This is a genomic window from Aeromicrobium sp. 9AM (assembly GCF_902506105.1).
Taxonomy (GTDB): Bacteria; Actinomycetota; Actinomycetes; order Propionibacteriales; family Nocardioidaceae; genus Aeromicrobium.
The window spans coordinates 1,339,330-1,397,000 of the sequence record NZ_LR733304.1; the positions used below are offsets into that span (position 1 = coordinate 1,339,330).

The following is a 57,671-nucleotide window of genomic DNA, read 5'->3' on the forward strand; positions in this document are numbered from 1 at the left end:
CCATGACGCCCGAGCGGGTCGATGCCCTGCGGCTCGGCGTCGCCGGCCAGAACCTCTTCGACATCGCGTACGCCTGGCTGCTCGCCGGTGATCGCGGCGTGCGCGACAGCGTCGATTTCGAGATGCTGCTCGGCATGGACAGCGGTCCGGTCGACGCCGTCCGCGACGACATCGGGCAGCTGCTGCTCTACACCCCAGTCGTGCACCCCTCGGAGTTCGACGTCGCGATCTCCTACCTCGTGCGCCGGCTCGAGGAGAACGCCAGCAGCGACAACTTCATGTCGGCGGCGTTCGAGCTGGCCGACGAGCCCGACCTGCTGGCCCGCGAGATCCAGCGCTTCTTCGGCTCCGTCGACGCCCTCGACGACGCGGTGCCCGAGCCGCACCGCACACAGAACCGGATGACCGAGGTCGCGCCCGTACGTTCCGGGGCGTTCACGAACACGCCGGACACCGACCCGTCGACGGCCGGCAACCGCGAGTGGGGCCGACTCGTGCTCGCGCGATCGGCCTACACGCAGCTCGGCACCGAGACCGTGCGCGTCAACAAGATCCCGGGGCCGGCGAGCCTCGAGAGCGTCGTCCAGGACACCCGCGTCGCGGCCAAGGCGTGGGAAGGCCGCGGCTCCGAGGTGCGCGGCTGGATCCTGCACCAGGCCGGCAGCGCGCTGGCCGCCCGCCGGGGCGACCTCGTGTCCGTCATGGCCGCCGAGGCCGGCAAGACCATCGCCGAGGCCGATGTCGAGGTCAGCGAGGCGATCGACTTCGCCCACTACTACGCCGAGTCGGCCCGCCGCCTCGAGGCCGTCGACGGCGCGGAGTTCGTGCCCGACACCCTGACCGTCGTCGCTCCCCCGTGGAACTTCCCGGTCGCCATCCCGGCTGGCTCGGTTCTCGCCGCCCTGTCCGTCGGCAGCGGCGTCATCATCAAGGCCGCGCCACAGACGCGCCGCTGCGCCGCCGTCATGGTCGAGGCGCTCTGGCAGGCCGGCGTGCCGCGTGACGTGCTGCGCTACGTCACGATCGACGAGGGACCGCTCAGCAAGGCGCTCATCTCGCACTCCGACGTCGACCGGGTCATCCTGACCGGTGGCTGGGACACCGCCAACCTGTTCCGCTCGTGGCGGCCCGACCTCCCGCTGCTCGCCGAGACGAGCGGCAAGAACGCCATCATCATCACGCCGAGCGCCGACATCGACCTGGCCGTCGCCGACCTCGTCAAGAGTGCCTTCGGGCACGCCGGCCAGAAGTGCTCCGCCGCGAGCCTCGCGATCCTCGTCGGGTCGGTCGGCGACTCCGAACGGTTCCAGCGACAGCTCGTCGACGCCGTCTCGTCGCTCAAGGTCGGCTTCCCCCACGACCCCGAGGTCACGATGGGCCCGATCATCGAGCCGCCTCTCGGCAAGCTCGCCGAGGGCCTGACGTCGCTGGGCGACGGCGAGGAGTGGCTGCTCGCCCCGCGCCAGATCGGTCCCGATCCCCGCGTGTGGTCGCCCGGCGTGCGCACGGGCGTACGTCCCGGCGGCCGGTTCCACACGACGGAGTACTTCGGACCGATCCTCGGCATCATGAAGGCCCGCTCGCTCAACCAGGCCATCGAGTGGCAGAACGCCACCGACTACGGGCTGACCGCCGGCATCCACTCGCTGGACGCCAAGGAGGTCAACACCTGGATCAACTCGGTGCAGGCCGGCAACCTCTACGTCAACCGCGGCATCACGGGTGCCATCGTGCAGCGCCAGCCGTTCGGTGGCTGGAAGCGGTCGTCGGTCGGCACGACCGCCAAGGCCGGCGGCCCCAACTACCTGACCCACCTCGGCACGTGGCGACCGCGGCCGCTGCGCGCCGCCGAGTCGCCCGAGCTGTCGCGTGAGGTCTCCCGGCTCCTCGATGCCGTCCGGCCCCAGGTCAGCGGCGCCGAGCACCGCGACCTCATCGCCGCGGCATCGTCCGACCACGTGGCGTGGACCCGCGAGTACGGCATCCTCAAGGACGTCTCCAAGCTGGGCGTCGAGCGCAACGTGTTCCGCTACGTCCCCGTCCCGGTGGCGGTCCGCTTCGACGGCAACTTCCTCCCCGAGCTCATCCGGGTGCTGCTGGCTGCTGCGCGTACGGGCGCACCCGTCGCGGTCAGCTCACGCACTCCCCTGCCGTCCGGGCTCGCACCCAAGGCCCGGATCGAGACGCATGACGCGTGGCTCGCGCACATCGCGGCGACGCGGCCCCCGCGCATACGCCTGGTCGGTTCCGATGCCAGGGACGTCGCCGTCGCGGTCGACGGCGATCCGGATGTCGCGATCTACGCCGGCCCGGTGACCCCGTCGGGTCGGGTCGAGGCGCTGCCGTTCCTGCAGGAGCAGTCGGTGACGATCACCAACCACCGCTTCGGCAACCACGACCCCGAGTTCGACCTGGTCCTCCCCCGCACCCCCCGCTAGCCGACTGCCCCGCTGGGAGTGACGTTGTGCATGCGACACGCCGAAGCCAGCCTGTAAAACGTCACTCCCAGCGAGGGTCTAGCCGTGCGGGATGCCGGGCGGCAGGGGTGCGGTCCAGCCGCGCTTGAGGGCGATCAGGCGCCAGCCGAGGCACACCACGAACGCCAGGGCGTACCACCACTCGACGTATCCCTCGTGGTGCACGATCGTCGCGATGAAGGCGCCGGCGAAGGCGGGCGTCGCGTAGAGCTCGCCGCGAAAGATCACCGGCACGCGGCCGGCGACGACGTCGCGCAGCATGCCGCCGCCGACTCCGCTCAGCGTGCCCAGCACCGAGGCGGCCAGCACCCCGAGCCCGGCCTCGTCCGCCTTGACCGCGCCGGTGACGCAGAACAACCCCAGGCCGACCGCGTCGAGGACCATGATCTGGCGCTCCATGCGGCCGAACGCCGGGTGGAACACGAACACCACGAGAGCCGTCGCGGCGGGCACGACGAGGTAGCGCCAGTCGTCGAGCGCGGCCGGTGGCACCGACCCGATCAGCACGTCCCGCAGGACGCCGCCGCCCAGGCCCGTGATGAGCGCGAGGACCGTGACGCCGAAGACATCGAGCTCCTTGCGCACGCCGACCAGGGCCCCGGTCGAGGCGAAGACCGCGATTCCGGCCAGATCGAGGACCAGGAGGAGGGTGTCGGACACGTCGACGACGCTATCTGGTCTCGGCGCGTCACCGCAGGTTCGCCACCTGCGCGCCTAGGATGAGAACACGCTTCGAGTGAACGCCCACCCGGAGCCGGCGTCACATCGGAGGCGATGACATGCGTGATCTCGGTCTCGACGGACTGAGCGAGGACAGACGGTTCCTCATCGCGCGTGATTCGTCCACCGGTGAGCGATTTCGCATCCCCGCTGATCACCGCCTCGCTTCCCTGATCGGCAAGCCGTCCCACTCTGGGAACACCTCCGGCCAGTTGGAGATCCGCATGGAAAGCTCACTCAGCCCGCGCGACATCCAGACCCGCATACGCCGCGGTGAGACCCCGCAGGCGGTTGCCGACTCGGCCGGTGTCCCGGTCGAGCAGATCCTCGGTTTCGCCGGCCCGGTGCTCGCCGAGCGCGAGTACATGTGCGAGCAGGCCCGCAAGACCTCGATCCGCCGCAAGCACGTGGGCGGCGCGGGCGTGCTGCTCGGCACCCTCGTCACCGAGAACATCGCCGCCAACGGCGGCGTGCCCGAGTCAGCCAGCTGGGACTCATGGCGGCGCGAGGACGGCCGCTGGAACGTCCAGGTCACCCCCGAGGGTGCCGCGCATCCGGCCAGCTTCCTGTTCGACGTCAAGAGCCGCTACGTCGTGCCGGCCGACGAGTTCGCCCACGACCTGGTCGGCGACGTCGCCCTGCCCGACTCGGCCGACATGGCCATCGCGGACGCCGTGCGTACGCCGGCCCGTCCCGAGGCGCCCGAGCCCGTCGCGCCCCTCGAGGTGGTCGACGAGCTCGACCTGCCCGCACCGGTCGAGGAAGGCCCGCAGATCGGCGTCGCGTCGCTCAAGGAGGCCCGCGATCGCAAGGCGCTCGAGCAGCTGACGATCACCGAGCCCGAGGTCGCCGAGCCGGCCGCTGAGGTCGAGCACGAGGTCGACGACTTCGAGGACTCGCTCGAGCACGACGTCGCCGTGCCCGACACGATGGGCCCGCGCAAGAAGCGTCACGAACGCCGTCGCGTCCCCAGCTGGGACGAGATCATGTTCGGCGACAATAAGTCCGATTGAGCGAGCCCTGCGAGCGAACGTCGGACTTAGGTTGAGCGATCACGCCGAAGGCGTCAGATGACGAAACCTCGCGAGCTGACCTCCCGACGCTGGAACGCGCAGCGGCGGGAACGTCCTTTCGACAAGCTCAAGGACCGGAGACTCGCTCACCCAAACGGCAGGACATCAGGCGACATGGCCGAGGCCTTCGCCGACGCGGCGGTCATCCTGCGGCGATGGTGCCGGCGGCACAGCACCTCGTAGCCGACCACGAGGTCGTCCTCGTCGGGCGTCAGTTCATGGTCGACATCGCCGACAACGATGACGTCGCCCTCCGTGACCATGATCCCGTCCTCCGTGCGCGCGTTGTGCGTCGCTCGCTCCCCGCACCAGCAGAGCGCCTCGACCTGCAGCGTGTGCACATGGTCCGCGAGCTCGATGAGCCGCGCCGAGCCGGAGAACAGCTGCGTGCGGAAGTCGGTCAGGATGCCGAACGCGAAGACGTCGATCGACAGCTCGTCGGTGATCTTGGCCAGCTGGTCGATCTGGTCCGCGGTGTAGAACTGCGCCTCGTCGCACACGAAGTAGTCGATGCGGCCGCCCTGGGTCAGCTCGTCGACCGTGAACTGCCAGAAGTGGAACTCGTCGTCGACCTCGATCGCCGGCACGGCGAGCCCGAGCCGGCTGGAGAGCGTCGCGGCCCCGGCCCGGTCGTGCGACGTGAAGACCCGTCCGACGCGGCCCCGGGCCCTGTGGTTGTGGTCCATCTGCAGCGCGAGCGTGCTCTTGCCGCAGTCCATCGTCCCGGAGTAGAAGTTCAGGTCTGCCACGGCCACCATCCTGCCAGCCCCGTCATGGTGCGACGAGGACCGGGATGCGCAGCTCGGCCTCGCTGATCGAACCGTGGAAGCCGGTCATCTTGAGCTCGATGCCGAACTCCCGCGAGGAGAACACCGCGAACTCGCCGAGCGCCGCGACGAGCACGTCGCCGATGCGGCCCCGCACGTCCGGCGCGATCGGGCCGAACCAGTCCTCGATGCCGTCCTGCGTACGTACGAGGACACGGTCGCCGAGCTCGGCCTGCCACTTTGCGGCGACGTCGGCAGCTGCGCCGGCGCGCGTGTAGACGTGCCGGAAGCGCGCCTCGCCGGCCAGCAGAGTGACGTCGTCAAGCAGGTGCGCCGAGGAGTCGACGTCGAACCTGTCGGCCTTGGGCAGGTCGATCATGCCGTGGTCGGCGGTCACCAGCAGGACCGTGTCGCGCGGCAGCTCCTCGCGCAGGTCGGCCAACTCCGTGTCGATCGTCGTGAGCATCGTGCGCCACTCCTCGGACGCGCAGCCCTTGCCGTGGCCGGTGTGGTCGAGCCGCGACTCATAGGCGTACGTCATGGCCCGTGTCGAGGACTCGACGACCTCGACGACGACGTCGAGCCGCTCCCAGACCGAGTTGATCCCGTGGAACGGCACGCCCCGCTGGCTGCACAGCGTCAGCCCGGAGTCGGCGAACTTGGCGTCGTTGACCGACGAGGCGGCGATGCCGGCATCCTGCATGCGCTCGAGCACCGTGCGGTGAGGCTGCCAGAGCAGCGGGTCGACCGGTTGGTCCCACTTGAGCGAGTTGAGCCGCTGGCCGCTGCCGGGCACGCGCGACGTGTAGCCGACCATGCCGTGCGCGCCGGGCTGCAGACCCGTGCCGAGCGACGTGAGGCTGGTCGCGGTCGTCGACGGGATCCCGCAGACGACGTCGTCGACGTTCTTGAGCGAGCTGAGGAACGGTGCCGCGTCGGCGTGCTCGCGCAGGAGGTCGAGCCCGAGCCCGTCGACGAGGAACACGACATATCTCGGCGCGTCCGGCAGTGCCAGCGTGTTGGTGAAGCCGGGGGCACCGAGAGCCGCCGCCACCGAGGGCAGGACCTGGTCGATCGTCGCGCGCCCGCCGGGTCCGGCCAGGGTCATGCCGTACGGCCGGCGGTGGCGGCCGACAACGTACGAGCGAAGGCCAGCAGGCGCTCGACCGCCGAGCCGCCGTCTGCCGCCGCCGCGAGGCGCAGCGAGAAGTCGTCGCCCGCGAGGCTGCCGGTGTAGCCGTGATCGGCCTCGCAGTCGGGATCCGCGCAGCGCGCCGGCTCCAGCTCGACGCGCGACACCGCGCCCCAGCCGACCGTCAGCACAGCCTCCTCGAGCTGCTTGGACTTCGATGTCACCATGCGGGTCACGAGCACCGAGCGCACCTGCCTGAGGGCGACCGCCTCGGACGTCGTGGACGTGTAGGGCTTGGGCAGCAGGTCGTCGCCGGGATGCTCGTCGGTGTGCACCAGCACGAGGCGGCTCGGCGTCAGCGCGAGCACCGTCATGTGACGGCGGATCTCATCGTGGTCGAACGTCGGCTCGTGGTGCAGGACGTAGGCGGCGACCGGTTCGCCGGCGAGGGCGTCACGCAGGCCCTCTGCGACGATCTCGGGGTAGTAGCCGCTGGTGGAGACCTCGTCGAACAAGGACTTCGTGTCGTCGGTGGTCATCACGCCAGCGTATCTCCCATCGAGGCAGGCTGACTGAGGCGGCGTACGTACCACTCGCCGCGGCGATCCGCCGACGGGACGACCTTGGCACGTGCGCTCAGCGCCGTGTAGCCCTTGCCGTGCACGAGCACCGGCTCGAGGTCGAGCTCGGCGATCTCGGGCAGGTCGTCCTTCATCGCGGCGAGCCGCACGATGATGTCCTGCAGGACGTCGACGTCGACGGTGTCGGACCCGCGGTAGCCGTAGAGCAGCGGTGCCGAACGCAGGTCGCGGATCATGGCCTCGGCGTCGAGGTCGGTCAGCGGCGGGATGCCGTACGACCGGTCGCCCAGCAGCTCGCTGGGCGCGCCGGCGAGGCCGAACGAGACCAGCGGGCCGAACAGCGGGTCCTCGGTGACGCTGAACGACACCGGGATGCCGTCCGCGGCGGCGCGCTGGACGAAGAACTTGGTGTCCTTGCGCATGCCCTTCCACGTCGTGAGCTCGTCCCACGCCTCGCCCATCTCGTCGGCGCTGCGGATGTTGCGCCAGACGTGCGCGAGATCGGGGCGGGTGCGGAGGTGCTCGCTGCCGGCCTTGAGGACGACGTCCCAGCCGAGCTTCTCCCCCGCCGCGATCGCCTCGTCGCGCGAGTGCACGTTGATCCAGGTCCACAGGTCGATGCCGTAGCAGGCGAGCAGCGCGTGGACCTGGTCGGTCGAGAGGATGGCGCCCCGCGGAGCCGCGGACAGCACCTGGCGTACGAGCGTCCGCGCGTCGCCCGTGCGGTGGTCGAGCGCGATGTGGAAGTCGCCGTGGTCCTTGGCGGCCCACTCGGCGTAGTTGACGACCCGTGCCAGAGCACGGACCGCCGACTCAGGGGCGGCATACGACGGCACGGACCCGCGACCGGCCGAACCGCCGAGCAGGTCGGGCACACGCAGCAGCACCGGCACGCCCTCGCTGCCGAGGAACGTCGACACGATGGGCTTGTCGGACTGCTCGCCGACCGCTGCGAGGACGTTGGCCACCTCTTCGCCGCTGGTGTTGAGCGGTGGGACGTAGACCGCGACGAGCGCGTCGGTGTCGGGGCTCGCGATCGCGTGCTCGATCGCCGCCTCGAAGTCGTCTGCGTTGGCGTCGGCGCCGAGCGACACCGGATCGGTGACCTGCAGCCCGGCCGCCGATGCGGCATCGGCGACGATCAGGGCCACGGCGTCGGAGTTGCCCACGATCGAGATGCGGTTGCCACGCGGCAGCGGCTGGTGCGCCAACAGCTGGGCGACGTCGAACATCTCGTCCAGCGTGTCGACCTGGATCACGCCGGCCTGGCGGAACATCGCGTCCACCGCCGACTGCGGGGCCGACGTGCGCTTGACGGTGTGACCGACGGGCACGCCCTGCGTCGAGCGCCCGGACTTCACCGCCACGATCGGCTTGGTGCGCGACACCCGGCGGGCGATGCGCGAGAACTTGCGCGGGTTACCGATCGACTCCAGGTAGAGCAGGATGACCTCGGTCGAGTCGTCCTCCTGCCAGTACTGCAGCAGGTCGTTGCCCGACACGTCGGCACGGTTGCCGGCCGACACGAACGTCGACAGGCCGAGACCACGGCGCGACACCGACTCGAGGATCGCGGTGCCGAGCGCACCGGACTGGCAGAAGAACCCGACGCGGCCCTGGGGCGGCATCGACGGCGACAGCGACGCGTTGAGCTGCAGGTCGGGGGCTGTGTTGATGAAGCCCAGGCAGTTGGGTCCGATGAGCCGCAGACCGTACGAGCGGCTGAGCCCCAGCAGCGTGCGCTGACGCTGGCGACCCTCGGGGCCCTCCTCGGCGAAGCCGGCGGAGATCACGACGAGGCCGTGGACGCCCTTGGCGGCGCAGTCGAGCACGACGTCACTGACCGAGTCGGCCGGCACCGCGACGATCGCGACATCGACCTCGCCGGGGATGTCCTGGACGGTCTTGTAGGCGGGCAGGCCCGAGACCGCCTCGGCCTGGGAGTTGACGGCATAGACGCTGCCGCTGAAGTCGCCGAGCACGAGGTTGCGGACCATCGCCTGGCCGATCGAGTCCTGCCGGCGGCTGGCGCCGATGACGGCGATGCTGCGGGCGCGGAAGATGCGCTCGATCGAGGCCGCCTCGGCGCGCTGCTCGCGGGCGCGCATGACCCCGACCGCGAGGTCGGTGGGCTCGATCTGGAACGTCAGCCGGGTGACGCCGCCGTCGACCATGCCGTCGACCTGGTAGCCCATCTCCCGGAAGATCTGCTGCATGCGGGAGTTGGACGGGAGCACGTCGGCGACGAACGTACGGATGCCGCGCTCGCGACCCGCCTGCGCCAGGTGCTCGAGGAGCAGCTGACCGACGCCACGGCCCTGGTGGGCGTCCTCGACGAGGAAGGCCACCTCGGCCTCGTCGTCGCCGACCGCGTCATAGCGTCCGACACCGATGATCGTGGCGTGCAGCGTGACGACGAACGCGACCCGGCGGTCGTTGTCGACCGTCGTGAAGCGCGTGACATCCTTGTCGGAGAGCGTCGGGTAGGGCGCGAAGAAGCGGAAGTACTTGGACTGCTCGGAGACTCGTGAATAGAACTCCACGAGGCGTTCGGCATCGGCCTCGAGGATCGGCCTCAGCTGCGCCACCCGGCCGTCCTTGAGCAGGACGTCGGCTTCCCAATGCTCGACGGGAGACACCTCGCTGGTCACCGGTCCAACCTATCGGGTGGCCCACGGCGTGGCGCGGGAAGTCCGCAGGTCAGACCCGCGAAAATGGACCACTGAGCACCGCACGACAGGCAGCACAGGAGAGAAGGCATGGCGCGCAGCAGCAAGCAGGCTCCCGAGGAGGACTTCGAGGAGCACATCGTCGACACCGACGTGAGCGACGAGATGCGATCGAGCTTCCTCGAGTACGCCTATTCGGTCATCTACGCCCGGGCCCTGCCGGACGCCCGCGACGGGCTCAAGCCCGTCCAGCGGCGCATCCTCTACACGATGGACGACATGGGCCTGCGGAGCGACCGCGGGCACGCCAAGAGCGCGCGGCCCGTCGGTGAGGTCATGGGTCGCCTCCACCCGCACGGCGACAGCGCGATCTACGACGCGCTCGTACGCCTCGTGCAGCCCTGGTCGCTGCGGCTGCCGCTGCTCGACGGGCACGGCAACTTCGGCTCGCAGGACGATCCGCCCGCGGCGATGCGCTACACCGAGGTCCGCATGGACCAGCCCGCCGAGGCGATGACGGCGTCGATCAACGAGGACACGGTCGACTTCAAGCCCAACTACGACGGTCGCGAGACCGAACCCGTCGTGCTGCCGGCCGCCCTGCCCAACCTGCTGGTCAACGGCGCCAGCGGCATCGCGGTCGGCATGGCCACCAACATCGCGCCGCACAACCTCATCGAGGTCGTGCAGGCGCTGCGCCACCTCATCAGCCACCCGTCGGCCGACCTCGACGACCTCATGCGGTTCATCCCCGGCCCCGACCTGCCCACCGGTGGCAAGATCGTCGGCCTCGAGGGCATCCGCGACGCGTACGCCGCAGGCAACGGCTCGTTCCGCATGCGGGCCTCGGCACGCATCGAGAGCGTCACGCCGCGGCGCAAGGGCATCGTCGTCACCGAGCTGCCCTACAACGTCGGTCCCGAGAAGGTCATCGAGGCGATCAAGAAGCTCGTCCAGGCCAAGAAGCTCCAGGGCATCTCCGACATCAAGAACCTCAGCGACCGGCACAAGGGGCTCAACCTCGTCATCGAGATCAAGAACGGGTTCATCCCCGAGACGATCCTCGAGCAGCTCTACAAGAGCACGCCGATGGAGAGCTCGTTCGGCATCAACGCCGTGGCGCTGGTCGACGGCCAGCCCCGCACCCTGGGACTCAAGCAGATGCTCGAGGTCTACCTCGAGCACCGCATCGACGTCGTCCGGCGCCGTACGCAGTTCCGCCGGGGCAAGGCAGCGGACCGGCTGCACCTGCTGGACGGCCTGATGCTGGCCCTGGTCGACATCGACGAGGTCATCCAGCTGGTCCGCGCGAGCGAGAACCGTGCCGAGGCCAAGGAGCGCCTCATGACGGTCTTCGACCTCTCCGACATCCAGGCGACCTACATCCTCGACCTGACGCTCGGCCGGCTCACCAAGTACGACCGCATCGAGGTCGAACGCGAGATCGCCGAGCTGCGCAAGATCATCGACGAGCTCGACGCGATCCTCGCCGACGACCAGCTGCTCCGCCGCGTCGTGGGCGACGAGCTCAACGAGATGGCACAGAAGTTCGGCACGCCGCGGCGCACCGTGCTGCTCGAGTCGTCGGGGCAGACCGCCACGGCCGCATCTCCCCTCGAGGTCGCCGACGATCCGTGCTGGGCGCTGCTGTCGGCGACCGGGCTCCTCGCCCGTACGTCCGACGACTCCCCGCTCGGCGACGTCGACCGCCGGGTCAAGCACGACACGATCGTCTCGGCCGTACGCACGACAGCCCGCGGCGAGATCGGCGTCGTGATGTCCGACGGCCGTATCCAGCGCATCTCGGTGCTCGAGCTGCCGGCCCTGCCGCCGACTGCCCAGTCGCCCAACCTGCAGGGCGGCATGCCTCTGCGGGAGATCCCCGGCCTCGAGGGCACGGTCCTGGCACTGACCCGGCTGGACGACTCCGGCGCGGGACTCGCACTCGGCACCCGTGCTGGTGTCGTCAAGCGGGTCAAGCCCGAGCAGCTGTCGCGCGACTCGTGGGACATCATCTCGCTCGACGACGGCGATGTCCTCGTTGGCGCGGTCGAGCTGGCCACCGGCGACGAAGAGCTCGTGTTCGTCACGTCCGACGCCCAGCTGCTGCACTTCTCCGCCTCGGTCGTACGCCCTCAGGGTCGCGCCGGTGGCGGCGTCGCGGGCATCAAGCTGTCCCCCGGTGCGCGTGCCGTGTCGTTCGGCGCCGTTCGCGACATCGACTCGGCCTACGTCGTGACGATCGCCGGCTCCGGCGACGCCCTGCCCGGCACCCAGAACGGTGCGGTCAAGGTCAGCCCCATGGCGATCTATCCCGCCAAGGGCCGGGCCACCGGCGGCGTCCGCTGCCAGCGCCTGCTCAAGGGCGAGGACGGCCTGCTGCTGGCCTGGGTCGGCGACGGGCAGCCGATGGCGTGCGCCACGAGCGGCTCACCGGTCGACCTGCCCGAGCCCACGGACCGGCGCGACGGGTCCGGCGTGCCTGCGGCCCAGCCGATCCTGGCCGTGTCGGGACCGGCCGGTTCACTCGGTGTCTGAGCAGTCCACCGTGCAAGACTGTGCCGTGCGCACCAGACACCTGATCCTGACCCTCGCCGCGTCGACCCTGGTCCTCTCGGGTTGCACGGGTTCCTCAGGCGGTGACAAGGGCGACCCGGCCAAGCTGCAGGCGCGCCTGTCCGAGGCCAAGAAGTCCCTCGACGGTGCCGAGACCATCACGATCTCGCTGGCGACCGACAAGCTGCCGTCAGGCGTCACCGGGCTGCTGTCGGCCAAGGGCAAGGGCAACCACTCCCCTGCCTTCGACGGCAAGGTCAAGGTCGTCACCGGCGGCGCGAGCGTCGACGCCGACGTCATCGCGGTCAAGGGCAAGGTCTGGGCCAAGACGAGCTTCGCGCCGGTCTACCTGACGATCGACCCGGCCTCGCTCAAGGCACCCGACCCCGCCTCGCTGCTCGACAGCGACACGGGGATCACGCAGATCCTGGTCAAGACCAAGAAGGTGACCGAGGGTGGCAAGTCGCGTGACGGATCAGACGTGCTGACGACGATCAAGGGCACCCTCCCCGGCAGCCTGGTCAGGGACATCATCCCGTCCGCCGCCGCGGACGAGTCGTTCGACGTCACCTACCGGCTCGACGACGACAACGTGCTGCGCGACGCCAAGCTCAAGGGGCCGTTCTACCCCAACGGCGGGGACGTCACCTACACCGTCAAGCTCACCACCTCCGACACCGCTGTGACCATTGAGCCGCCGACCCGCGTCGGTCGATGACCTCACGGGAGGCGATCAGTCCCGCCTCGAAAGTCCTGCTGGGGCTGGCGGCTGTCGCCATCTCGTTCGCGGCCGCCGACACGTACGTTGTGGTGCTCGCCCTGCCCGACATGATGACCTCGACCGGGCTGGACCTCGACGAGCTGCAACGCGCGGCGCCGATCGTCTCGGGATTCCTGCTCGGCTACGTCGGGGTCCTCCCGCTCATCGGCCGCATCTCCGACCTGCGCGGACGGGTCCCGGTCCTGTTGGGCTCGCTCGTCGTGTTCGCGGCCGGCTCGCTGATCACCGCGGCGGCCTACAACCTCGAGAGCATCGTGCTCGGCCGGCTGATCCAGGGCATCGGTGGCGGCGGCCTGATCCCGCCGACGCTCGCCCTCGTTGCCGACCTGTGGCCGCCCCAGCGCCGCGGCCTGCCCCTCGGCATCGTCGGGGCGGTGCAGGAGCTCGGCAGCGTCCTCGGACCGCTCTACGGCGCCGTCGTGCTGGCGTTCGGGGACTGGCGGCTGATCTTCTGGCTCAACTGCGCGATCGGGCTCGTGCTGGCGGCCGCGATGCTGCGGCTCCGCGCCTCGACCCCGCCCGACGTGTCGGCGGGCTCGGCGGACCGGCGACGCCCGGATCTGGTCGGCGCCGGCCTGGCTGTGCTCACCCTGGTCGGGACAGCCGTCGTGATGGCCGAACCGGACCGGCTGACGCAGGGTGTCACGAGCGGACTGGCCTTCCTGCCGGTCACCGGCGACTCGCGGTGGCTGACGCCCCTGGCCCTCACGACGTACGGCCTGGCGGCCCTCTTCCTGCTGCGGCAGGCCACCGCGCGCAACCCCCTCATCGGCTGGCGGCAGTGGCCGGCGCTCGCCCGCGACACCGACATCGGCGGCGCGCTGCTGCTGACGACGGGGCTTGGCGCGGTCATCCTGACGTTCGCATCCGCCGAGCCCGAGAGCGCGGCGATCTCCGAGCAGGCGCCCTGGCTGGTGCCGATCGCCATCGCCGCTTTCGTGGGCTTCGCGATGCGTCAACGCCGTGCTGTGCGCCCGCTGATCCCCCGCGGCGCGCTGGGCGCCAAGCCGGCCTGGGGCGCCCTGGTGGTGTCGTTCTTCGTCGGCGCCGCCCTGATCGCGGCGCTCGTCGACATCCCGTTCTTCGCCAGGCTCACGGTCGACCGCGACTCCCAGCTCGACGCCGCCCTGGTCCTTGTGCGTTTCCTCATCGCGTTGCCGGTCGGTGCCGTCCTCGGCGGCTGGCTGCTCCGCAAGGTCCCCGCATCGGTGCTCACATGCGTCGCGATGCTGATGAGCGCTGCCGCGTTCTGGCACATGTCGACGTGGGATGCGCACTCCCTCGACCACCAGGTCGAGACGCTGTCGCTGGTCCTCGGCGGCCTCGGCTTCGGGCTCGCTATCGCGCCCGTCAACGCGGTCCTGCTGTTCCACACCGCTGACGCCGTGCACGGCGTCGCGTCGGCGCTGCTGATCGTGGCGCGCATGGTCGGCATGCTGCTGGGCATCTCGGCGCTCACGACGATCGGCCTGCGCGCGTTCTATCACGCGTCGGCCAAGATCCCGCCCGCCGCCGAGCTCTGTGACGGCAAGGCGACGCTCTGCCGGGCGTACAAGGATGCCGTCCGCGACGCGGGCATCACGCAGCTGCACGCGGTCTTCATCGGCGCCGCGGTGTGCGCCCTCACAGCAGCCCTCCTGGCACTGCTGGTCCTCCGTGACGAGGACGAAACAGTCACCCGATAATCTGTCGCCCATGCCTGACTTCGACGACCTGCTCAGGGCCAATCGCGAGTATGCCGAGGACTTCGGACTCTCCGGGTTCGACGGCATCGCCCATGCCGGGATCGCGATGGTGACCTGCATGGACTCGCGGATCGACCCGCTTCGCATGATCGGCCTCAAGGCCGGCGACGCCAAGATCCTCCGCAATCCCGGAGGCCGTGTCACGGACCAGGCGCTCGTCGCGCTGGTGCTGGGTGTCAACCTCCTCCAGGTCCGCCGGGTCCTCGTCGTCGAGCACACCCGGTGCGCCATGGCGTCCTCGACCGAGGACGAGCTCAAGGCCAGGGTGGCGGAGTCCGCAGGCACGGATGCATCGTGGATGAGCCTGGGCGCGATCGTCGACCAGGAGCAGACCGTGCGGGCGGACGTCATGCGCGTGCGGAGCCACCCGCTCATCAGCGACGACATCCTGGTCGGCGGATTCATCTACGACGTCGACACCGGGCTGCTCCAGCCGGTGAGCTGATTCGCGGACGCGTGGGTCAGGCGTCGATGCGGTCGGCGTCGATCTCGTAGGCGCCCTGCACGATGAACTCCTTGCGCGGCGGCACCTCGTTGCCCATCAGCAGCTCGAAGACCGACGAGGCCTCCTCGCCGTCGTCGACCGTCAGGCGACGCAACGTGCGGTGGCGCGGGTCCATCGTCGTCTCGGCCAGCTGACTCGCGTCCATCTCACCCAGACCCTTGTAGCGCTGGACCGGGTCCTTCCACTTGACGTTCTTGCGCTGCAGCTCGGCAAGCTTGCGCTGCAGCTCGGCGTCGGAATAGGTGTAGACGTACTTGTCCTGGCCCTTCTTGGGGTTGGACAGCTCGATGCGGTGCAACGGCGGGACGGCGGTGTAGACCCGGCCGGCATCGACCAGCTCGCGCATGTAGCGGAAGAACAGCGTCGCCAGCAGGCAGCGGATGTGCGCACCGTCGGAGTCGGCGTCGGCCATGAAGATGATGCGCCCGTAGCGCGCGGCGTCGACGTCGAACGTACGGCCGGAGCCCGCACCGACGACCTGGATGATCGACGAGCACTCGGCGTTCTTGAGCATGTCGCCGATGCTGGCCTTCTGGACGTTGAGGATCTTGCCCCGGATCGGCAGCAGCGCCTGGAACTCGGAGTCTCGCGCCGACTTGGCGGTGCCGAGGGCCGAGTCGCCCTCGACGATGAACAGCTCGGACCGCTCGACGTCGTTGCTGCGGCAGTCGGCGAGCTTGGCCGGCAGGGCGCTGGACTCGAGCGCGTTCTTGCGGCGCTGTGTGTCGCGCTGCTGGCGGGCCGCCAGACGGGTGCGGGACGCGTCGACGACCTTCTGCATCACGAGCCGCGCCTTGGCCTTCTCCGCGGCCTTGGTGGACGTCAGGAACTGCTTGAGCTCGCGGGTCACGACCTGGTTGACGATCTTGGTGACCGCGGGCGTGCCGAGGACCTCCTTGGTCTGCCCCTCGAACTGCGGCTCGGCCAGGCGTACGGTCACGACCGCCGTCATGCCCTCGAGGACATCGTCCTTGATGACGTCGGGGTCGCCGGACTTGAGCAGGCGGGTCGTCTTGAGGACGTCGTTGAACGTCTTGGTGATGCCCCGCTCGAAGCCGTTGAGGTGGGTGCCGCCCTTGGGCGTCGCGATGATGTTGACGAACGACTGCAGCTGGGTGTCGTAGCCGGTGCCCCACCGGACGGCGACGTCGACGCCGAGCGTGCGCTCGATGTCCTGCGGCGTCATGTGGCCCTTGCTGTCGAGCAGCGGGACGGTCTCGGTGAACACGTCCTCACCCTGCAGGCGCAGCACCTCGGTGACGGGCTCGTCGGACGCCAGGAAGTCGCAGAACTCGGCGATGCCGCCGTCGTGGCGGAACTTCTCCTCGTGCGGCTCGTCGCCGCGGTGGTCGCTGATGACGATCTCGAGCCCCGGCACGAGGAACGAGGTCTGGCGGGCACGGGTCACGAGCTCTTCGTAGGCGAACCGGGCGCCCTTGATGAAGATCTGCGGATCGGCCCAGTAGCGCACCCGGGTGCCGGTCTTGGCCTTGGCGACCTTGCCGATCTTGCGGAGCTCGTTGGTCGGCGTGAAGTCCGCGTCAGGGCCGTCGCCGGCGAAGACGCCCGGCTCGCCACGACGGAACGACATCGCCCAGGTGGCACCGCCCTTGTCGACCTCGACATCGAGCCGGGACGACAGGGCGTTGACCACCGAGGCGCCGACGCCGTGCAGGCCGCCTGTCGCGACGTAGGAGCCACCGCCGAACTTCCCGCCGGCGTGCAGCTTGGTGTAGACGACCTCGACGCCGGTCAGCCCGGTCTTCTTCTCGATGTCGACCGGGACACCGCGGCCGTCGTCCTGGACCTCGACCGAGCCGTCGTCGTTGAGCGCGACCCGGATGTGGGTGCCGAATCCTCCGAGCGCCTCGTCGACGGAGTTGTCGATGATCTCCCAGAGGCAGTGCATGAGTCCGCGGGTGTCGGTCGAGCCGACGTACATGCCGGGGCGCTTGCGGACGGCTTCGAGCCCCTCGAGGACGAGGAGGTTGCGGGCGTCGTACGTCGTTTCGATTTCTGTGCCTCTCGGGATCGCGGTGTGGTTCAAGGATATCGAGCCGGTGTGACGGGCCGCGTCGTGACACGCGATCCACCGCGCGCCTGCGTCGATTTGTCCCGCTCGGGGAGTATGTATGTCGTAGGTCACGAACGACCACGCGGAATAGCACCACGTGATTGGATGTTGATCTGGTCAGAACCGCCGAATGCTCAGAGAGAAGGTCACCGTGACAACACTGACAGCCCCCATGCTGAGCTCCCTCGACCGCTGCGACCGCTGCGGCGCTCAGGCATACGTACGCGTGACGCTCGGCGGCGGTGGTGAGCTGATGTTCTGCGCTCACCACGCACGGCAGCACGAGGACAAGCTCCGCGAGATGTCAGCCCTCATCCACGACGAGAGCGAGCGACTCGCGGCCACGCCGTCGACGTTCGCCGACGAAGAGGCATAACCGCTTCGTCACCCAGACAACGCGAAGGGCCGGCCAGATGATCTGGCCGGCCCTTCGCGTTGTCCAGCTCAGTACGGGAAGTTGTGGATCTCGTGCGACCTCCAGATGGCCTTCCAGTGCTGGAGGTAGTCGTCGTAGACGCCGGGGTCCGTGGTCTCCGTCGTGATCTCGTCGCTGACGATCAGGTTGGAGCCGGTCAGCGCCGCCGAGCCCGCGAGCACGAGCTTGGTCGGCACCGCGTCCGCGGCGTCCGTCGGATAGAGCTTGCCGTCCAGGGTCCGCTCCTCAGGGTTGAGGTAGCTGCGGACCATCTTGGCCTCGACCATGATCGTCTTGTCGTGCGGCTTGGCCCACGCCGCCTCGATCCGGTTGTTGGCGTTCTTGAACGTGTCGAGGATCGGTCGGCAGACCCGGATGTACTGCTGGCAGTGCGCCACGCGGTTGACCTTGAGGTCGTCCTCGAACGACACGATCGAGACCTTGCACCCGGCGTTGGCCAGCTCGACGAGCTTCTGCGCCACCGCGATGCGGCGGTACTTGAAGCGGTTCTCCTGCAGCCGGATGCGGCACTGGTTGTCCGGCACGATGCGCTTGAGCATCACCAGGACGGGGTCGCGGTTGTTGGTCGGCGATGCAGCGATCGGCGTCGGATAGATCGTGACGTTCGCCAGGTTGGAGTAGAACATGCCGCGGTCGGCGTAGCTGCTGGTGTAGCCGTCCGCCGTCGCGTTCGCGTAACCGTAGCGGCCGGCGCCCTCGTGGCTGGCGACGTACTTGAGGTAGTCGATGCCGACGTTGCGCTCGGCGTACATGTCGGACCAGAGGTCCTTGCTCTGCTCCCACAGCTTCTCGTCGTTGTAGATCGTCAGGCCGTTGTTGTAGGTGCGCTCGCCGCTAGGCCCGCCGAGGTTGGCCGACCCCGACCAGATGGCGCCCTTGGCCGGCTTCTTGTCGCGGGTGAAGGTGCTGTTGATCAGCAGGATCTTGCTGTGCATGATCGCGCCGTTGGCGCTGGACAGGCACGCAAGGCTCTTGCCCTTCTGGCAGATCTTGAAGTGCGCGTCACGCATCGAGCTCTTGTTGAGCGCACTCTGCAGGGCGCGTGACTCCTTGGACTGCGACGCCTTGCCGTGGATGACGCGGACCTTGACGCCCTTCTTGGCGGCACGGATCAGCTCACGCCCGACCCGGTGCGAGTTCTCCATGCGCGAGATCGAGAGGTAGACGTAGTTGGACTTGATCGCGCTCGACGCGCGGTACTTGCCGGTCCGCGGGTCGATGTAGGTGCCGCGGATCAGCCGCTCGAGATCGTTGAGCAGCGAGAAGTCGCTGTTGGCCGAGCTCGAGATCGCCTTGTAGGGACGCGAGAAGTTGGTCTCCAGCGTCACCGGGAAGTCAGCACCCCACGGAGACCCGGCCGCCGACGCGGTCACGCCGTTGCGGTCACCCGGCACCTCGGCCGGCGGGGTGTCCGAGTTGACTGCTGCCGGAGCCTCGGACTCCGCGGGTGTCGCCGTCGGCGGGGTCGTGGTGTCGTCGGCGCCAGAGGCGGTCGACTGCAGTCCGAGGACCAAGGAACCGAGGAGGACGCCCACCCCGAGGGCGCGCATCACGCGCGTGGATCGGCCGGTTTTTCGCACAGGTCTGTTCTCCGAGGCGCTGGTCGTGGTCGTGACGGGTCGTGACAGTCTAACTCAATAGCTCGCCGGCACCGGCGTACCCCGAAACCCGGGTGTTGACGGTGCCGAACGGCTGCCGGCACAGCCGGCAGCAGCGATCAGTCGAGGTAGTCGCGCAGGACCTGCGAGCGCGACGGGTGCCGCAGCTTGCTCATGGTCTTGGACTCGATCTGGCGGATGCGCTCGCGCGTGACGCCGTAGACCTTGCCGATCTCGTCGAGCGTCTTGGGCTGACCGTCGGTCAGGCCGAAGCGCATCGAGACGACGCCGGACTCACGCTCCGAGAGCGTGTCGAGCACGGCGTGCAGCTGCTCCTGGAGCAGCGTGAACGAGACCGCGTCGGCCGGGACGATCGCCTCGGAGTCCTCGATCAGGTCGCCGAACTCCGAGTCGCCGTCCTCGCCCAGCGGGGTGTGGAGGCTGATCGGCTCGCGGCCGTACTTCTGGACCTCGACGACCTTCTCGGGCGTCATGTCGAGCTCGATCGCGAGCTCCTCGGGGGTGGGCTCGCGACCGAGGTCCTGAAGCATCTGGCGCTGGACACGGGCGAGCTTGTTGATGACCTCGACCATGTGGACCGGGATGCGGATCGTGCGGGCCTGGTCGGCCATCGCCCGGGTGATCGCCTGGCGGATCCACCACGTCGCGTACGTCGAGAACTTGAAGCCCTTGGTGTAGTCGAACTTCTCGACCGCGCGGATCAGGCCGAGGTTGCCCTCCTGGATCAGGTCGAGGAACAGCATGCCGCGACCCGTGTAGCGCTTGGCCAGCGACACCACGAGGCGCAGGTTGGCCTCGAGCAGGTGGTTCTTGGCGCGGCGTCCGTCGATCGTGATCCACTCGAGCTCTTCGAGCATCTTGGCCGAGATGCGTCCGCCCTTGGCGAGCTTCTCCTCGGCGAACAGGCCGGCCTCGATCCGCTTGGCGAGCTCGACCTCCTGGCCGGCCGTCAGCAGCGAGACCTTGCCGATCTGCTTGAGGTAGTCCTTGACCGGGTCCGCGGTGGCGCCGGCGACCATGACCTGCTGGACCGGCTCGTCGCTCTCGTCGGCCGCCGAGATCGTGAAGGACGACTGCTCGTCCTCCTTGAGCGTCGGGTCCGTCGCGAGGTCCTTCTCGAACTCCTCGTCGGGGATGTCCGGCAGGATCTTCTTGCCCTGCGCGTCGACCATCACCGTGCCGTCAGCGACCGGCGGCACCTCGAGGGCGTCGGCCAGGTCGATGCTCGCGGGAATCTTCGACTCCTCGTCGTGAGGCTCGCCGCCCTTCGCGGGGGCTGCCTTCTTGGCCGGGGCCTTCTTGGCAGGAGCCTTCTTCGCGGCGGTCTTCTTGGCGGTGGCGCTTGATGCGGTCTTGGTCACTGTCACTTCTGTCTTGGCCGGGGAACGGGACGGTGTCGTGGCCTTCTTGGCCGGGGTCTTGGTGGCGGTCTTCTTGGCCGCCGTCTTGCGTTCTGCAGTTGTCTTGCCCGGGGCCTTCTTGGCCGGGGCCTGGGGGGCTTCGTCCACTGGCTCTTGCTTGGCCCCTCCGAGAAGCTTCTTGACGGCTCGGATCGGTGATCCTGCTGCGGGATTCACCGGCACGTCTAACCTCACAAGCGGTAGATGGGCGCAACAATGAGGCCTGTGGTCAACCTCTGGCTCCAGTGTGCCACGTCAGGCCAACCGCTGGCATCTCAGGGTCCTCTCAGGAGCGTGTCGGCCAAGTGTGCACCGGATCGCCCTCGTGCATGTGCTCCTCGTACGCCCGGGTGGTGGCCCGCATCGCGGTCGCGCGGTCGGGCGACTGCGCGACCTGGTGGGCGAACTCGTCAATGAGCCAGGTCGCCCCGTTGCGGCCCGTGATGCAGCGCTGCTCGATGATCCCCAGCAACCGCTCCCTGACGGCCGTGTCGACGTCCATCTCCTTGAGGCCGGCGTGCGCCAAGGGCAGCAGCTGGCGCAGCACGAGCTCACGCGCCGAGACCGTGCCGACGGCCGGCCAGTAGAGCTCGGTCTCGATGCCGGCGCGTGCCGCCTGGTGGAAGTTGTCCTCGGCGGCGCGAAACGACAGCGCCGACCAGACCGGCCGGTCGCTCGTGCCGAGGACCTTGACGAGTCCGTAGAACAGGGCCGCGTTGGCCATCGTGTCGACGACGGTCGGCCCGGCGGGGAGCAGGCGATTCTCGATGCGCAGGTGGGGCCTGCCGTCCGCGACGTCGTAGATGGGCCGGTTCCAGCGATAGATCGTGCCGTTGTGCAGCCGGAGCTCCGGCAGGTTGGGCACCCGCCCGGCCTCGAGCTCTGCCAGCGGGTCCTCGTCGTCGACGATCGGCAGCAGCGCCGGGAAGTAGCGGACGTTCTCCTCGAACAGGTCGAACACCGAGGTGATCCACCGCTCGCCGAAGAACACCCGCGGGCGTACGCCTTGGGCCTTGAGCTCCTCGCTGCGGGTGTCGGTGGCCTGCTCGAACAGCGCGATCCGCGTCTCGTGCCACAGCTGCTGGCCAAGCAGGAACGGCGAGTTGGCGCCGACGGCCACCTGCACGGCGGCAATGGCCTGCGCGGCATTCCACATCGGCGCGAACTCGTCGGGCTCGACCTGGAGGTGAAGCTGCGTGCTGGTGCAGGCGGCCTCGGGAATGATCGTGTCCGCGGTGGTGTCGAGCCGGTCGACGCCGTCGATGACGATCTCGATGTCCTCGCCGCGGGCGTTGAGGATCTGCTCGGACAGCAGGTGGTAGCGCGGGTTGGCCGAGATCGACTCGCGGCTGAAGTGTCCTTCCTGCAGCGTCGGGAGGATGCCGATCATCAGCAGGTGCGCGCCGACCTCGGACGCCTTGGACTGCGCGAAGTTGAGGTCGTCGCGGAGCGTGGCCTGGAGGGTGTCCAGCCCGGTTCCCGATATCCGGGCCGGGGGCACGTTGATCTCGATGTTGAACAGGCCGAGCTCGGTCTGGAAGTCCTCGTCGGCGATCGCCTCCAGCGCCTCGGCGTTCTTGAGGGCGGGGTCGCCTTGATCGTCGACGAGGTTGAACTCGATCTCGATGCCCACGTGCGTGTGCTCGAACGACAGGTCGTGCTCGCTCAGCATCCGGGCGAAGACATCGAGGCACCGGCGCACCTTGGCGCGGTAGCGGGTGCGGTCCTCGCGGCTGAACTCGCGTGCGTCGACGTCCTGTCCCATGCAGACAGCCTAGGGCGACACGGGCTCTGCGGCTTGGAGAGCGGACCAGTGGGACGGCGCGATCCCGCCCTCGAGCATCTGGAGCATCAACCGGGCCATCGAGTACGTCTGGTCGGCACGGAGCGCGCGCTCGACGGCGATGAGTGACTGGGCCCCGTCACCGGTGAGCCACGCGGCGAACGCCGTGAGGCTCAGGACGGCCGGCTCGAACGGCGGCACCACGCTCCGGGAGACGAGGGTGAGGAGACGCAGCATGTCATCGGCCGTCTCGACGGTGATCTGCCCCCACACCTCGTCCCGCACGGGGACCGTCGACATCCAGACCGAGAACCGCGTGACCTCCTCGTCGGTGAGCCGCTCCCCCTTCAGGCCGCGGTCGAGGATCGGCTGCACGTGTCGCATCCCGAGCGCCGCGATCTCGCGCTCGGGCGTACGGACGAGCAACGGCACGACCTGGCGAAGCACCTCGTCGGCCGCGCCGCGGCTGGGTCACCGCGGCGAACCGGTCGACGAGCGCCTGGCGGTCGGGCAGGATCTGCTGGCCCGCGGCGATCGCCTGGACCACGGCAAGGTGATGGTCCGACGTCTCGTACGCGATGCCGTCCGGCGGGAAACCCGGCTCGTCGGACCAGTAGCGCTCGCCGTCGGCACGCGCGGCGACGACCAGGTCGATCGGCGCGAGCCGCTCCTCGATCGCAGCGAGCAGATCACGCGCGACGGCCTGCTGCTGCGTCACGGCCAGGAAGATCGCGCCCTCGGCGCCGTGGCGACCCAGGTGCCCCACCACGATCTCGGCCAGCTGATCGATGTCCTCAGGGTCCGGGATGTCGACACGCAGCCGGAATCCGAACCGGCGGCGTGGTCCTCGGGTCGACACCGCGACCAGCGACTCCTCGGGCCGGAAGCCGAAGAGCGTTGGCAGGGTGTTGAGCAGGTCCGGGATGTCATGGGCCGTGTAGACCGAAGGCGTCTGTGTCATGGCTCCACGCTGGTGGGCGACCGGAGCACCGTCCACGGGCCGCCGGCAGGCCTGTGCGCAGAGTCACGCTGGTCCTCGGCCTGTGGACGGGCCTATCGTTGACGGTGTCCGGCCGACCGGCCGGGCAGACGTTCTCAGGGCGGGGTGGAAGTCCCCACCGGCGGTGAGGGTGGCGCAAGCCGTCCGCAGCCCGCGAGCGCCTCCTCCGGGAGGGTCAGCAGACTCGGTGCGACTCCGGGGCCGACGGTCACAGTCCGGATGAGAGAGAACGATCGGGCGACGACGTACGTCGCCCGGTCAGCCCTGATTCAGCTCGAAGGAGAGCCATGAATCAGCCCACCACCCACCGCATCGCCGTCGTCCGTGCCCAGTGGCACGACGACCTGGTCGGCGCCTGCGAGCGCGCGTTCAACGATGAGCTCCACCGGCTCGTCCCGGAGTCGGGCAACGTCGAGACGTTCCACGTCCCCGGAGCCGTCGAGATCCCGCTGCACGCGCGGCGGCTGGCGGCGACCGGCCGCTTCGACGCCGTCGTCGCGATGGCGCTCGTCGTCGACGGCGGCATCTTCCGGCACGAGTTCGTCGCGGACGCCGTCGTCTCGGCCCTCGTCGAGGTCGGACTCAGCACTGATGTGCCAGTCCTGTCCGCCGTGCTGACCCCGCACGAGTTCCGCGAGGACGGCCCGATCGCGGAGTTCTTCGAGAGCCACATGGCGCTCAAGGGCATCGAGGCGGCACGCGCCTGCGTCGCGACGATCGACTCGCTCGGCCGGATCTCGGTGCTCGCCGGCTGACTCGCGCGCCGCGGGCCGCATGTCGGTGGGTCAGGACAGAATGGCCGCATGCGGTCCGTGGCGTCGATCATGCACCTCGACCTGGATGCGTTCTTCGCCTCGGTCGAGCAGCGCGACAAGCCCTCGCTACGCGGCCGGCCGGTCATCGTCGGCGGCATCGGCCCGCGCGGCGTCGTGGCGACGGCGTCCTACGAAGCCAGGGTGCACGGCGTGCGGTCCGCGATGCGTACGGCCGAGGCCCGGGCCAGGTGCCCGCACGCCGCCTTCCTCGGTGGCCGCTTCGACGCCTATCGCGAGGCCAGTCGGATCGTGATGGAGCGACTGCGCGAGGAGACCGAGGTCATCGAGCCGCTGTCGCTCGACGAGGCCTTCGTCGACCTCGGTGCCGGCCCGGGCTTCGACCCGGACCGGGTCGAGGACATCGTCGCCGCGATCCGCGCCGACATCGCGGATCTCACGGGCGGCCTCACCGCCTCGGTCGGTGTCGCTTCGTCCAAGCTGATGGCCAAGATCGCCAGCGAGATCAACAAGCCCGACGGCGTCTTCGTCGTCGAGCCCGGCACCGAGGCCGACGTGCTGGGGCCGATGCAGGCCACCGTGATCCCCGGCGTCGGTCCGGCCACCGCCGAGCGCCTCCGACGGGTCGGCATCCTGACCGTCGAGGACCTGCGCTCCCCCAGCGAGGCCGAGCTCGTACGCCTGCTCGGTCAGTCGTCCGGTCGGTCCCTGCACCGGATGGCGCGGGCCGACGACGACCGGCCCGTCATGGCGTCGCGCGAGACCAAGTCGGTCAGTGTCGAGGACACGTTCGAGCAGGACATCTCCGATCGGCTCCAGCTCGAGACGATCATCGAGCGGATGGCCCGCTCGGTCTCCGGCCGGCTCCGCAAGAACGGCCTCTCGGGCCGCACCGTGACGCTCAAGATGCGCCATCACGACTTCGAGACGCACACCAGGTCCTCGACCCTGCCCAACCCGACCGACAACGCCCGCATCCTCGCCACCACGGCTCGAGGCCTGCTGGCCGGCGAGGACATCAGCAACGGGCTGCGCCTGCTGGGAGTCGGGGTCAGCGGCCTCGCCGACTGGGTCCAGGACGACCTGTTCGCCTCTGACGAGGACGACGACGTCGACGACGAGCCCGAGCAGGAGGTCGTGGCCCGTCCCACGCGCTGGTATCCCGGCATGGACGTGCACCACGCCGATCACGGCGACGGGTGGGTCTGGGGCTCCGGGCTGGGCCGCGTGACGGTCCGCTTCGAGACGCGCTGGACGCCGCCGGGCCCGGTCCACACGTTCCTGGCCGACGACCCCGCACTGGGCGCAGGCCACAACGGTACGTTCGACGTATGACTGTCCCGCCTCCACCCACCGCCGAGCGCCGGCCCATCGTCCGCAGCCACCACGGAGACGACTTCGTCGACGACTACGAGTGGCTGCGCGACAAGGAGGACCCGGCGACGCTGGCCTACCTCGAGGCCGAGAACACCTACACCGACGCGACGACCGCGCACCTCGAGCCGCTGCGCCAGCAGATCTTCGACGAGATCAAGGCCCGCACCCTCGAGACCGACCTCTCGGTCCCGGTCCGCCGCGGCGCCTGGTGGTACTACGCCCGTACGGTCGAGGGCCAGCAGTACGCGATCCGGTGCCGGTGCCCGATCGACGACGCCGACGACTGGCACCCGCCGCTGCTCGAGGCCGGTGCCGAGATCGCCGGCGAGGAGGTCCTGCTCGACTCCAACGTCGAGGCCGAGGGCCACGAGTTCTTCTCGCTCGGCGCGTTCAGCATCAGCGACGACGAGACGCTGCTGGCGTGGTCGGTCGACACCCAGGGCGACGAGCGCTACACGATCAGGGTCAAGGACCTGCGCACCGGCGAGGTGCTGCCCGACGAGATCCCCGCGACGAGCGGCGGCGCGACCTGGTCGGCCGGCGGGACACACCTCTTCTACACGACCGTCGACGACGCATGGCGGCCTCACCGGGTGTGGCGACACCGGCTGGGCTCCACCGACGAGGACACCCTGGTGCTCGAGGAGCCTGACGAGCGCTACTTCATCGGCGTCGGCCGCACCCAGTCCGAGCGCTTCCTCGTCATCGGGCTCTCCTCCAAGGTCACGAGCGAGGTGCGCGTCCTCGAGGCGGCCGATCCCGAGGGCGAGTTCCGAGTCGTGCTCCCCCGTCGCGACGGCGTCGAGTACTCCCTCGAGCACGCCGTCATCGGAGGCGAGGACCACTTCCTGGTCCTGCACAACGACGGCGCGCTCAACTTCGAGCTCGCCGCCATCCGGGTCGACGACCCGAGCGCCCGCACCGTCATCATCCCCGGCAGCGAGTCCACCCGGCTCGAGGACGTCGACGTGTTCGCCCAGCAGATCGTCGTGTCCTACCGCCGCGACGCGCTGTCCCGCATCGGCATCATGCACCTGGGACACGACGGCGTCGGACCCCTCACCGAGATCGACTTCGGCGAGGAGCTGTTCACCAGCGGCGTCGGCGCCAACGCCGAGTGGGACCAGCCGCTCATCCGCGTCGGTGTCGGCTCGTTCATCACGCCGGCGTCGATCTACGACTACGTCGTCGAGACCGGCGAGCTGATCCTGCGCAAGCAGGCCCCCGTGCTCGGCGGCTACGACCCGCAGGAGTACGAGCAGCACCGCACCTGGGCCATCGCCGAAGACGGCGTACGCGTGCCGGTCTCGGTCGTGTGCCGCAAGGACACCTCGCGCGACGGCACCGCACCCGCGTTGATCTACGGCTACGGCGCCTACGAGGCCAGCATGGATCCCGGCTTCTCCGTCATGCGCCTGTCGCTGCTCGACCGCGGGTTCGTCTTCGCGATCGCGCACGTACGCGGAGGTGGCGAGCTCGGCCGGCACTGGTACGACGACGGCAAGATGCTGCACAAGCGCAACACGTTCACCGACTTCGTCGCGAGCGCCCGGCACCTCGTCAGCGAGGGCTGGACCTCCGCGGACCGACTGATCGCCGAGGGCGGCAGCGCGGGCGGCCTGCTGATGGGCGCCGTCGCCAACCTCGCGCCGGACGCCTTCGCCGGCATCGTCGCCAGCGTGCCGTTCGTCGACGCCCTCACCACGATCCTCGACCCGAGCCTGCCGCTGACGGTCATCGAGTGGGACGAGTGGGGCAATCCGCTCGAGGACCCCGACGTCTACGCCTACATGAAGTCGTACGCGCCCTACGAGAACGTCGGCGCGCACCCCTACCCGGCGATCCTCGCCGTCACGAGCCTGCACGACACCCGGGTCATGTACGTCGAGCCGGCCAAGTGGGTCGCCAAGCTGCGCGCGACTGCCACGGGCGACGCCCCGATCCTGCTCAAGACCGAGATGCACGCCGGTCACGGCGGCGTCAGCGGCCGCTACGCGTCGTGGAAGGAACGGGCCTGGGAGCTCGCCTGGATCATCAGCACAGCCAAAGCTGGTTGAGGTGCGGAGGCCGCCCGCGGCCGGAGCCTCGAAACCAGCTGCCAACGCTGGGTGCTGATCTCACCAGGTTTCGTCATCAGGCGCCTTCGGCGCGATCGCTCAACCTGCCTCAACGCTCGCTCGCAGGGCTCGCTCGGCCTCGGCATAGCACGGCGCTCCTAAGAAGCGACTGAGAGCGGAATCCTTGGGGTACCAAAAGCGTTCTGATCAGTACAGACACTGATGGGAGGCGCACGGTGAGCGCACGAAATGGGAACACCAACATCGAGGGCAAGGACAGCGTCGGCATGTACCTTGCCGAGATTGCCCGCACTCCCCTGCTCGACGCTGAGCGCGAGGTCGAGCTGAGCAAGACCGTGGAGGCCGGGCTGCTGGCCCGACATCTCCTCGAGGAGGGTCGCGTGGGCCGTCGCAAGGGCGGCGCGCCGAAGTTCGCGACCGAGGAAGAGCTGCAGTGGCTCGCCGACGAGGGCGACCGGGCGGTCCAGGAGTTCATCCAGGCCAACCTCCGGCTCGTCGTCTCGATCGCCCGCAAGTACGGGCGCTCGGCGATGCCGATGCTCGACCTGGTCCAGGAGGGCAACACCGGACTCATCCGCGCTGTCGAGAAGTTCGACTACGCCAAGGGGTTCAAGTTCTCGACGTACGCCACCTGGTGGGTTCGTCAGGCCATCACCCGCGGCATCGCGCAGCAGGCCCGCGTCGTACGCCTTCCCGTGCACGTGGTCGAGGAGCTCAACCAGGTGACGGCCGCGCGCCGCAACCTGGAGCGCCAGCTCGGCTACGACCCGGAGCCGCAGGAGATCGCGCTGGAGCTCGGCATGGACATCGACCGCGTCATCGACCTGATGTCGTGGGGACGTGACCACGTCAGCCTCGACTCACCGGTCGACGAGGACGGTGACACGTCGCTGGGTGACCTGATCGCCCGCGAGACGCAGCCCGGCCCCGACTTCGCGGTGCTCGACGACGAGTCGCGGCACCTGATCTCGACGCTGGTCGATCATCTCGGCGAGCGCGAGGCCGACATCGTACGAGCACGCTACGGCCTGCTTGACGGACGTCAGCAGAAGCTCGCCGACATCGGCAAGCGTCATGGCATCTCGGCCGAGCGCGTACGTCAGCTCGAACGTGAGGCGTTGGCGACGCTGAGGCGCATCGCCGATCCGGACCTCGCCGCCTAGGCGGAGGCCGCTCTGGACACGAGCTCGTCCCATGTTCCCCCGACGATGAGGGTGAGCTCGTCCATCGGACCGGTGTTGTCGATCACCAGATCGGCGGCACCGGTCCTTTGTCGTCTGGATGCCTGCGCATCAATCCGGGACCGGGCCTCGTCCTCGGACATCCCGCGCGAGCTGACGAGGCGGGCCACCTGGACGTCCTCGGGCACGTCGACGACCACGACGACGTCGCAGTGCTTCGCGGCACCCATCTCGACGAGCAGCGGGTTGTCGTGCACGACGATCGCGTCGGGCCCCGCAGCGCCCTCACGAGCGGCGGCGAGCTCCCAGATCGCCGGGTGCGTGATGGCGTTGAGATCCGTCAGCGCTGCCGGGTCGGCGAACACGATCGCCGCCAGCGCCGGGCGGTCGAGCGTCCCGTCGACGGCGATGACACCGCTGCCGAATCGCTCGGCGATCGCCTCGAGGCCGGGGCTGCCGGGTTCGACAGCCTCACGGGCCAGCAGGTCGTAGTCGATGACAACCGCACCGCGGGCCGCCAGCAGGGCACTCACGGTGCTCTTGCCCGAGCCGATCCCGCCGGTGAGCCCGACCCTCAGCACGTACGACCTAGCCTGCGGCGTTGCCGTAGGTGGTGACGTGCACGTGGTCCATGTGGTTGGCCGTCGCACCGCCCCGGTTGGACATGCTGCGCCAGGCGCCTGAGGTCGCCGGCCGCCAGATGTGCTGGTGCCAGATGATGTACTCGATGCCGAGCTCGGCACGATGCTCCTGCAGGAACGCCGCGATGTCATAGCCGATCGGGTTGCCCGTGCCGACCATGATGTCGAGGGCCTGGCCGGTGGCGTGCTCACCACGACCGGCGACACCGCCGTAGCGGACGATCGAGGGGAACTTCGCGCAGACCGCGCGGTGGACCTTGATCGTGTCGGGCTGCAGGCCGCGCTCGGCCCCGGAGCCGGAGGCGCACGGCGAGGTGCCGAGGGGCATCTCCTTGGCCAGCGCCTTGGCCTTGACCCAGCGCGGGAGGCCCTTGTGGATGATCTGGGCCCACTCGCCCTTGGTGACGCCGGTGATGTCGACGGTCTTGCCGGAGGAGACATTGGCCAGGACCGGTGACGAGCTCTCTGCGGCGGCGTGGACCTCGAGGTCCGACACCGCAAAACGGGTGCCCTTGACCTTGGCCTCGGCATCGGCCTCGTTCGTCAGCGGCGCGCGGTCGGCGCTGCGGCTGATCTCGATGTCGTTGGTCTTCTCCGCCGACACGGCGAACAGGTCCTGCTTGGGCTGGGCGGCGGCCTGGACCGGGCTCGCCGGATCGTGGGAGACCACGAGAGCGCCGGCGGTGGCGAGGGTCAGCAGACCCGCTGTGGGCAGGATCGCCCGCGAGATGTTCAGCCGACGGGGCGCCTTGCGTGCATGCCTGTGGCGAGAATCTGCCACGGATGGACCACCTAGTGCATAGACAAAAGTCTGACTCAGCGTTCGAGTCAAGCATACTTTGTGCATCGGTTCACATCAGATGCGCACATCCTCGCTTGCCAGAGTGACCGATGTCTCACGATGTGGAAGGTTTCGGATGCCTGACGTCCTCAGCGCCGCTGACAGCGAGCGGGCACAGGCCCGTATCGCCGGCGCCTTGCACGCGCAGGGCGTACGCCCTGGCGACCGGGTCGTGCTGTGCGTGCCGGGCACATCTGCGTACGTCAGCGTCGTGCTCGCGGCAACGCGCTCCGGTGTCGTGCCCGTGCCGCTCGATCCGCGGCTGACACCGTACGAGCGCGACGCGATCGTCCGCGACGTCGAGCCGGCACTCGTCATCGACGACCCGTCGACGCTCGACGAGCTGTCAGGCGGCGAGCCCATCGCTCTCGACGACTGGCCGCGCTGCCGCCCGATGCACTTCACGTCCGGTACGACCGGCCGGCCCAAGGGCGTGTGGTCGGGACTGCTGGCACCCGATCACGCGGCCGCCCTCGTCCAGGAGGAGCGGGAGCTCTGGGGCTTCGACGCCGCCGACCTCGACCTGGTGGTCTCCCCGATCTATCACTCCGCGCCGCTGCGGTTCGCGATGGGCACGCTGCTGGCCGGCGGATCGATCGCGGTGCTGCCGGCATTCGATCCGCAGACCTTCGTCGAGACGGTGACCGAGCTCCGCCCGACGTCCATGTTCTGCGTGCCGGCACACCTCCAGCGGCTCTTCGCCTGGCTCGACGAGCACGGCACGGCGTTGGATGCATCGAGCTTCCGGCTCGTCGCCCACGCCGGTGCGCCGTGCCCCGAGCCCATCCGTCGGCGGGCCCACGAGACGTTCGGCGCCGACGTGGTCTGGGAGTTCTACGGATCGACCGAGGGACAGTTCACGGCCTGTCCTGCGCCCGAATGGATCGCCCATCCCGGCACCGTGGGCCGGGCCAGGCCGGGCCGGGTCGTCACGACCGACACCGACGGGCAGCTGTGGTGTGCCGTGCCGGAGTGGGCCCGGTTCACGTATTGGAACGCACCGGACAGGACGCGCTCGACGTGGAAGGAGACGCCCGACGGGCCGGCCTTCACCGTCGGCGACCTCGGCCGGGTCGAGGACGGCTATGTCTACCTCGACTCCCGCCGTGAGGACCTGATCATCTCCGGTGGGGTCAACGTCTATCCGGCGGAGGTGGAGGCCGCTCTCGAGGGCGCCGACGGGCTCGTCGACCTCGTGGTGTTCGGCCGCGACGACGCGCAGTGGGGACGACGGGTGTGCGCGGCGTACGTCGGCGAGGTCGACGAACAGACGCTGCGCGCGCTTGCAGCCGAGCGACTCACCCCGCCCAAGCGACCCAAGACGTACGAGAAGGTCGCGTCACTGCCGCGCACTGCGACCGGCAAGGTCCGCCGCACTGAGCTCTGACAGCTCGGCCTCGGGCACCTGGTCCGGCGCAGCGAACTTCTCGCCGACCCACGCGCCGACGAAGCCCAGCAACAGCCCCGCGAGCACGTCTGAGACGTAGTGCCAGCCGAAGTAGACCGTGGCGACCATCGTGATGACGAGGAACGCCCGCAGGGCCCATACGAACGCCCGGTGGAGACCAGCGCGCTGTGCGACGAGGACCGCGGTGGTGGCGATGGCGACGTGGAGCGAGGCGAACGCGGCGATGTTCTGGACCGTGTTGGTGTGCGCGGGGTCGGCGAGCACCTGCAGGCGCTCGGTCCACATCGACTGCTGAAGAGCCGTCGTCGAGGTATGACTGAGGGCGGCGAAGTCGCCGGGACGGTCGTAGATCGGGCCCAGCGTCGGCAGGGCGTAGTTGAGGGCGACGCCGATGACCCAGTCGATCGAGACCGCCGTGACCCACCACGAGCTGACCCGGTCGCGCCGCGCCCAGACCAGCGCGACGGCGAGCGAGGCCGGCAGCGCGACGATCCACACGATGTAGAAGAACGACAGCACCTGAGCTGCGACCGTGGTGCCGAGCAGGTCGTGCAGGACCACAGCCGGCGACCGGCCGCCGAACATCGCGAAGTCGATGCGGGAGAGGTCGCGGTCGTAGAGCTGGTGGTTGGCAAACGGCACGAAACCCTTGAGGTTGCGGACCGATGCGTACGTCACGTACCAGCCGATCAACCCCACGATCATGAACCGGAGGTTGGCTGCGGGCCAGCGCTCGCGCCAGACCTCCGCCGTGGCGGCCCTGGCGGATCGCCACGACTTCGCGCGGATGGCCGCCCGCGGCACGACGTCGAGGAACAGGGCCAGCAGCACGATCAGAGGCAGCAGCACGAATGTCGGACCGATCGATCCGTCGGGGTCGTGGAAGCCGAGACCCAACGACTCAGCCATCACGAGTGCCGCGACCAACGTGGCCACCGCAAGCGCGGAGCTGAACTCCAAACCGGTTCTGCGCACGGTCAGACTGTATCTCCCGCCGAGGACCGCAGCAGGAATCGGCCGGCTAGACAGCCTCATCGACGCACGTGAACATCTTGCGGTACTGCTGCGGCGTGGTGCCCCTCGCAGTGGCGAAGTGGTGGCGGAGCGTCGCGGCGTTGCCGAACCCCACGCGGGTGGCGATCTGCTCGACGGCGAGCGACGAGTTCTCGAGCAGCTCCTCCGCGTTGGCGAGGCGCTGGCTGGTCAGCCACTGGAGCGGCGTCGTGCCGGTCTCGTCACGGAACCTGCGAGCGAACGTTCGGGGCGACATGTGCGCCTGTGCCGCGAGCTTCTCGACCGACAGCGGCTCGTCGAGGTGGTCGCTGGCCCACGCCAGCAACGGCGCGAGGGTGTCGGCCTCTGTCTGCCCCATGGGCGTGCGGATGAACTGCGCCTGTCCGCCGTCGCGGTGCGGCGGGACGACGATGCGCCGGGCCGTCGTCGTCGCGACCTTCGCGCCGTACATCTGCCGCATCAGGTGCAGCGAGGCGTCGATGCCGGCCGCGGAGCCGGCGCCGGTCATGATGTTGTCCTCCTGGACGTAGAGCACATCAGGGCGGACGATCGCCTTCGGGTACCTGCGTGCCATGCGATCGGTGTAGCGCCAGTGGGTCGTGCACTCACGGCCGTCGAGCAGGCCCGCCTCGGCGAGGATGAACGCCGCCGAGCAGTGCGCATAGACCAGGGCACCGCGTTCGTACGTCGCCCGTGCCGCGTCGAGCACGAGCGGATCGAAGTCGAGGAACTCGTACTTGGGCGAGAAGCAGACCAGGTCGGCGTCCTCGAGCGCGTCCAGGCCGTGCTCGACGTGGAGGTCGAAGCCGGCCCGGCCGCGCACCCGGCCGGGGCGGGGCGTGCACACACGGAAGTCGAACACGGGATTGTCGTCCTCGGGGTGGTAGGGCTCGGCCCACACCTCGCAGATCGATCCGAGGCCAAAGGGCTCGGCACCGTCCTGCACGACGACTGCAACGGTCTTCATGACACGAGCATCGCAGACAGATGGCAGTAAATCAATGCAGAGTGGCATTACTGCCACTGGTGGCAGTATCTGACACCAGCAAGAATTACTGCCATGTTCATCTTTCTAATCGCCCTCCTGGTCATCGCCGCCGGGGTCGCACTGACCGTGCTGATCCCCAAAGACGGGTACGGAGCCCGTCCCGGTCCGCGCAGTCACGCGGACTCGTTCCCGCCCAACAGCTTCGTGTGAACCCCGCAACGCGAAGAACCCCCGGTCCGTGTGGACCGGGGGTTCTTTGCGTGGGGCGGAAGGTTACTCGCCGCCCGTGAGCTTCTCGCGGAGCGCCTGCAGCGCCTCGTCAGAGGCGAGCGAGCCCTCCTGCTGCGGAGCGTCCTCACCGGCTGCGGTGTCCGATGAGTAGTTGGCCGCTTCAGAAGCCTCGATGCCGGCCTTCTCGGCCTCCTCGATCTGCTTCTTGTGCGCCTCCCAGCGCTCGTGCGCCTCGGCGTACTGCTTCTCCCAGGTGGCGCGGGCTTCGTCGAAGCCTTCCTGCCACTCGCCGGTCTCGGGATCGAAACCTTCGGGGTAGATGTAGTTGCCATCGGCGTCGTAGGACGACGTCATGCCGTAGAGCGTCGGGTCGAAGTCATCGCTGACTGCGGCCTCGGTCTCGTTGGCCTGCTTGAGCGACAGCGAGATGCGGCGACGCTCGAGGTCGATGTCGATGATCTTGACCATGACGCTGTCGCCGATCTGGACGACCTGCTCGGGGATCTCGACGTGACGCTCGGCGAGCTCGGAGATGTGCACCAGGCCCTCGATGCCCTCCTCGACGCGGACGAACGCACCGAAGGGGACCAGCTTGGTCGCCTTGCCCGGCACGATCTGGCCGATCTGGTGCGTACGTGCGAAGTGCTGCCAGGGATCTTCCTGCGTGGCCTTGAGCGACAGCGAGACGCGCTCGCGGTCCATGTCGACGTCGAGCACCTCGACGGTGACCTCGTCGCCGACCTGGACGACCTCGTTGGGGTGATCGATGTGCTTCCACGACAGCTCGGACACGTGGACGAGACCGTCGACGCCGCCGAGGTCCACGAACGCACCGAAGTTGACGATCGAGGAGATGACGCCCTTGCGGACCTGCCCCTTCTGGAGCTCGGTGAGGAAGTTCTGGCGAACGGCCGACTGGGTCTGCTCGAGCCAGGCACGGCGCGACAGGACCACGTTGTTGCGGTTCTTGTCGAGCTCGATGATCTTGGCCTCGATCTTCTGACCGATGTAGGGGTCGAGGTCGCGCACACGGCGCATCTCGACCAGCGACGCCGGCAGGAAGCCGCGCAGACCGATGTCCATGATCAGGCCGCCCTTGACGACCTCGATGACGGTGCCCTCGACCACGCCGTCCTCGGCCTTGATCTTCTCGATGTCGCCCCACGCGCGCTCGTACTGCGCACGCTTCTTGGACAGGATGAGGCGGCCTTCCTTGTCCTCCTTCTGGAGGACGAGGGCTTCGACGTTGTCTCCGACGGAGACGACCTCGTTGGGGTCGACGTCGTGCTTGATGGAAAGTTCGCGGGAGGGGATGACGCCCTCGGTCTTGTAGCCGATGTCGAGGAGGACCTCGTCACGGTCCACCTTGACGATGACACCTTCGACGATGTCGCCGTCGTTGAAGTACTTGATGGTGAGGTCAATTGCGGCGAGGAAGTCTTCCTCAGAGCCGATGTCGTTGACGGCGACCTGTGGTGCTACGTGGGGTGTGGCGAGACTGCTTGACATAGAGGAGTTGCTCCGATGGATGGGTGGAATTGTCGGGCACGTCTGACAGCCCTTGGATCGTGAATGAGTCGAGGAGATTCGCCCGACACGGCGCACGAGCACGGGCCTGCTCTGTCCGAGGTACGTACAGGCCGTCAGCGCAGTCTCAATCGTACGCGACCGCGGTCCCTCGCGGGAAGCCGGGTCAGGCCGGTGACAGAAAGGCTGACAGCGCACGGGCGTACGTGTCGACGTCCGCGGCGCCCATGAGCTCTCGCGCCGAGTGCATCGCCAGCTGGGGCGCGCCCACGTCAACCGTCAGCATGCCCGTACGCGCGGCGCTGAGCGGTCCGATCGTCGAGCCGCACGGCAGGTCGGCGCGGTGCTCGTAGCGCTGCAGCGGCACGCCGGCCTGCTCGCAGGCGACGGCGAACATCGCGGCGCCAGGTGCGTCCGTCGCGTAACGGAGGTTGACGTTGACCTTGAGCACGGGTCCCCCACCGATCGCGATGTGGTGGAGCGGTTCGTGCCGCTCCGCGTAGTTGGGGTGCGTCGCGTGCGCCATGTCGCCCGAGGCACAGACCGACGCGGCTATCGCCCGGTGGTAGTCGTCGCGCGTGCCGCCGGCGCCGAGCACGATGCGCTCGAGGACCGTGGCGAGCAGGTCGGACTGGGCGCCGCGCTCAGACGTGCTGCCGACCTCTTCGTGGTCGAACAGTGCGAGCACGGGTCGGACTCCGGCGACGGGTGACGCATCGAGCAGGGCTCGCAGGCCCGCGAAGCAGGTCACCTGGTTGTCGAGCCGCGGGGCCGAGACCAGCTCGGCACGTGCGCCGGTCAGGGCGCTCGGGGTGACGTCGTGGGTCATGAGCTCGAAGCCCAGGATGTCGCCTCGCGCCACGCCGGCCTCCCCCGCCACGAACTCGAGGAACTCACCCTGCGAGACCGACCAGATGCCGTTGAGGTGACGCTGGGGGTCGGGCTCGACACCCTTGCGCTCGGCGGACAGGTGGATCGCGAGCTGGGGCACCCGGAGCACCGGGGCATCGATGTGCACCAGCGTCTCGGTGCCGTCGCGCAGGGCCAGCCGGCCGGCCAGGCCGAGGTCGCGGTCGAGCCAGGAGTTGAGCCAGGCTCCCCCGTATGGCTCCAGGGCCACGACGCCGATGCCCTCCGGTGCGATGTCGTGGTGCTGCTTGAGGCGCAGGTTGGGGCTGTCGGTGTGCCCGCCGACGACGCGGAACGGATCGCTCGGCAGCTCACTGGTCTCGGTCGACCACGCCACCAGCGAGCCCCCACGAACCACGTAGTGGCGGCCCGGCTCGGTCGGCCAGGGGTCCTGCTCGCCCACGCGTACGTATCCCGCGGCTTCGAGCTCGGCGGCGACCGTGCCGCACACATGGAACGGGGTCGGTGAACGGTCGACGAAGGTGCAGAGGTCTGCGGCGGAGGCGATGGTCATAGGAACCTCACCCTAGAACACCGTCGCCACGCAGAATGAGCGACGCCGCGACCCCCGTCAGGAGGTCGCGGCGTCGCTCACCGTGGAGCAAGTCAGTGCGTGACGAGCTCGCGCTCCTCCGCCGTGTGCGCCCCGGAGTCCCTTCCGCGACGCGTGAACAGGCCGATGCCGATCAGGACGAGGCCGAGCGCCCCGCCGCCGTACGGCACGTACGTCTTGACGGCCTTGAGCAGCAGCGTCTTGGACTTGAACTCGTTGACGGTGTCCGTGACGTTCGCGTCGGTGTAGCTGAGCGTCGCCTTGGTCGTCGTCAGGACCCGTTCGCCGTCGAGCTCGAGGTAGCTGTCCTGCGCCGTCTGGCCCCACAGGATGACGCCGGTGACCGGCTCGACCTTGTAGGTGCTGACGCTGGAGTAGATCCGGTCAGCCGTGACGGTCGCCTCGTCCGAGCCGACGAGCGTGCCGGGCACGTCGATCGTGCCGGTCTTGATCGGCTCGATCGTCTGCTTGTACTCGTAGGTCTTCATGCCCTTGACCTTGCCCTCGCCGACGAACTTCGCCGGAGTGGCCTCACGCAGGGTGCCGTCCCAGAACGGGTACGTCTTCTTCTGCGAGTCGAAGGGGAACTTGAAGTAGAGACCCTTGAACTTGCCGGGTTCGATGACCTCGCCGTCGACGTCGGACCGCGCACCCTTCCAGTCCACTGCCAGACCGGTGGTGCGATCGAACGCCACCCGGTCGTCGGTGGCGCTGAGCGCGACCTTGCCCGAGCCACAGTTGAAGGTCGGCTTGTCGGTGCAGTCGTAGATGTCCCAGACCGCGACGTCGCGGTCGAGTGCCTTGCTCGCCTTCTTGCCTTCCTTGACGTTGCCGACGATGACCTTCGTGTTCTTCAAGGGTCCGGTCGTGGGCTTCAGCCCGGCTGCGACGTCGAGGTAGTCGGCGTCGGCCCCCGGCGCCGTCGACGAGACGCTGGTCGCCTCGTGGTTGAGCGGCACGACGGCCACCTGGTCGTACATGTAGAACTTGGACAAGCCGGCCAATGCCAGCAAAAACGCGCCCAGGAACAGCGCGACTGTTCCCAATTTCTTACTCACTGTGGGCTCCCTCCACGTTATGAACGCTTGACCGTAGCACCGGGGAGGGTCAGGTCCGGCGAGCGTCACACCGAGACGTTTGGGCACGTTTGCGCACGTCGCGAGCCGGATCGGTGACCCCCACGGATGGCAGGATCGACGGTTGTGAGCGCCCCCGTCCTGACACCGCTGCGAGCGATGGTTCCCGAGGACCTGTCGCCTGCTCAGCAGATCCGCGGCGCGGCCTACGGCCTCATCGGCCTGCACCTCATCCTCAAGGCGTGGGTGCTGATTCCGGCTTGGTTCTACAGCGATGACTTCATCTTCCTCGAGGACGCACTGAAGAACCGCATCACGCCCGACTTCCTGCTGACGCCGCACGACAGCCAGCTGATGCCGCTCGGGGTCGCCATCTCGTCGGTCGTCGCCCATGCGGGTCCCTACAACTGGCTGCTCGCTGCCTCGATCACGCTCCTGCTGCAGGCCGTCGCGGCGATCTCCTGCCTCGCGATGCTCCGCACGGTGTTCGGCGACCGGTGGGCGATCCTGGCGCCACTGGGCTTCTACCTGTTCTCCACCATGGGGATCGAGGCGCTGACGTGGTGGGCCGCAGCCCTGAACGCGATCCCGATCCAGATCGCGTTCTTCCTGCTCGTGACGAGCGTGGTCCGCTGGGCGCGCGAACGTCGAACCCGGTGGGCCATCGCGAGCGGCGCCGCCCTCACGCTTGCGGTGATCAGCGGTCCGCGCGGCCTCGTCATGATCGTCCCGGTCGGGCTGCTGCTCCTGCTGTTCTTCACGCCCGGCCGATGGTGGACCCGACCGTGGCATCTCGTACGCACACACGCTGCGCTGATCGTCCCGCTCGCGGTCGTCGGCGTCGCGTATCTCGTGGTCTACGCCGACTCGACACCTTCGCCGGTGGAGGCGCAGGGCTCGGCGCCGGCGCTGGCGATCGGCAGGAACCTGATCGGCACCTCATGGATCACCTCGCTGGTCGGTGGCCCCTGGCGTTGGGATGAGTACAACCCTCCGATGAGCCGTCCCGATCCACCATCGGTGCTCTACGCCATCGCGGGCCTAGCCGTGCTCGTTATGGTGGTGATGGCCGTGCGCCGCGGAGCCCGTGTCGCGTTCGCGGCTCTGGCAATCCTGGTGGCGCAGCTCCTCGTGACGTACCTCGCGCTGGTCTACGGCCGCGGGCTGCAGCTCGGCGCCAACGCTGGTCTCATGACTCGCTATCTGACCGACACACTCCCCGTGACGGCACTCGTCCTGGGGTTGTTGCTGCTGCCGGTGCGCGAAGCCGCGATGACCTCACGTCCCGCGCAGGCGCGGGGCCATTGGCGAACGTTCGCCGGCGCAGCGATCGCGGTCTTCCTCGTGGGCAGTCTGGTCAGCACCGTTTCGTACGCCTCGGCGTGGCACCGCGACTATCCCGCGCGCGAGTTCGTCGACAACGCCCGCACGAGTCTCGCGGCCGAGCCTGCGGTCATCGCGGAGCTCGAGGTGCCCAACCTGGTCCAGTCCCGCCTGAGCTACCCGAACAACCTGCCGTCGAACCTGCTCTACCCGCTGGGCAAGGAGATCCGGACGGCGTACCGGGGCAATGACGTCCGCATCCTCGACGACCGCGGCGTCCACCGGCAGGCCGCGGTGTTCGCATCAGCCACCTCGCGGCCCGGGCCGGTTCGCGACTGCGGCTTCGCGGTGACGCAGGACGTCACGCGCGTACGCCTCGACAAGACCGTGGCCAACCCGTTCTGGTGGATGTCGATCGGCTACCTCTCCTCTGGCGACGGCGACCTCGAGGTCCGCCTCGACGGCAACAAGGTCGATGACATACGTGTCCAGAACGGTCTGCACACGTACTTCATGCGCGGCGAGGGACCGGTGACCACGGTCGAGCTCAGGTCGACGACGCCTGACCTCACAGTGTGCGTCGACACCGTACGCGTGGGAGACCTGGTGCCGGTCTCATGACGAACGCCTCAACACCACGCTTCCCGGGTCTCGACTCGTTGCGCGCCATCGCGTCGATCGCCGTCGTCGCGACGCACACGTGCTTCTGGGCCGGGGTGTACGGCAACGGCACACTCGGCTCTGCGATGCAGCGACTGGAGGTCGGCGTCGCGGTGTTCTTCGTGCTGTCCGGCTTCCTGCTGTCGTATCCCTTCGTGACCCAGCTGCGCACGGGTCGGCGCCATGACTCGACCCGTCGCTACTTCTGGAAGCGGTCGCTGCGCATCTTGCCGGTCTATTGGGTCGCGGTCGTCGCAGCGCTGGTACTGCTGCCGGCCAACCACTCACTCGGCGTCTCCCGCTGGCTCGACAACCTGCTGCTGATCGACCTCTACCTCAACCCTGCGCTCCCCCACGGCCTGACCCAGATGTGGAGCCTGAGCACCGAGGTCGCGTTCTACCTCGTGCTGCCGCTCCTGATGTGGCTGCTCACGACTTATGTCGCACGGCGCCGCTGGGCGCCTCGACGACTGCTCGTGACTCTGGGCGTGTTGTCGGTCCTGTCCCTCGGGTGGACCGCTCTCGCGGCATCGGCACTCAAGCATGTCGAGGGCATGCATCGGGCGCTGCCGTCGTACTTCATCTGGTTCGCGATCGGCATCGCGCTGGCAGTGCTCGACGTGGATCGCCGGCACCGCGCGGCACCCAGTCGCAACCGGCTCGTCGACGGCGTGACAGTCCTGGCGTCGAGCGCCGGCACCTGTTGGCTGCTCGCCCTCGCCGTCTTCACCATCGCGAGCACCCCGTTGGCCGGCACGCCGGGACTCGTGGCCATCGCCGCCGGCGAGAGCGTCATCCGGACCGGCCTCTACGCGCTGGTCGCCCTCCTCGTGGTGCTGCCCAGCGTCCTCGGCGATCAGCAGTCGGCGTACGCCCGCACGCTCGCGCACCCGTTCCTGCGGCACCTCGGGCACATCTCGTACAGCCTCTTCTGCTGCCACGTCCTGGTGCTCGAGCTCGAGGCGAGATGGTTCGGGTTCCGGCTCTTCCAGAGCGACCCGTTCGTGCTGTTCGCAGTGACCCTGACGATCAGTCTGGTGATCGCCGAGCTGCTCTACCGCTTCGTCGAGATGCCGTTCCTGCGCTGGAAGGATGCCCGGTCTACCGCGCCGGACACGAGGCAACCGATCGCGATCACGACGAGCAGCTGAGGCGCACGGTGGTCGCCGGCCCACGAGTTGAGCCCGGCCCACGGCCGCAGGACGTACTCGATGCCGGCGGCAGCCACGCTGGTCGCCGCCAGCCAGCCCGCCGTCTCAGAGCGCCGGGCGCCGGCGGCGTACGGCGCGGCGACGCCCACCGCAACAGCGGCGAGTCCCCACGGGCCCGCCAGAAGGCCCGCGGTGACCACACCTGCCAGGGTCAGCAGGACGGGCCTGGCGGTGCGGGACGTGCCGACGCGCAGCTGATTCGCGCTCCGCGCCGGCATGAAGGCGATCACCAGGAGGGCGAGCAGCAGCAGTCCACCCCCGGCGAGGGCGAGACGATAGGTGCGGTCGGGAGCGAACGACGTCGTGACGTCGCCCGCATCCGCGCTGGGGGCGAGCCAGGCCTGCTGCCAACCGTTGAGCACGACCGGGGCGAGGGTCTTGCCGCCCTGCTTGGCGACCCAGCCGGGATTGGCGTTGTGGGTCGTCACCACCAGCTCGCCATTGGGCACGGCAGCAGGACGTACCTGGGCCGAGAAGGTCGCCGCCACCGGACGGAAGGCATCGGTGCCCATGACGGTCACCCGGTTGACTCCCTCGCGCAGCTTCGCCCTGTTGCCGCCGCAGACGCGGGCCTCGACCTCGGTGCCGGCGGCCAGCGCGGCCGGAGATGCGTTGAGCGAGGTCTGGCGAGACGTCCCGTTGACCGACACGGTGGGCCCGGTGCCACACGGGAAGCGGCGCTTCTCGGCATCGAGGACCGAGGGGAAGCCGCCGACGCCGGGAACCGCGAGCTCGCTGACCCCCAGCGGCAGCCGCTGGATACCGCCGCTGAAGTCGACCGAGAACCGTGGAGCACCGCCGAGCAGCTGGATCCGGACCGAGTCCGTCCGCACCGAGCTGAACCGCACGACGCCGTCCTCGACCGGCGCGGTCGTGTTGCTGCCGTCGGCGAATGTCAGGCGTACACGGTCTGGCGCCGTCGCGGCCAGCAGCGGTGACGTCGAGAGCCGCAACCTCGAGATCGCGCGCTCGCCGACCCAGTTGACCGAGAGAGTCGGTCCTACATCGTCCTTGGCGGCGACCCAACCGGTAGTCGTCCGGCCGTCGACCGCCGCCAGAGGCCCGGCTTGAGCGGCAGGCGTCAGCTGTGAGCTCGCCGCAACAGAGGTCAACCGGCCCCTCTGCAGCAGCGCGGTCAGGGCCCGGCCGCCGGTCGGCGCGACGCGCACGCGCAGGTCGTACGAACCGCCGGAGCCGAGGGTGACCTCGCGGTCCAGGATGCGTCCGCTGTCACCGGTCGAGAAGTACGCCGCGGAGCACCTCGGGACGCCGTCGAACGTCGCGCAGCCGTCGTCATAGCCCGGGCCGGCTTGCAACAGGATGCGAGACGGTGCCGCCCAGGCTGCGGGAACGGTCGGCAGGACCAGTGGACGCGACATCTGGACCCCGCTCATCCGGACGTCGTCGACGACCAGTCGTTTCTCGTACGTCGACCGGCCGGAGATCACGACCGAGGAGACGCGTCCGACATCGATGACGGCGGGGACCGACCCTTCGACCTGTACGCGACGGGGGCCCTGCTCAGTCGTCACCGTGATCACGCGCGACTCCCCCGCAGGCAGGTCCAGCGTGATCGAGAGGCTGCCGACATCGACCCGCTTCTTGAAGTCGACGCGCAACCACGAGACCTTGCCCGCATCGGCCAGGTCGGGCTCCCAGCCCGTCGCCGGATCACCGTCGAAGGCTGCCCAGGTCTGCCTGGACTGGTCGATGTGCGGGATGGCACCGACATCTGCCGCAGACGAGGATGACGAGATCGACTTGGCTCCACGCAGGTCCGGCACCGTGAGCCAACGGTCCTGCTCGGCCTGGTCGTAACGGTGCACGCGGCGGTGTGTGCTGTACGCCTCACTCCGGGTCAATGAGCCGGAGCGCTGATGGTTGACCGCGCCGAACGCGACCTCCTGGCGACGGTTGCCGTCGGTCAGCAGGGTCGAGGCGTACGGCCGCTTGGTGTCGGCGTCCTTGGCCATCACGACATCGGCCCCCCGCGTGTCGCCGGACTCATCCAGCGCGATCAACGAGTCAGGGTCGCCGATCAGGACCGGAGTGTCCGAGAGCGCCTGGGTCGTCAGACCTGTCAGCGGGTTGTCGAGCGAGAAGAGCTCCAGCGCGGGGCGGGTCGCCTGCCAGCCACCGTCGACGAACACGTCCCGGCCGTTCGCGTCTGGAAGGGTGGGACCGCCGCCGACCTTCGGACCGAACGACGCGACCCGGTGCACACCCGGGGTCGTTGTCAGCGTCGCCCGTACGAGCTCCGGCGGCACGATGTCCTGCCGCCGGTTGAGGTCGTTGCGGACGACGATGGTGCTGATGCCGGCCCGCCTCATGAAGTTCGTGAGTCCAACGCTGCCATGCCCTGTCGCGAGCTGGTGCGAGATCGCGTCCAGCATCTCGATGTTGCCCCCTGGCGCGAGCGGGATCAGATTGCGGACCGCCCACGGCGACGACGCCAGCGCCTGCAACGGCTCGTCGCTGGTCTTGCCCCAGACGTAGTCACCGAACGGCGTGGCGGGCGTGAGCAGGGCACGCCCCTCGGAGTTGGCCGCCAGCCAGTTCGCGGCTTGTTTCCAATAGCCCGGGACCTCGGTGAATGACGAGCGGTTCGCCACCGATGCGGACCACGCCGGGGTGGTGGCGCCGATCAGGGCGGCACACGCAAGCACCGCCGCACCGATCGCCGACGGATCGAGCCGGCGTGCGGCCTGGCCACTGCGTGCAGCCCGCGAGCGCGCGAACACCGAGAGCGCGTGACACAGCCCGAGCACCAAGGGCAGTCGGATCACCACGTCGTACTTGTGCGTGTTGCGCAACGGCGCAAGAGCCCCGTCGAGGGCGTCCTGGATCGACGAGGCGCCGAATCCCTCGGAGGCGCCGGTGTGCCCGAGAGTCACGAGCACGAGACCGGCGAGCAACCCGGTGACGAGGAATCTGCGGTGCCGCAGGTCCGACCGGGCCAGGCCCAGGATGCCGAAGCAGAGGACGACGACCCCGTTGGCGATCAGCAGCGGCTCGGCGAGCAGCCGGTTGCCGGCGTCGGCGTTCAGGTCGACGTACGGGACCCAGTCGGTCGTTCCGCGCAACGCGTCAAACGCCGACGCCGCGAACGTCGTGTTGCTGGCGCTCTCGATGTAGTCCAGGAACGCGGGGCTGTAGCGACCGAGCAGGAACAACGGCAGGAGCCACCACAGTGTGCCCATCAGAACGAAGACCGGCCACCACACCATCAGTGAGCGGCGCCGCGGGCTGCCGGGCGCGAAAAGCAGCCACAGTGCGGCCAACGGGATCACCGCGAACGTCGCAGCTGCGTTGACGCCGCCCACGCACGCCACCGCGATCGCCGACCATGCGGCCATACGCCGGGTGCTGCCGCGCTGGAGCCCGATGACGAGTGGGATCAGCACCCAGGGAGCGACGGCAGAGGGCCACACCTCGATCGACGACGGCCCGATGACGCTGAGGAACCGCGGCGACAGGGCGAAGGCGAGCCCTGCTGCGACCCGCGTCCAGCCGTGCCCGATTCCGAGAACTCCGCACAGCTTGACGACGCCCAGGAAGGCGACGACGAAGATCACGCTCCACCACAGCCTCTGGGTCACCCATGGGGGCAGGCCGATCCCGTCGCCGAGCGCGAAGAACGGCCCCATGGGGAACAGGTAGCCGTACGCCTGGTTCTGCACCTGGCCGAAAGCACCGTTGGGGTCCCACATGTGGAGCGAGCGACCGAGGAAACCCACCGGGTCCACGGTCAGGTCCAGCTTGGTGTCGGTCGCGATGCGACCGGGCGCCTGGATGAAGGCGACGGCGACCAGCACCATGCTCCACGCGCCCAGGCGCAGGCGCCACAACAAGCTGTCGGATCTCTGGGTGTCGTCCCGTTGGGTCACGTCTTCCTCAGCACGATCGCGAGGTTCCACGTCACCAGCTCACGGACGACCGGCACGCGCAGGACCCACCACGACCAGCGCGGCAGGTAGCGCGGCATCACCGCGACGATCTCGGCGGCCGACTGTCGGCGGGACCAGCGCAGCCCGGCGGCTGCCGTCACCGGGAAGAGCGACGTGCCGAAGACGTTCTTGGGTGGATGCCCGTGCTTCTTCTCGTAGCGCCGGGCGGCCCGATGGCCACCCAGGAAGTGCCACGGTGAGGTCTCGTGACCTCCCCACGGGCCGTACCAGAGCGTGTAGGAGAGGAAGACCAGCCCGCCGGCCCGCGTCACCCGCACCATCTCGTCGGCCATCGTCCACGGCTCGCTGACGTGCTCGAGGACGTTGGAGGAGTACGTCACGCCGAAGCTGTCGTCGGCGAACGGAAGCTGCATGCCGCTGCCGAGCACCGTGCCGCTCTCGGGATCACCCAGGCCCGACAGCTCGCCGAGATCGGCGTCGAGCGGGGTGTAGGTCGCCCCGGCGCCGCGGAACGCGTCGGCGAAGTAGCCCGGTCCGCCCCCGACGTCGAGCACCCACTGGCCGTCCAGGTCGGCGTACGTACGGATCTGGTCGACCGAGTCCCGGGCGAGGGTTCCGTAGAAGTGCGCGGGGTCGGTCTGCTCGACCCGGAAGGCCTGGAACAACCGCCACGATCGGCCCAGATCAGGGCGAAAGGGCAGGTCAGGCACGCCGAAAGGATACGGGAGGGGTGGACCACCCCGGTGTTAACATTTACCGGTCATGTTGAGGGACATGACGTCGCCACGTTGAGGGACGTGCCGAGGGAGCAGCCGGCGTCACGTCGGCACCGAAGGAGGGGCCGGCAACCCGCCGGCCGACGATGCACATCCTTTTCTGCAACTGGCGAGACACCAAGAACCCCGAAGGCGGGGGCTCGGAGCGCTACGTCGAGAACATGGCTCGCGGCCTGGTCGAGCGCGGCCACCGCGTCACGATCGCGTGCGCTTCTCACGACGCGGCCCCGCACGACGAGGTCGTCGACGGGGTCAGGTTCGTGCGCCGTGGCACCAAGCTGGACATCTACGTCCGGACGTTCCTCGCCCTCCTGCTCGGCCGCTACGGCAAGGTCGACGCCGTCGTCGACGTCCAGAACGGACTCCCCTTCTTCACCCGGCTCGCCACGCGCAAGCCGGTCGTCGTGCTGGTGCACCACGTGCACCGCGAGCAGTGGCCCGTGGTCTACCCGGGCCTCGTCGGTCGCATCGGCTGGTGGATCGAGAGCCGCGTCGCCCCTCGGTTGTATCGGCGCAGCGCGTACGTCGCGGTGTCGCAGGCGACTCGCCTCGAGCTCGTGGAGCTCGGCGTCGACCGTGAGCGGATCACCGTCATCCACAACGGCAACGACCCGGCACCCGCCGTCACGGCAACCCGGTCGGTCACACCGCGCATCAGCGTCGTCGGGCGCCTGGTCCCGCACAAGCAGGTGGAGCATGCCATCGACGCGATCGCCGCGATGCAGTCCGACCACCCCGAGGTCGTCCTCGACATCCTCGGGGCTGGCTGGTGGGAGAACGAGCTGCGCGCCCACGCCGAGCGGAGCGGAGTCGCCGACCGGGTCGTGTTCCACGGGCACGTCGACGACCAGAGCAAGCACGAGCTGCTCGCGCGGTCCTGGGTCATGGCGCTCCCGTCGCTCAAGGAGGGCTGGGGCCTGGTGATCGGCGAGGCCGGCGCGCACGGCACGCCCGCGGTCGCCTACAGCACCGCTGGTGGCACGACCGAGTCGATCGACCACAAGGACTCGGGCGTCCTGGTCGACACCCCCGATGAGCTGGTCGCGACACTGCGCGAGCTGATCGAGGACCGCGAGTGGCGGGAGTTCCTCGGCCAGGGCGCGCTTGCGAAGTCCAAGACCTTCACCTGGCAGGGCTCGCAGGCTGATTTCGCCGCGATCCTCGAGACGTCCGGGCGGTAGGAGCAGGTCCGGACGCACGAAGGGCGGGCTCCGAGGAGTCCGCCCTTCGTCGCGTCCGGGACGCGGTGTTTCAGTTGTTGGAGCCGTAGCTCACGTTCGTCGACGAGATCGGCTTCTCGTTGGCACTCTGCTGAGTCTGGACGACGCCCACGACAGTGGCTCCGGCCAGGCCGAGTCCGGCGATGAAGGCGATGATGCCGCCTGTAAGTGTTCCCACGTTGTTGTCCTCCCTCGAGACCACGCAAGGTTAACAGGAGGTGAGGGTCACGTCTTCGTCCGCGAGGGCGGCGGCACGGGCTTGCGGCGTCGACGCTCGACCGCCCCGCGTACCACGCCGACGAGGGACAACAGCAGCGTCAGCCCGGCCACCGCCCAGGTGGCGATCATGACCTGCCGGTCCTCGTTGTCGATCGCCATGGGCCGGGCACCCGGGATGGCGAACACCCGCAGCGTGCGGCCCTTCACCTCGAGCTCCCTAGCGCCTCTGACCTGCCGTAACGCCGCACGAGCTCCCGGTGCGTCAGTCTCCACGACGACGATCCCGATGCCTTGGCGAGCGAGGCCGCGTCGGACGTCCGTGCCGCGCAGCACCCGCTGGATGCGAGCCGCACGAGGATCCTCTCCCCCGATCGTGCGGCCGGAGACCACGAGGTCGTCGTTGACCACGGTCGTACGGTCGAAGAACCGGCCGGCCGGATCGAGCACCGACGTGTCGTGGTTCCAGGACGGCCTCCGGTACGCACTGAAGGGCAGCACGACGATGTCCCCGCGCACCTTGGTGATCTCCACGATTCGCCGCGCGTCGGTCCAGGCCGCCGGGTACGTCGCGGGCTTCAGCCGGTCCCCCACGCCCCACGCCATGTCGGGCATCGCGGCGAGCGGCAGCACGAGGGCGAACACCATGACCGGCACCTCCCACGCGGTGAACTCGGCGCGGTAGAAGATCGTGTGCACGCCGGCTCCGAAGGCCACGGCCTCGAGCGGAACCAGCAGGGCGAGCCAGCGCGTGCCGTCACGGACGAGGCCACCGGCCGGTACGTCCGCGACGATCCGGGCGACCAGGTCCGGAGCGAGCCAGCCGGCGAGAGCGACCGCGAGCCCGAGCCCGCCCGCGACGCACAGCACGGCCAGCAGCCGCCCGTCATCACGCCACATCGTGACCGTCCCGACGACGATGACGGCACCGATGGCGATCGAGATGAGCACGGCGATCACCAAGGTGCGTGAGGTCGGCACCACCTCGGTGTTCCAGATCCCGCCGAGGGTGAGTGCCGAGCCGAGACGGCCGAAGTGACCTTCGGGCTGCAGGTCGAACAGGCCCACGGCGGCAGGGTCGCTGCGCGAGATGGCGGAGTGCAGGAGCCCAGCCACGATCCACGGACTGTTGACGAGGGCAGCCAGCATCACGACACCGACCACGCCCCGGCGCCAGGCGACGACGACGCCGAGGACGAGGCCCATGACTCCCGTCGCGGGGGTCAGAGCGGTTGCCGCAAGCGCGAGTGCGACGACCGACCAGCGCTGATCGCCCTTGCCACCGAGAGCGTCAATGAGCCACGGCATGGCGGCACACGCCAGCAGCAGCGGCCACTGACCCAGCACGAGACGCTCGGCGATGAACGGGTTCCACACGGCGAGCGTGGCAGCCGCCAGCTGGGCCACCAGTGGACGCTCGCGCAGCAGCCGCGCGGTGCCCAGCGCCAGCAGGAACGACGCCGCGAACAGCACGATCCGCTGGACCACCGCCGCCGGGAGCACAGCACCGAGCAGGGCCACGATCGCGTCCGACGGCACGGCTCGGGGCAGCCCCGTGCCGAGACCCCAGACCTCCGGTCGGTCGAGGTCCAACGTGGGAACCCACACCATGTCGTACGACAGGACGTATCCCCGCGAGAACAGCGGCAGGCACACGGCCAGCGCCAGCAACGCGGACCAGCCGGGCACGGCCGGCCGATGGAGGTCGAGCTGTTGCCATCGCCTCATGCTCGCCCCTGCTCTTGTCCGACCCCGGCCACGGCTATTGTGCCGTGGTGAGATCCACGCGCGCGACCATGACGGGTGGAACGCTCGTGGCGGCCGGCATGATGACGATGAACATCGCGGTCTACGGGTTCAACGTCATCGCTGCTCGAGCACTCGTGCCCAAGGAGTTCGGGGCCCTCACCGCACTGTTCGGCATCCTGCTGGTGGGGACCGTCGCCTCGTTGGGGCTGCAGGCGGTCACGGCGCGCCGGCTCGCGATCGATCACGACCACCGCGACGCCATCATCGGTGCAACCGTCAGGGTCACGGTCATCGTCGCGTCGGCCGTCGGCCTGTTGGTTGCCGCCTCCACGGTCGTCCTCACCCCTGTGCTCAAGCTCGACGACTACTGGGCCGTGGTCCTGTGTGGCGCGACCCTCGTGCCGCTCACCGTCATGGGCGCCGAGTCGGGCATCGCCCAGGGCACGGCACGCTGGGGCGCCCTCACCGCGATCTACGTCGGCAACGGGCTCGGCCGCCTGCTGGGTGGCGCGCTGGCCCTCGTCATCTCGCCCACCGTCAATTCCGCCATGATCGGCATCGCGATCGGCTCCTGGCTGCCCGCCCTCGCCGGCGCACGGCTCATGATCGGCCACGGCCGCGGCGAGCTGATCAGCCGGCGCCCGCTGCTCAAGGAAGCGCTGTTCTCGACGCACGCCCTGCTCGCGTACTTCGTGCTCAGCAACCTCGACTCGCTGATCGCCCGCAACCGCTTCGACGAGCACGAGAGCGGGCTGTACGCCTCGGGGCTCATCCTGGCCAAGGCTGCGCTGTTCTTCCCCCAGTTCGTCAGTGTCGTGCTGTTCCCTGACCTCGCCCGCGCGACGACGCATCACGCCCGGCTGCGCGCGGTCTCGTTGGTCGCCGGTTTCGGCGCGCTCGCCGTGCTGGCGACCGCGGCGCTGCCCCACCTCGCCCTGATCCTCGTGGGTGGTCACCAGTACGACGAGATCATGGGTCGCCTCTGGCTGTTCGCCGTCGCCGGCTCCTGCCTGGCCGTCGTGCACCTGCTGGTGTTCGACGCTCTCGCCAGGCACGCCCACGGCATCGTCGTGATGATCTGGGGCGCCGTCGTCGCGGTGGTCGTGGCTGCGTACGGGCTGGGCGTCGGCATCAACGGCCTGGTCCTCACCGTCGCGCTGGTGGCCGCCGCACTCGCTGCGGTGGTGTTCCTGTTCGCCCCGACGGGGCGACGGGCGCCAGCGCTTCGCTGACGAAGGTCAGTGACCGGCTTCGTGCCACGTGCGGCCGACGCCGACCGACACGTCGAGGGGCACGGACAGCTCGGCCGCCGAGGCCATCTGCTCGCGGAGCAGGTGCTCGACCTGCTCCTGCTCCCCCGCAGCGACCTCGAGCACGAGCTCGTCGTGCACCTGCAGGAGCATGCGCGAGGTGAGACCAGCGGCATCCAGCGCCCGCTCGACCCCCAGCATCGCCACCTTGATGATGTCCGCAGCCGAGCCCTGGATCGGGGCGTTGAGCGCCATGCGCTCGGCCATCTCGCGCCGCTGCCGGTTGTCGCTCTGCAGGTCGGGCAGATAGCGGCGGCGGCCCATGATCGTCTCGGTGAAGCCGGTCTGCCGGGCCTCGTCGACGAGGCCTCGCAGGTAGTCGCGCACGCCGCCGAACCGCTCGAAGTAGTCGTCCATCAAGCCCTGCGCCTCGCCGGTGGAGATGTTGAGCTGCTGGCTGAGGCCGTAGGACGAGAGCCCGTAGGCCAGGCCGTAGTTCATCGCCTTGATGCGTGCCCGCAGGCCCCCGTCGATCTCACCTGGTTCCTTGGCGAACACCTTGGCCGCCATGACGGTGTGGAAGTCCTCGCCGGAGTTGAACGCCGCGATCAGGTCGGCGTCCTCCGACAGGTGGGCCATGATGCGCATCTCGATCTGGCTGTAGTCGGCCGTCACGAGCGTCTCGAAGCCCTCGCCGACACAGAACGCCTCGCGGATGCGCCGGCCCGACGCGGTGCGGATCGGGATGTTCTGCAGGTTGGGGTCGTTGGAGCTCAACCGGCCCGTCGCGGCGATCGTCTGGGCGTACGTCGTGTGGATCCGGCCGTCGTCGGAGATCGACTTGCGGAGCCCTTCGACGGTCTGGCGCAGGCGGGTGACATCGCGATGGTCGAGCAGGTGCTGCAGGAACGGGTGCTCGGTCTTGTCGTAGAGCTGCTGCAACGCCTCGGCGTCGGTCGTGTAGCCGGTCTTGGTCTTCTTGGTCTTGGGCATGCCCAGCTCGTCGAACAGCACGACCTGCAGCTGCTTGGGCGAGCCGAGGTTGATCTCCTTGCCGCCGATCGCCGCGAATGCTTCGGACGCCGCGTTCTGGGCGCGCGCAGCGAACTCGGACTCGAGCTCGATCAGGTGATCGTCGTCGATCGCGATGCCGGTGCGCTCCATGCGAGCCAGCGTCGCCACGAGCGGCAGCTCGACGTCGTGGATCAACGCCGTGCCGCTGGCCTGCTCGACCTCCTGGTCGAGCACCGCGGCCAGGTCGAGCGTGGCCCGGGCCCGGAGCATGCCGGACTCGGCACCGATGTTGTCGGTGTCGAGGGTCAGCTGGCCGGAATTGTCGGACTCGTCGCGCAGCTCGCGCTTGAGGTAGCGCAGCGACAGGTCGCCCAGGTCGTAGGACCGCTGGTCGGGCCGTACGACGTATGCGGACAGCGCCGTGTCGGCGGCCACGCCCCGGATCGGCCAGCCCTTGGCCTCGAGCGCCAGCGACGGACCCTTGGCATCGTGGAGCACCTTGGGCCGGTCCGGGTCGGCGAGCCAGGCCGCGATGGCCGCGTCGTCGTCGGCGGTGATGTCGTCGGTGCTGATCCACGCCGCAGCCTCGTCTGACGCGACGGCGAGCCCGACGACGTCGCCCGTGCCACGGCCCCACGAGCCCTGCACGTGGAGGCCGAGGCGGCCGCCGGACTTGGACTGTGTCTCGAGCCACGCGGCGACCTCGCCGGGCGCCAGCGTCGTGCCCTCGAGGTCGAAGCCCTCCTCGGCCTGCGGCTCGACCTCGCCGAACGCCTCGAACAGCCTGGTCCGCAGCGCGTTGAACTCCAGCGCGTCGAACACCGTGTGGATCGCGTCGCGGTCCCACACGGTGTCGAATGCGAGGTCAGCCGGTCCCGCGGGCAGGTCGAGGTCGAGGATCAGCGCGTTGATGCTGCGGTTGCGCAGGACGCTGTCGAGGTGCTCGCGCAGCGACTCACCCGCCTTGCCCGGCACGTTCTCGACGTCGTTGACGAGTGCCTCGAGCGTGCCGTACTGGTTGATCCACTTGGCGGCGGTCTTGGGTCCGACGCCGGGCACACCCGGCAGGTTGTCGCTGGTCTCGCCGACCAGCGCGGCGATGTCGGGATAGTGATCGGGCGTGACGGCGTACTTGTCCTGGACCGCGGTGGGCGTCATGCGGGCCAGGTCGGAGACACCCTTGCGGGGATAGAGCACCGTCGTCTTGTCGCTGACGAGCTGGAGCGCGTCACGATCGCCCGTGCAGATCAGCACCTCCATGCCGGCCGATTCTGCGCGCGTCGTGAGGGTGCCGATGATGTCGTCGGCCTCGAACCCGTCCTTCTCGAACGTCGTGATGTGCAACGCGTCGAGGATCTCCTTGATCAAGGGGATCTGGCCGGTGAACTCCGGCGGCGACTTGGAGCGGTTGCCCTTGTACTCGGCGTACTGCTCGAGCCGGAACGTCTTGCGGGAGACGTCGAACGCGACGGCGACGTGCGTCGGCCTCTCGTCGCGCAGCACGTTGATGAGCATCGACGTGAAGCCGAACACCGCATTGGTGCTCTGGCCCGTCGTGGTCGAGAAGTTCTCGACGGGGAGGGCGAAGAAGGCACGGTAGGCGACGGAATGACCGTCGATCAGCAAGAGGCGGTCCACCCGGTCGACTCTAGTCGCCGGGTCTGACGAACCGCGAGGGGTCGGGCTGCGGCTCAGGTACGCGAGTGGCCGCGCGCGTCGGTGCGGCGGCGAAGCGTCCGGCGTACGGCGATCAGCTTGCCGGTGTCACGCGAGTTGGTGGCCTTCATCGTGAGGCGCGAGCGCAGCTTGCTGGCCTGGATCGCCCGCACCGTGGCGATCTGGTTGAAGCCGATCTTGGTCAGGTAGCGGTGCGGCTCGCGGGAGTGCACCGGGATCGCGGCGACCACGATCTCGCAGTTGTGCTCCTCGCCGTAGCTCGCCGCGGCGGACAGCAGCGTCGACGCGACGGACTTGCGCCGGAAGCGCGGCGACACCTGGATCTCGGTGACGATCAGGACCCGCGTCAGGTTGATGGGCGTCATGGTGCCGATCGTGCATACGGTCGCACCGACGATCTCGCCGTCGACCAGTGCCACGATGATCTTCTTGCCACGATCCAGGTTGAAGTCGAGGGCAGCGGCTGCCTCGGCGACGCCGGGCTCGCGCCACAGCGACTGCTGCGTGAATGCCTCGGAGCCCTCATCCTGGCCTGCACCCGCGCACTCGGCCCAGAGGGTGACCAGGGCGTGCGCGTCCTCGCGATCTGCGTCCCTGAGGACGATGTGCGGTCGGCCCGACATCCACGATCCTGTCTCGAGTCCGAGTGCCTGCCCACGACGGGCAGGTGTCGGAATGACACACTACGCCCGGGTGTGGAGACGTACTCGGTTGAAGCCTCAATTGTCGAAGGAGACCTTACATGTTCGTCGGGTTCGGCACAGCCACCAACGTGGCGACCGTGATCGCCGGCTCGGGCCTCGGCCTGTTGATCGGTCATCGCCTGAGCCTGCGCGTACGTACGACGGTCACCTCGGCGCTCGGGCTCGTGACCCTGCTGATCGCCGCTGACGCCGCCATGGCCGTCAGCGACCCGGACCTGGTCGACGCGGTCGACAGGGGCGCCCCGATGCTGATCGTCCTCGGCTCGTTGGTCTTCGGCGGGATCATCGGCTCGGTGCTGCGGCTGGAGGACCGGCTCGAGGACTTCGGCGGCTGGCTCCAGGGCCGACTGACGCCCGGTGACGCGGCCGAGGGCCGGCAGCGCTTCATCGAGGGCTTCGTGATCAGCTCGCTGGTGTTCTGCATCGGCCCGCTGACGATCCTCGGCTCGATCAACGAGGGACTCGGCAACGGCGCCGACCAGCTGCTGCTCAAGTCGACGCTCGACGGCTTCGCGGCCCTGGCGTTCGCGGCGTCCTTCGGCATCGGCGTGATGGCGTCGGCGGTCTCGGTCGCGGTGATCCAGGGATCGCTGACGGTGCTCGGTGCACTGCTCGGGTCGTTCCTCCCTGACGCGCACCTCGCCGCACTCACTGCGACCGGAGGCCTCATCCTGATCGGTGTCGCGTTCCGGCTGCTCGACCTCAAGTCGATCCACGTCGCCGACCTGCTGCCGGCCCTCGTCATCGCCCCCGTACTGTGTCAGATCGCCGTCGTCGTTCACTGACAACACGTCTCGAGTTCATCGAAACCCAACTGTTACCTGCGGGCCTCGCTTGTGACGCCGTTGACTCCTGCATGTGGCTATAGTCACTGCAGGTCGAACGACCCTCGACCGAAAAACCTCGACAGGAGACACCGCGTGCACCTGCGACCAGCGACGCTCCTCACAGCGATCCTGGCCGGTCTGATCCTGCTGGCGCCCGTCACCGCGAATGCCGCGACGACGCCCACGCCCAGCCCGACCGCCAGTACCGGAACACCGGAGAAGAATCCGGTCGTGAAGGGCCCGAACATCACCGTCACGCTCAAGGACGTGAAGGGCGGCAAGGGCGAGCCCGTGCCCGTCCCGGGCGTCAAGCTGACGGTCCACAAGGACAGCAAGACCGGTGAGGAGCTCGGCACGCAGACCACCGATCAGGCCGGTCGCGTCAGCATCGGCATCCCCGGCAACGGCACGTACGTCGTCGAGCTGGATCCCAAGACGCTTCCCGAGGGGGTCAAGCTCAGCGGCAACGGTGAGACGACCAAGACCGTGCAGGTCAAGATCGCTGCCGCGACGTTCGTGCAGTTCCAGATCGGCGCAGTCGTCGTCAAGGAGGCGTCCTTCGGGAGCAAGCTCATCGACGCGTCGACCTCGGGACTGAAGTACGGGCTGATCATCGCCCTGGCCGCACTCGGCCTGTCACTGATCTTCGGCACCACTGGCTTGACCAACTTCGCCCACGGTGAGCTGATCACCTTCGGCGGCATCATGACCTACATGTTCAACCGCGGTCTCGGACTACCCGTGATCGCCGCGGGAGCGCTGGCGGTCCTGGCGTCCGCCCTGTTCGGCTTCGCCCAGGACCGTGGGATGTGGCGGCCGCTGCGCAACCGCGGCACCGGCCTGATCGCCATGATGATCGTGTCGATCGGCTTCGCACTCCTGCTGCGCAGCGTCTTCCAGTACACCTTCGGAGGCTCGACCAAGACCCTCAGCCAGTACGTTGCCCAGGGCCGTAGTGACTACGGGCCGATTGCGTTGTCGGACAAGGAGGTCGCGATCTTCGCGATCTCGATCGTCACCCTGGTCGTCACCTGCATCGCGCTGATGCGAACACGACTCGGCAAGGCCATGCGGGCCGTTTCCGACAACCCCGCGCTCTCCGCATCGTCCGGCATGCGGGTCGACGGCGTGATCTCATCCGTCTGGATCCTGGGCACCGCCCTGACGGGCCTGTCGGGCGTGCTGCTGGCCATCAATCAGCAGGTCAACTTCCAGATGGGCTTCAAGGTGCTGCTCCTGGTGTTCGCCGCGGTCACTCTCGGCGGCCTCGGCACCATCTGGGGCGCCCTGCTGGGCTCTCTCGTCATCGGCCTCATGGTCGAGGTCGCCCCCGTGATCACCCTCTGGGGCTGGCACCCGGTGCCGGCATCGATCAAGGACGTCGGGGCACTGGTCGTGATGATCCTCATCCTGCTCGTCAGACCGCAAGGCCTCCTCGGCAGAGCCCAACGGATCGGATAAGGGGCAACCATGGATTTCGGAACAGTCATCGACGCCGCGTTCTCGGCGGCTCTCGGACCCCAGGCGATCGTGTTCGCGCTGGCGGCCATCGGTCTCAACGTCCACTTCGGCTACACCGGCCTGCTCAACTTCGGCCAGGCCGGCTTCATGGCCATCGCCGCCTTCGGCCTCGCCGTCAGCGTCGTGACGTGGGACCTGTCGTTCTGGTTGGGCCTGGTCATCGCGCTGGGCGCCTCGGTGCTGCTGGCGCTGGTCCTCGGTGTGCCGACCCTGCGGCTGAGGGCGGACTACCTCGCCATCGTGACGATTGCGACATCGGAGATCCTGCGACTCATCTTCGGCGCGGTCGAGTTCAAGGACACGTTCGGCGGATCCAACGGTCTGACCGGGTTCGCAAGCACCTACAGGGATCTCAATCCGTACAACAGCGGCCTCGACATCGGCGTCGTCTCGTTCAGCGTCAACGATCTCTGGTCGATCACCGTCGGCTGGACGCTCGTGGGCCTCGGTTGCCTGCTCGTGTGGGCCCTCATGCGCAGCCCCTGGGGCCGCGTGCTGAAGTCGATCCGTGAAGACGAGGACGCCGTGCGCTCGCTCGGCAAGAACGTCTTCGCCTACAAGATGCAGGCCCTCGTGCTGGGCGGCATCTTCGGTGGCATTGCCGGCATCTTCCACATCCTGAAGCAGGGCTCGGCGGTGCCGACGGACTTCAACACGACGTTCACGTTCTATGCCTACGCTGCCCTGCTCATCGGCGGCGCAGCCCGGGTGCTCGGACCGGTCGTCGGATCCATCGTGTTCTGGTTCCTCATCGCCGGCCTCGGATCGTTCTTCGGTCAGGCCACGTCGGGTACCGATCCCCTCATCCCCGACTTCATCATGACCAACACTCAGTCCAGCCTCATCCGATTCATCTTGCTCGGGTTGGGCCTCATGCTCCTGATGATCTTCCGACCACAGGGGATCTTCGGAGACCGAAGGGAGATCGCAATCGATGCCCGTTGAACTCAGCGCCGCTCGCAAAGCCCTCGAGGGTGTACCCGCCGAACCAGGCGCGCCGAAGCCCGACCCGATCGTCAAGGGCAGCAACATCCTGCGTACGTTCGGCGGGCTCAAGGCCGTCGACGTCGAGCACATCGAGATCCAAAGGGGCGTCATCACTGCGCTCATCGGTCCCAACGGAGCCGGCAAGACGACCCTGTTCAACCTGCTCACGGGTTTCGACGAGCCGGACGAGGGCGACTGGTCCTTCAACGACCACACTCTCGGAAAGGTGCCGGCCTACAAGGTCGCGCGCCTCGGCATGGTCCGTACCTTCCAGCTGACCAAGGTGCTCTCCAAGCTCAAGGTCATCGAGAACATGCGCCTCGGCGCGACCGGCCAGCGCGGCGAGAAGTTCTGGTCGGCCCCCTTCAAGTCACTGTGGAGCTCGCAGGAGGACGAGATCACGGCTCGTGCGGACGCGCTGCTCGAGCGGTTCAAGCTCGACGCCAAGCGTGAGGACTTCGCCGGTTCCCTGTCAGGTGGCCAGCGCAAGCTGCTGGAGATGGCGCGGGCCCTCATGGTCGATCCCGAGCTGATCATGCTCGACGAGCCCATGGCCGGCGTCAACCCGGCACTCAAGCAGTCGCTCCTCGGCCACGTGAAGTCGTTGCGCGACGAAGGCCGCACGGTGCTCTTCGTGGAGCACGACATGGACATGGTCCGGGACATCTCGGACTGGGTCATCGTGATGGCCCAGGGCCAGATCGTCGCTGAAG

Annotated in this window: 43 protein-coding genes, 1 pseudogene and 1 riboswitch (2 of these 45 only partly in view); of the genes and pseudogenes, 21 read left to right on the forward strand and 23 right to left on the reverse strand. The window is 68.8% G+C overall.

All coding sequences use genetic code 11. The features are described from left to right. A protein-coding gene (locus BOSE46_RS12860) for a bifunctional proline dehydrogenase/L-glutamate gamma-semialdehyde dehydrogenase (protein ID WP_159540617.1) crosses the window boundary here: on the forward strand, positions 1-2,438 show its 3' portion. It extends 961 nt beyond the left edge of the window; 2,438 of the gene's 3,399 nt are visible here — the last part of the coding sequence; its start codon lies beyond the left edge, outside the window; it ends in the stop codon at positions 2,436-2,438. A 78-nt stretch (positions 2,439-2,516) separates the two neighbouring features. Here the strand turns inward: BOSE46_RS12860 and BOSE46_RS12865 are convergent, their stop codons facing one another. After that, the gene (locus tag BOSE46_RS12865) at positions 2,517-3,137 is read right to left on the reverse strand and encodes a trimeric intracellular cation channel family protein (RefSeq protein WP_159540618.1); all 621 of its coding nucleotides are present in this window, start codon (positions 3,135-3,137) and stop codon (positions 2,517-2,519) included. Positions 3,138-3,256: 119 nt separating this feature from the next. On the opposite strand from BOSE46_RS12865, the gene sepH reads away from it, so the two are divergent. Next, positions 3,257-4,210, forward strand: a complete 954-nt coding sequence (gene sepH, locus BOSE46_RS12870; RefSeq protein ID WP_159540619.1) for a septation protein SepH — start codon at positions 3,257-3,259, stop codon at positions 4,208-4,210. A gap of 146 nt (positions 4,211-4,356) precedes the next feature. On the opposite strand, the gene BOSE46_RS12875 is transcribed toward sepH, so the two are convergent. Genes BOSE46_RS12875 through BOSE46_RS12890 form a run of 4 tightly spaced genes read right to left on the reverse strand, consistent with a single transcriptional unit; the run spans position 4,357 to position 9,401 of the window. Continuing rightward, positions 4,357-5,025, reverse strand: a complete 669-nt coding sequence (locus tag BOSE46_RS12875) for a thymidine kinase (protein ID WP_236551846.1) — start codon at positions 5,023-5,025, stop codon at positions 4,357-4,359. A gap of 16 nt (positions 5,026-5,041) precedes the next feature. Next, a complete protein-coding gene (locus BOSE46_RS12880; RefSeq protein ID WP_159540621.1) occupies positions 5,042-6,145 on the reverse strand; it encodes an alkaline phosphatase family protein in 1,104 nt (367 codons plus the stop codon). Beyond that, positions 6,142-6,708: a DUF5998 family protein gene (locus tag BOSE46_RS12885; RefSeq protein ID WP_159540622.1), complete on the reverse strand. Its 567-nt coding sequence runs from the start codon at positions 6,706-6,708 to the stop codon at positions 6,142-6,144. The genes BOSE46_RS12880 and BOSE46_RS12885 overlap by 4 nt, the downstream gene beginning before the upstream one ends. Then, a complete protein-coding gene (locus tag BOSE46_RS12890; protein WP_159540623.1) occupies positions 6,708-9,401 on the reverse strand; it encodes a bifunctional GNAT family N-acetyltransferase/acetate--CoA ligase family protein in 2,694 nt (897 codons plus the stop codon). Before BOSE46_RS12890 ends, BOSE46_RS12885 begins: the two co-directional genes overlap by 1 nt. Positions 9,402-9,509: 108 nt before the next feature. On the opposite strand from BOSE46_RS12890, the gene BOSE46_RS12895 reads away from it, so the two are divergent. From BOSE46_RS12895 to BOSE46_RS12910, 4 genes are read left to right on the forward strand one after another with little or no spacing between them, the layout of a single operon-like run. After that, entirely contained in the window at positions 9,510-11,957 is a 2,448-nt protein-coding gene (locus BOSE46_RS12895; protein ID WP_159540624.1) for a DNA topoisomerase (ATP-hydrolyzing) subunit A, read from the forward strand. 25 nt (positions 11,958-11,982) lie between these two features. Beyond that, positions 11,983-12,693 (forward strand): LppX_LprAFG lipoprotein, encoded by a 711-nt coding sequence (locus BOSE46_RS12900; protein WP_159540625.1) that lies wholly within the window; start codon positions 11,983-11,985, stop codon positions 12,691-12,693. Beyond that, positions 12,690-14,441 carry an MFS transporter gene (locus BOSE46_RS12905; RefSeq protein WP_201299629.1) on the forward strand — a complete coding sequence of 584 codons (1,752 nt, stop codon included), beginning with the start codon at positions 12,690-12,692 and terminating at the stop codon, positions 14,439-14,441. Before BOSE46_RS12900 ends, BOSE46_RS12905 begins: the two co-directional genes overlap by 4 nt. 10 nt (positions 14,442-14,451) lie before the next feature. Next, entirely contained in the window at positions 14,452-14,946 is a 495-nt protein-coding gene (locus tag BOSE46_RS12910) for a carbonic anhydrase (protein ID WP_159540626.1), read from the forward strand. 16 nt (positions 14,947-14,962) lie between these two features. Here BOSE46_RS12910 and BOSE46_RS12915 read toward each other — a convergent pair whose 3' ends face one another. Beyond that, entirely contained in the window at positions 14,963-17,059 is a 2,097-nt protein-coding gene (locus tag BOSE46_RS12915) for a DNA topoisomerase IV subunit B (RefSeq protein WP_159542738.1), read from the reverse strand. A gap of 151 nt (positions 17,060-17,210) precedes the next feature. On the opposite strand from BOSE46_RS12915, the gene BOSE46_RS12920 reads away from it, so the two are divergent. Further along, positions 17,211-17,456 (forward strand): hypothetical protein, encoded by a 246-nt coding sequence (locus tag BOSE46_RS12920; protein WP_159540627.1) that lies wholly within the window; start codon positions 17,211-17,213, stop codon positions 17,454-17,456. A 68-nt stretch (positions 17,457-17,524) separates the two neighbouring features. Here BOSE46_RS12920 and BOSE46_RS12925 read toward each other — a convergent pair whose 3' ends face one another. The 4 genes and pseudogenes from BOSE46_RS12925 to BOSE46_RS21725 all read right to left on the reverse strand — a co-directional run bounded on the left by BOSE46_RS12925 (position 17,525) and on the right by BOSE46_RS21725 (position 23,279). After that, a complete protein-coding gene (locus BOSE46_RS12925; RefSeq protein WP_159540628.1) occupies positions 17,525-19,066 on the reverse strand; it encodes a phospholipase D-like domain-containing protein in 1,542 nt (513 codons plus the stop codon). A 167-nt stretch (positions 19,067-19,233) separates the two neighbouring features. Continuing rightward, positions 19,234-20,643 carry an RNA polymerase sigma factor gene (locus tag BOSE46_RS12930; protein WP_236551745.1) on the reverse strand — a complete coding sequence of 470 codons (1,410 nt, stop codon included), beginning with the start codon at positions 20,641-20,643 and terminating at the stop codon, positions 19,234-19,236. Between the two features lie 178 nt (positions 20,644-20,821). Next, positions 20,822-22,300 carry a glutamate-cysteine ligase family protein gene (locus BOSE46_RS12935; RefSeq protein ID WP_159540629.1) on the reverse strand — a complete coding sequence of 493 codons (1,479 nt, stop codon included), beginning with the start codon at positions 22,298-22,300 and terminating at the stop codon, positions 20,822-20,824. 9 nt (positions 22,301-22,309) lie between these two features. Next, a pseudogene (locus BOSE46_RS21725) lies at positions 22,310-23,279 on the reverse strand (DUF4192 domain-containing protein). Between the two features lie 126 nt (positions 23,280-23,405). Then, positions 23,406-23,553: riboswitch (FMN riboswitch) on the forward strand. Positions 23,554-23,605: 52 nt separating this feature from the next. Between BOSE46_RS21725 and BOSE46_RS12950 the strand changes: the two are divergent. The 4 genes from BOSE46_RS12950 (at position 23,606) to BOSE46_RS12965 (ending at position 28,709) form a co-directional block, all read left to right on the forward strand. Then, a complete protein-coding gene (locus BOSE46_RS12950; RefSeq protein ID WP_159540632.1) occupies positions 23,606-24,073 on the forward strand; it encodes a 6,7-dimethyl-8-ribityllumazine synthase in 468 nt (155 codons plus the stop codon). Between the two features lie 48 nt (positions 24,074-24,121). Continuing rightward, positions 24,122-25,426, forward strand: coding sequence for a DNA polymerase IV (locus BOSE46_RS12955; RefSeq protein WP_159540633.1), 1,305 nt, complete (start codon positions 24,122-24,124; stop codon positions 25,424-25,426). Next, the gene (locus tag BOSE46_RS12960; RefSeq protein ID WP_159540634.1) at positions 25,423-27,525 is read left to right on the forward strand and encodes a S9 family peptidase; all 2,103 of its coding nucleotides are present in this window, start codon (positions 25,423-25,425) and stop codon (positions 27,523-27,525) included. The genes BOSE46_RS12955 and BOSE46_RS12960 overlap by 4 nt, the downstream gene beginning before the upstream one ends. 287 nt (positions 27,526-27,812) lie before the next feature. Next, positions 27,813-28,709: an RNA polymerase sigma factor RpoD/SigA gene (locus BOSE46_RS12965; RefSeq protein WP_159542742.1), complete on the forward strand. Its 897-nt coding sequence runs from the start codon at positions 27,813-27,815 to the stop codon at positions 28,707-28,709. Here BOSE46_RS12965 and coaE read toward each other — a convergent pair. Then, positions 28,706-29,308, reverse strand: coding sequence for a dephospho-CoA kinase (gene coaE / locus BOSE46_RS12970; RefSeq protein WP_159540635.1), 603 nt, complete (start codon positions 29,306-29,308; stop codon positions 28,706-28,708). The two genes, BOSE46_RS12965 and coaE, sit on opposite strands and share 4 nt — an antisense overlap. 7 nt (positions 29,309-29,315) lie before the next feature. Continuing rightward, a complete protein-coding gene (locus BOSE46_RS21465) occupies positions 29,316-30,149 on the reverse strand; it encodes an SH3 domain-containing protein (RefSeq protein WP_159540636.1) in 834 nt (277 codons plus the stop codon). A gap of 136 nt (positions 30,150-30,285) precedes the next feature. Here BOSE46_RS21465 and BOSE46_RS12975 point away from each other — a divergent pair, with 136 nt between their 5' ends. After that, positions 30,286-31,596, forward strand: coding sequence for a class I adenylate-forming enzyme family protein (locus BOSE46_RS12975; protein ID WP_159540637.1), 1,311 nt, complete (start codon positions 30,286-30,288; stop codon positions 31,594-31,596). Here the strand turns inward: BOSE46_RS12975 and BOSE46_RS12980 are convergent. Both BOSE46_RS12980 and BOSE46_RS12985 read right to left on the reverse strand, forming a co-directional pair. Next, on the reverse strand, positions 31,549-32,592 hold the full coding sequence (locus BOSE46_RS12980; protein WP_159540638.1) for a phosphatase PAP2 family protein: 1,044 nt from the start codon (positions 32,590-32,592) through the stop codon (positions 31,549-31,551). The genes BOSE46_RS12975 and BOSE46_RS12980 overlap by 48 nt on opposite strands. 46 nt (positions 32,593-32,638) lie before the next feature. Continuing rightward, the gene (locus BOSE46_RS12985; RefSeq protein ID WP_159540639.1) at positions 32,639-33,598 is read right to left on the reverse strand and encodes a GlxA family transcriptional regulator; all 960 of its coding nucleotides are present in this window, start codon (positions 33,596-33,598) and stop codon (positions 32,639-32,641) included. A 93-nt stretch (positions 33,599-33,691) separates the two neighbouring features. Here BOSE46_RS12985 and BOSE46_RS12990 point away from each other — a divergent pair, with 93 nt between their 5' ends. After that, on the forward strand, positions 33,692-33,829 hold the full coding sequence (locus BOSE46_RS12990) for a hypothetical protein (protein WP_159540640.1): 138 nt from the start codon (positions 33,692-33,694) through the stop codon (positions 33,827-33,829). A 63-nt stretch (positions 33,830-33,892) separates the two neighbouring features. On the opposite strand, the gene rpsA is transcribed toward BOSE46_RS12990, so the two are convergent. The 3 genes from rpsA to BOSE46_RS13005 all read right to left on the reverse strand — a co-directional run bounded on the left by rpsA (position 33,893) and on the right by BOSE46_RS13005 (position 37,897). Continuing rightward, positions 33,893-35,359 (reverse strand): 30S ribosomal protein S1, encoded by a 1,467-nt coding sequence (gene rpsA, locus BOSE46_RS12995; RefSeq protein WP_159540641.1) that lies wholly within the window; start codon positions 35,357-35,359, stop codon positions 33,893-33,895. A gap of 184 nt (positions 35,360-35,543) precedes the next feature. Next, on the reverse strand, positions 35,544-36,800 hold the full coding sequence (locus BOSE46_RS13000; RefSeq protein ID WP_159540642.1) for a M18 family aminopeptidase: 1,257 nt from the start codon (positions 36,798-36,800) through the stop codon (positions 35,544-35,546). Positions 36,801-36,892: 92 nt separating this feature from the next. Beyond that, complete coding sequence (locus BOSE46_RS13005) at positions 36,893-37,897, reverse strand: DUF3068 domain-containing protein (RefSeq protein WP_159540643.1); 1,005 nt, start codon at positions 37,895-37,897, stop codon at positions 36,893-36,895. Between the two features lie 144 nt (positions 37,898-38,041). On the opposite strand from BOSE46_RS13005, the gene BOSE46_RS13010 reads away from it, so the two are divergent. After that, positions 38,042-39,859, forward strand: coding sequence for a glycosyltransferase family 39 protein (locus BOSE46_RS13010; protein ID WP_159540644.1), 1,818 nt, complete (start codon positions 38,042-38,044; stop codon positions 39,857-39,859). Continuing rightward, complete coding sequence (locus BOSE46_RS13015) at positions 39,856-41,049, forward strand: acyltransferase (RefSeq protein WP_159540645.1); 1,194 nt, start codon at positions 39,856-39,858, stop codon at positions 41,047-41,049. The genes BOSE46_RS13010 and BOSE46_RS13015 overlap by 4 nt, the downstream gene beginning before the upstream one ends. Here BOSE46_RS13015 and BOSE46_RS13020 read toward each other — a convergent pair. Both BOSE46_RS13020 and BOSE46_RS13025 read right to left on the reverse strand, forming a co-directional pair. Beyond that, positions 40,953-44,996, reverse strand: coding sequence for an alpha-(1->3)-arabinofuranosyltransferase (locus tag BOSE46_RS13020; RefSeq protein WP_159540646.1), 4,044 nt, complete (start codon positions 44,994-44,996; stop codon positions 40,953-40,955). The genes BOSE46_RS13015 and BOSE46_RS13020 overlap by 97 nt on opposite strands. Continuing rightward, positions 44,993-45,727 carry a class I SAM-dependent methyltransferase gene (locus BOSE46_RS13025; RefSeq protein ID WP_236551746.1) on the reverse strand — a complete coding sequence of 245 codons (735 nt, stop codon included), beginning with the start codon at positions 45,725-45,727 and terminating at the stop codon, positions 44,993-44,995. Before BOSE46_RS13025 ends, BOSE46_RS13020 begins: the two co-directional genes overlap by 4 nt. 152 nt (positions 45,728-45,879) lie before the next feature. On the opposite strand from BOSE46_RS13025, the gene BOSE46_RS13030 reads away from it, so the two are divergent. Next, positions 45,880-46,974 carry a glycosyltransferase family 4 protein gene (locus BOSE46_RS13030; protein ID WP_159540647.1) on the forward strand — a complete coding sequence of 365 codons (1,095 nt, stop codon included), beginning with the start codon at positions 45,880-45,882 and terminating at the stop codon, positions 46,972-46,974. A gap of 70 nt (positions 46,975-47,044) precedes the next feature. Here the strand turns inward: BOSE46_RS13030 and BOSE46_RS13035 are convergent, their stop codons facing one another. Continuing rightward, on the reverse strand, positions 47,045-47,191 hold the full coding sequence (locus BOSE46_RS13035) for a DUF2613 domain-containing protein (RefSeq protein WP_159540648.1): 147 nt from the start codon (positions 47,189-47,191) through the stop codon (positions 47,045-47,047). Between the two features lie 47 nt (positions 47,192-47,238). Then, on the reverse strand, positions 47,239-48,957 hold the full coding sequence (locus tag BOSE46_RS13040; RefSeq protein WP_159540649.1) for a hypothetical protein: 1,719 nt from the start codon (positions 48,955-48,957) through the stop codon (positions 47,239-47,241). Positions 48,958-49,004: 47 nt separating this feature from the next. Here BOSE46_RS13040 and BOSE46_RS13045 point away from each other — a divergent pair, with 47 nt between their 5' ends. Next, positions 49,005-50,210, forward strand: coding sequence for a polysaccharide biosynthesis protein (locus BOSE46_RS13045; RefSeq protein ID WP_159540650.1), 1,206 nt, complete (start codon positions 49,005-49,007; stop codon positions 50,208-50,210). A 6-nt stretch (positions 50,211-50,216) separates the two neighbouring features. On the opposite strand, the gene polA is transcribed toward BOSE46_RS13045, so the two are convergent. Both polA and BOSE46_RS13055 read right to left on the reverse strand, forming a co-directional pair. Beyond that, entirely contained in the window at positions 50,217-52,880 is a 2,664-nt protein-coding gene (gene polA, locus BOSE46_RS13050) for a DNA polymerase I (protein ID WP_159540651.1), read from the reverse strand. 53 nt (positions 52,881-52,933) lie between these two features. Then, positions 52,934-53,542 (reverse strand): GNAT family N-acetyltransferase, encoded by a 609-nt coding sequence (locus BOSE46_RS13055; protein ID WP_159540652.1) that lies wholly within the window; start codon positions 53,540-53,542, stop codon positions 52,934-52,936. Between the two features lie 119 nt (positions 53,543-53,661). Between BOSE46_RS13055 and BOSE46_RS13060 the strand changes: the two genes are divergently transcribed. From BOSE46_RS13060 to BOSE46_RS13075, 4 genes are all read left to right on the forward strand, one after another. Continuing rightward, positions 53,662-54,408 (forward strand): DUF554 domain-containing protein, encoded by a 747-nt coding sequence (locus BOSE46_RS13060; protein ID WP_159540653.1) that lies wholly within the window; start codon positions 53,662-53,664, stop codon positions 54,406-54,408. Between the two features lie 135 nt (positions 54,409-54,543). After that, positions 54,544-55,911 carry a branched-chain amino acid ABC transporter permease gene (locus BOSE46_RS13065; RefSeq protein WP_201299631.1) on the forward strand — a complete coding sequence of 456 codons (1,368 nt, stop codon included), beginning with the start codon at positions 54,544-54,546 and terminating at the stop codon, positions 55,909-55,911. A 9-nt stretch (positions 55,912-55,920) separates the two neighbouring features. Continuing rightward, entirely contained in the window at positions 55,921-56,916 is a 996-nt protein-coding gene (locus BOSE46_RS13070) for a branched-chain amino acid ABC transporter permease (RefSeq protein WP_159540654.1), read from the forward strand. After that, positions 56,906-57,671, forward strand: the 5' portion of a protein-coding gene (locus BOSE46_RS13075; RefSeq protein ID WP_159540655.1) for an ABC transporter ATP-binding protein. The gene runs 143 nt beyond the window's last position; 766 of the gene's 909 nt are visible here — the first part of the coding sequence; its start codon is at positions 56,906-56,908; the stop codon falls past the right edge of the window. The genes BOSE46_RS13070 and BOSE46_RS13075 overlap by 11 nt, the downstream gene beginning before the upstream one ends.

Excerpts from the sequence above, each read along its gene's own strand:
- sepH (WP_159540619.1), top strand. The coding sequence starts at position 3,257 with ATGCGTGATCTCGGTCTCGACGGACTGAGCGAGGACAGACGGTTCCTC.
- BOSE46_RS12880 (WP_159540621.1), bottom strand. The coding sequence starts at position 6,145 with ATGACCCTGGCCGGACCCGGCGGGCGCGCGACGATCGACCAGGTCCTG.
- BOSE46_RS12885 (WP_159540622.1), bottom strand. The coding sequence starts at position 6,708 with ATGACCACCGACGACACGAAGTCCTTGTTCGACGAGGTCTCCACCAGC.
- BOSE46_RS12895 (WP_159540624.1), top strand. The coding sequence starts at position 9,510 with ATGGCGCGCAGCAGCAAGCAGGCTCCCGAGGAGGACTTCGAGGAGCAC.
- BOSE46_RS12905 (WP_201299629.1), top strand. The coding sequence starts at position 12,690 with ATGACCTCACGGGAGGCGATCAGTCCCGCCTCGAAAGTCCTGCTGGGG.
- BOSE46_RS12910 (WP_159540626.1), top strand. The coding sequence starts at position 14,452 with ATGCCTGACTTCGACGACCTGCTCAGGGCCAATCGCGAGTATGCCGAG.
- BOSE46_RS12920 (WP_159540627.1), top strand. The coding sequence starts at position 17,211 with ATGCTCAGAGAGAAGGTCACCGTGACAACACTGACAGCCCCCATGCTG.
- BOSE46_RS12925 (WP_159540628.1), bottom strand. The coding sequence starts at position 19,066 with ATGCGCGCCCTCGGGGTGGGCGTCCTCCTCGGTTCCTTGGTCCTCGGA.
- BOSE46_RS12935 (WP_159540629.1), bottom strand. The coding sequence starts at position 22,300 with ATGGGACAGGACGTCGACGCACGCGAGTTCAGCCGCGAGGACCGCACC.
- BOSE46_RS12950 (WP_159540632.1), top strand. The coding sequence starts at position 23,606 with ATGAATCAGCCCACCACCCACCGCATCGCCGTCGTCCGTGCCCAGTGG.
- BOSE46_RS12955 (WP_159540633.1), top strand. The coding sequence starts at position 24,122 with ATGCGGTCCGTGGCGTCGATCATGCACCTCGACCTGGATGCGTTCTTC.
- BOSE46_RS12960 (WP_159540634.1), top strand. The coding sequence starts at position 25,423 with ATGACTGTCCCGCCTCCACCCACCGCCGAGCGCCGGCCCATCGTCCGC.
- BOSE46_RS12965 (WP_159542742.1), top strand. The coding sequence starts at position 27,813 with ATGTACCTTGCCGAGATTGCCCGCACTCCCCTGCTCGACGCTGAGCGC.
- BOSE46_RS12975 (WP_159540637.1), top strand. The coding sequence starts at position 30,286 with ATGCCTGACGTCCTCAGCGCCGCTGACAGCGAGCGGGCACAGGCCCGT.
- BOSE46_RS12985 (WP_159540639.1), bottom strand. The coding sequence starts at position 33,598 with ATGAAGACCGTTGCAGTCGTCGTGCAGGACGGTGCCGAGCCCTTTGGC.
- BOSE46_RS12990 (WP_159540640.1), top strand. The coding sequence starts at position 33,692 with ATGTTCATCTTTCTAATCGCCCTCCTGGTCATCGCCGCCGGGGTCGCA.
- rpsA (WP_159540641.1), bottom strand. The coding sequence starts at position 35,359 with ATGTCAAGCAGTCTCGCCACACCCCACGTAGCACCACAGGTCGCCGTC.
- BOSE46_RS13000 (WP_159540642.1), bottom strand. The coding sequence starts at position 36,800 with ATGACCATCGCCTCCGCCGCAGACCTCTGCACCTTCGTCGACCGTTCA.
- BOSE46_RS13015 (WP_159540645.1), top strand. The coding sequence starts at position 39,856 with ATGACGAACGCCTCAACACCACGCTTCCCGGGTCTCGACTCGTTGCGC.
- BOSE46_RS13030 (WP_159540647.1), top strand. The coding sequence starts at position 45,880 with ATGCACATCCTTTTCTGCAACTGGCGAGACACCAAGAACCCCGAAGGC.
- BOSE46_RS13040 (WP_159540649.1), bottom strand. The coding sequence starts at position 48,957 with ATGAGGCGATGGCAACAGCTCGACCTCCATCGGCCGGCCGTGCCCGGC.
- BOSE46_RS13055 (WP_159540652.1), bottom strand. The coding sequence starts at position 53,542 with ATGTCGGGCCGACCGCACATCGTCCTCAGGGACGCAGATCGCGAGGAC.
- BOSE46_RS13060 (WP_159540653.1), top strand. The coding sequence starts at position 53,662 with ATGTTCGTCGGGTTCGGCACAGCCACCAACGTGGCGACCGTGATCGCC.
- BOSE46_RS13070 (WP_159540654.1), top strand. The coding sequence starts at position 55,921 with ATGGATTTCGGAACAGTCATCGACGCCGCGTTCTCGGCGGCTCTCGGA.